A 57671-nucleotide genomic window follows, 5' to 3' on the forward strand; every position below is an offset into this window, starting at 1 on the left:
GCGACGTGCAGCTGCGCAAGAGCCTGGAAGCCGAGCACGGGCTGTTCATCGCCGAAGGGGAGAAGGTCATCCGCCGGGCGGTGCGGGCCGGCTACCCGGTGCGCTCGGTGCTGACCTCCCGGCGCTGGCTGGAGCCGCTGTCGGACCTGCTGGAAGGGGTGCAGGCCCCCGTCTACCTGGCCGACGAGCGGGTGCTGGAGGGCGTGGCCGGCTTCCCGGTGCACCGGGGCGCACTGGCCGCCATGGCCCGCACCCCGCTGCCGTCGGTGCCCGAGCTGATCGCCGCGGCCCGCCGGGTGCTGGTGCTGGAGGACCTGGTCGACCACGGCAACGTGGGGGCGATCTACCGGTGCGCGGCGGCGCTGGGGGTGGACGCGGTCGTGCTGTCGCCCCGGTGCGCCGACCCGCTGTACCGGCGGGCGGTCAAAGTCTCCATGGGAGCGGTCTTCGCGATCCCCTATGCCCGCATGGACGACTGGTACCACGGCCTCGGCGACCTGCGGGCGGCGGGTTTCCGGCTGCTGGCGCTGACCCCCGACCAGTCGGCCGTCCCCATCGACAAGGCGGTGCCGGCGGCCGGGGAGCGGGTGGCGCTGCTGCTCGGCTCCGAGGGCGACGGGCTGTCCTCGCGCTGGCTGAAAGAGGCCGACGAGGCGGTGTGCATCCCGATGAGCCCGGACGCCATGGACCGCGGCGTCGACTCCCTCAACGTGGTGGCCGCCGCGTCCATCGCCTGCTACGGGCTGATGCGCTCTTGAAGGCCGCCGGCCGCAAGGCGCCGGGGCGGCGGGGACGCCGGTGAGCGCCCCGCCGGACGGCACCGGCGGCCACGGCGCGGCGGCCGCCCAGGCGCAGCCGGATGAGCAGCAGCGAAAAGGCCACCCCCAGCGCCGACAGCCAGGCCGCCTGGGCGCCGGCCAGCCGTTCGAGCGCGCCGTTGCGCCGCTCCTGCAGGTCATTGCCGCGCAGCGCGGTCGGCGGGACGATCGGCGCGGGGGAGAACCCCGGCGCCAGTTCCGGCCGGGGCGGGCTGACCTGCGGCAGCTCGACCCGGGGCGGAGGGGTGAAGTCCCCGCTGGGCGTGGGCGGGGTGTAGGCGGTGCCGCCGTCGGAGGAGCCGCTCTGCCCGCCGGAGCCGCCCTTGCTCTCAGACGGCGAGGGCGTGGGGGCCGGCTTGCGGCGCACCGTGATGACCTTTGCGGCGGAGGCCCCTTCGCCGCCCTTGGCGGTGACCTCGGCGGTCAGCCGCACCCGTGTGCCCTTGATCTTCTCGGGAACGGTGAGCTCGACCTCCACCCGCTTGCCCCGCTTGCCGACCCCGCCGAGCTCGCAGGCCTCCTCGGCGCAGCGGGACAGGGCGGGGGCGGGCCGGCCGGAGGCGGTGAGGGCCAGCAGCGCTTCGGTGACGTTCTTTTCGGCGGTGACGCGGACGGTGACGGTCACCTTCTCGCCCGCGAAGACCCCGCCTGCGGGCAGATCGATGCGGACCCCCATCGGCACCAGCTCGGGGGCGCTGGAGGTGGGGGAAGGGGAGGGCGTCTCGCCGGGCTCCTCGGGGGCGGGGCTTTGCGGCGCGGAGGGAGTCGGCGAAGGCGTCGCCGGCGGTTTGGGGGGCGCCGTCGGTGTGGCGCTCTCCGAAGGGCTGGGCGTGGGCGAAGGCGTCGCCGGTGGTTTGGGGGACGCCGTCGGCGTGGCGTTCCCCGTGGGGGTGGGGGAGGCGGAGGCGTCGGCCCACAGGGGAACCGCGGCCCCCATCGTCAGCACCGCCGCCGTACCGAGCCCGGCACAGATCGGACCGCACACCGACCTGACCACGCCACCGTACCTCCGTGGCACCGCCTTGACCCTGCCCTTTCCGCCCGGGCTCGCCACAACTTGCCCTTTACCCTTGTTAGAAGAGCAAAAATCATGCGATCACAGTTGTGACGAATGATCAAATTGGCGACGGGGGGTGATAGCCGGATTTCGGGGGGTATCGGCTAGACGTATTGTTCGTGCAGATTCTCCACTTCTGAGCGGGAGGCCCACGCCTGCCAGACCCCGTGGTCGATGCGGTCCAGCTCCAGCCGCTCGGCGACCTCCGCCCGGCCGCCGACGTACTCCACCCGCAGCCAGCTTTCGTGCTCGCCGACCACGATGAACGGCTCGCCGCGCCAGGTGCAGGCGGTACGGACGTAACGGATGCCCTCCACCTCGTCCAGCGGGACCACCCGGCGGTGCCGACCCGGCCGGATCTCGGTGAAACCCTCGGCGGGCTCGGCGGAGTAAAGCCTGACCTCCCCGTCCGCGCCGGGGCTGGCCTCATACTCCCGGCCCCGCCAGCGGACCAGGTAACCGTCCCGGATCACTTGGCCTCCTCCTCGTCGGGGCGCACCCAGGCGAGCCGGTCGGGGTCGTACATGGCGATGAACCGCTCGGTGCGGTCCTTGCCCAGGTAGTACATCTCGGCCCCGTACGGCAGCCGGGCGCTGTCGACCTTGTACTCGCGGATCGATCCGGCGCTGCCGGGGGCGAACCCGTCGCCGCGGAACGGCGGGCGCTCCTGCACCCAGCCGGCCTCGCCCCACGCCCGCACCTCCTGCTCGGTCTGCCCGCCGAAGGGAATGCGGTACAGGCCCGGGCAGTAGGCCGGCCAGCGGATCACATAGACGCCCTCGTCGGAGGGGGAGAACGGCGACCCCTCATACAGCAGGCCGAGCGCCTCGTAAAGCTGCACCGGCGTCTGCAGGTCGGTGACGTCGGAGATCGGGTGCACGAAACCGCTGACCCGGTCATAGCCCTGTTCGAGGTACCAGCCGACGTGCCCGTGCGGGAGCACCTTCTGCATCACGACCGGCTGCATGAGCGCCGCGTCTTCCTCATCGGGCTCCGGCGCGTAGCGGGAGTCGCGGCCGGCCGGCACGGCCTCCAGGTCCGTGACCGTCTGCGCGGGGTCGGCCACGGTCTGCGCGGGATCGACCGTGGTCTGCGTCGGGTCGGCCACGGCCTGGGCGAGATCCGCCACCGTCTGCGCCGGATCCGCCGGCTCGGCGGGACGGGGCCGGATCAGCCCCACCCGGACGGCCCACTCGCTGAGCGCCTGCACCTGATCGCCCTCCAGCGAGGCGCCGATCCGGGTGCCCGGGTTGAGCGCCATCGCCCAGTCCGCCCGCGGCCAGGAGGTGATCAGCTCGCGGAAGTCGGCGTAGACGAACCGGGAGGACGGCAGCACCTCCCGCAGCCGCAGCAAAGAGGTGAAGACCTGCACCGCCGAGCCGTCCCGCAGCGCCGCGTCCCAGCGGAACTCCGGCTGGACGGGGGTCACCTCCAGCGGCGCGTCCTCCGGGATGGGCACCAGCACGCTGGCCGCCAGCAGCACGCGCAGGAACGCGTCGGTGTCCCCGCTCAGTGCGGCCTCATAAAGCTCCTGGTCGATCCGGTTGCCGGGCTGGAACGGCGGCTCGGGCTCGGCGGGCTCCGCCCGGTGCGGCGCCCAGTCGGTCTCCTGGGCGGGGGCGGATGCGCCCTCGGCCGGACGCTCACCGGCCTCCTGCGGCGCGGGGACCGGCTGCGGTGCCGCGGCGGCGGGTTCCGCCTGGGCGGGCGGCCGTTCGGCGGCCGCGGGGGGAGCCTCGGGCCGCGGGGCGGCCGGGCGCGCCGCCTCGGCCAGCGCCCGGATCCGGTCGCTGGGCATCACCGCGTTGATCGGCGTGGCCGGGTTGACCACCAGCGTCCAGCCCTCCTGCGGCCATGCCTCCATCAGCTCCAGGAAGCTCGGCATGATGAACCGGGACGGGCCGATGGTCTCGTGCATCCACTTCAGGGACGTGAACGCCTGGATCGCGACCATCCCCCGCACCGGGACCGGACGCCAGGGGAACTCCGGGTCGTCGGGCCGGATGCCCCAGGGGGTCTGCGGGTCGGCGGGGATCAGCGCCTGCGCACCGGCCAGCACCTTGAAGAACGCCTCGCCGTCCCGGCGCACCGCCGCCTCGAACAGCCGCCGCTCGATGTCGTTTTGCGGTTCGAAGCCGTCCACCATGCGCTGGGCGGCGATCTGGTCGGCCCACTCCGACAGGTTCCGCAGCCGCTCGCCCGGCAGCGTGGCGCCCACCGGGGAGCCGCTGTTGACCGCCAGGTCCCAGGACGGGTCGGGCCAATAACGCGCCACCGCGGTGAACGGGACCGTGATGTGGTCGCCCCGCCCCGGCACCGGGCCCTCCCCGTTCAGGTCGCGCATCCGCTCCACGGAGGTGAAGACCGGGACCACGGTGCGTCCCTCGATCTCCCCGGTCTGCCAGGGGAAACCGGCCCGGCCGGGCCGCAGCGAGTAGTCCGCCTCCGGCGGGATCGGCAGCAGCACCTCCGCCGCCGCCAGCACCTTCAGATAGGCGTCCTGATCGCCGCCGGCCAAGGCGCGCAGCAGCTCCCGCTCCACGTCGTTGGCCGGCTGGAACCGCGGCTCCTGCCCGGCCGTGGAGGGGGCCGCGGGCGCCGTCGCCTCCGCCGGCGGCTCGGGGGCCTGCTCGGCCGGCGTCTCGGCGACGGCGGCGGGGCCGTGCGGACCCGGCAGCGGCACCGTCTCCTCCGCGGACTGCGGCGCGGCGCCCGGTTCCGGCTTCGCCCCGGCGGGCGGCTGCGGCTCTGCGACGGCGGCCTGCTGCGCCGCGGCCGGGACCTGACCGGAAGGAGCGGCCGCCGCCACACCGGTGAGCGGGGCGGTGGGCGCCTGCTCGGCCGGCGCCGCGTGCCGGGCCGGCTGCTGCGGCCGGTCGCCGGCGGGCCGCCCGGCGCGCGGCGGGCGGGGATCGCCCTCGGTGAGCTGCCTGATGAACCACGACGACAGCCTGGCCTCGATCGGCAGGCCGGGGTTGACGGCCAGCCACCAGCCGCCGTCGGGCCAGGAGGCGGCGACGTCGCTGAACTTCAGCCGCAGAAAGTGCCGCTGAGCGGGCCCCAGGGCCTCCCGCATGGCCGCCGCCGAGGTGAACGCCGGCACGTGCACCCGGCCGTCCTCCTCGCGGGTCGGCCAGGACAGCTCGGCCCGGTTGGCCAGCACATCCTCGAGCCGGTCGGGCGGGACGGGAATGACGAGTTCGGCTTCCGCCAGCAGACGGAAATACGCCTCCTGATCACCGGCCTGCAACGTCTCCCGCATCCGGTGTTCGAGCTCGTTCGCGGGCCGCCACGCGTCGGCCACGTTCGCCACCCCCTGAGGCTCCGTGCGCCCCCTGCCGTCGAGCACACATGCGGACCTGCCTACGCTACACGGGCGAAAGGACAGCAAGTGCCTGCCGTGCCAGGCGGTTGACGACATCCAGTCCGAACCTCTGCCCAGCGTAAGCGTCCCACCGCCGATAGGGGCACCGTATGCGAGGCGAGGCGCGGTCATCGTGTCGGGTGCGCAAGGATGACACTCGCCGACGGGGTCCAGTTCGTGGAGGTTGGATGCGTAACGGGGTGAAATCCGGGGGTACGGTGCCGGTGGCCGCGGTATGCGCGGTGCTGGTGCTGGCCACCGGGGGCTGCGGCGTGCTCGGCAGCAACAAGGGCGAGGTGTGCGCCGACGCCAAAAGGACGGTGCAGGAGTACATCGGGCGGCTCAAGGAGATCGCCGCCAACGACCCCGCCCAGTGGAAGCAGACCACCGACCAGTACGCCGGCCGCTTCGACGCCTTGGCCAAGGAGTCCGACGACAAGGCGCTCAGCAAGGCGCTCCGCGACCAGTCGGCCCGGCTGCGGGCCGCGGCCGCCCAGGTGGGCAACGGCGATGTCGCGGCCCTCAACCAGACCCTGACCGAGACCCCGGCGCGTCTCGGCGAGGCCTGCGGCTGACCGGCCGGCGGCGTGGCGCCCCGGGCCGGGGACGCCACGCCGCCGCCGATGTCACTCGCGGCGGCCGGCCGGGCCGTGGGGCGCCTCGCCCTGCTGCGGCGCCATGCCCTGCTGCTGCGCGGGGTTCTGCCGGCGGCCCTCACCGCCGCCACCACCGCCGTCGCCGCCGCCACCGCCGTCACCGCCGCCGTCGGGCGGGTTCGGCGGCTGCGGCGGGTTCGGCTGCTCGGGACCGGGGTCCTCCGGGCCGCCCGGCTCGGGCGGACGGGGGACGGAGGGCTGCGGCGCGGGCCTGGTCGGCCTGGGCCGCGGGCTGTCGGGCCCCTGCGGGGCCGGGGCGCTCGGCTGCCCGGTCGACCGGCTGTACCCGCCGCCCCCGGAGACGTAGCTGGAGGGCGGGCCGAAGCTCTTGGGCTCCAGGCCCTTGATGGCGATCACATCGGTCATGTACGTCCGCCAGATCTGAGCGGGCAGCACACCGCCGAACGCGCTGTAGCCGCCGATCTCCACCTGCTTGGTGGGGCTGTCGGCGCGGAAGATCGCCACCGAGGTGGCCAGCTGGGGGATGAACCCGTTGAACCACAGGGCGTTGCCGTTGTCGGTGGTGCCCGTCTTGCCGGCCACGTCCCGCCCGTCGTACAGCCGGGCGTTGGTGCCCGTTCCGCTTTCGACCACCTTGGTCATCGCGTAGGTGGCGTCCCGGGCGACCTGCGGGCTGAAGACCCGCCTGCCCTTTTCGGTGTAGACGTGCTTGTCGCCGTCCAGCTCGGTGACGGACTTGACCACATACGGGGTGCGGAAGATCCCCTCGGCGGCGAACGTGGCGTACACCCCCGCCTGCTGCACCGGGTGCACCGAGACCACGCCCAGCGAGAAGGTCGGGGCCTTGTTGGCGCCGTTGGCGGTCAGCTGCTCGCGGGGGATGCCCATCTTCTCGGCCATCTCGGTGACCTTGTCCAGCCCGACCTCCAGGCCGAGGTTGACATAGCCGGTGTTCACCGAGTTCTGGGTGGCGGTGACCAGGTTGATCATCCCGTAGCTGGCGCCGCCGCTGTTGCGCACCGGGGTGCCGTTGTAGTACTGCGGGGAGCTGCCGTTGACCACGCTGCCCAGCGTCTTGCCGTTGGCCAGCGCGGTGGCCAGCACGATCGGCTTGAACCCCGATCCGGCCTGCGCCCAGTGGCCGAAGGCGGTGCTCAGCTGCTCCTCCAGGTAGCCGCGCCCCCCGTAGAAGGCGACGACCTGCCCGGTGGCCGGATCCACCGACACCAGCCCGGTGAGGGTCCGCTCCCCGACGTTGGGGGGCAGGTTGGCCTTCACCGCCTTCTCGGCGGCCCGCATCAGGTCCTTGTCGAAGGTCGTGACGATCTTCAGCCCGCCGCGGTTGATCTGGTCCTCGGTGTAGCCGCGGCGCTCGCGCAGCTCCTTTTGCGCGATGCGGACCATGTAGCCGATCTGGCCTTTGAGGATGTCGGTGACCTTCTGCTCGACCGGCATGGGGAACTTCATCGCCGCCGCCTCGGCGGGGGTGAGCGCCCCGGTCTCCACCATCGCGTTCACCACCGAGCGCCACCGGTTCTCGGCCATGGCGCGGTTGTCGCCGCTGGGGTTGCCGAACGGGGTGGGCTGCTGGATCGCCGCGGCCAGGTAGGCGGCCTCCGCCTTGGTGAGCTGCCCGACGTCCTTGTCGTAGTAGGCCTGGGCGGCGGCCTGGATGCCGTAGGCGTCGCGGCCGAAGTAGATGGTGTTCAGGTACTGCTCGAGGATCCAGTCCTTGTCCCGCTGGCTGCCGACCTTCAAGGAGACCATGATCTCCTTGAACTTGCGGTTGATCGTGCGTTCCTGCCCCAGCCCCTGGTAGTAGTTGCGCACCATCTGCTGGGTGATGGTCGAGCCGCCCTGCAGCTGCTCACCGGAGACCGTCGACCAGAACGCCCGGATCGTGCCGCGGATCGACACCCCCGGGTCCTCATAGAAGCTGCGGTTCTCCGCCGCGATCACCGCGTCGCGCACGTGCTCGGGGACGACCTCCAGGTCGACCTTGTGGCGGTTCACGCCGATCTTGGCGATGAGGGTCTTGCCGTCGTCGTAGTAGAACTCCGGGCCCTGCGCGGTGGCGTCCTCCTGCGGGGAGGGGACGGGCGTGAGCATGTAGGCCACGGCGAACGCGGCGATGGCCAGGCCCAGGAAGAGCAGCATCGCGATGGCGGCCCGGCGCGTGTAGCGCACCAGCCGGCTGCGCTGCTTGCGCCGGCGGCCGCCCCGTCTGCCGCTCCGGCCGGCCTTCTCCCGCTCCGCAGCCGCCCCCACAGCCGCGTCCTCCCCCTTGTCCGGCACCGCGACGCTTCCCAGGGAGGCCGCCGCGGACGCCGCCCCGGTCTCCCCCGCCGGGGCTTGCGCCGTGCCGCCTCCGCCTGCGGCGGCTCCCGCCACCATCGCAGTACCCGCTGCGCCGGAGGATTGCACTAGGGCCGCATCGGCCCCTGCAGTCTCAGAAGTGCTCGTCCGTCCCGCCTCGGCCATGGCGTCACCGACGGCCGCAGCTTCCCCCTCCTTCCGGGAAGCGGACGCGGCCGGGGCGTCGGAGAGGGCCGGCAGGTCCACCCGCGTCTGCTCGCTCTCATCGGAGAGCTTCGGCAGGTCCACCCGCGTGCTGTCGGCGTCGTCGGGCAGCTGCGGCAGGTCGAGCCGGGTCCGGGTGGAGTCGCCGCCGGGGTCGGCCTCGGTCTCCGCGGCGGCGCCCGGCGAGGCGTCCCCGCCGGAGACGGAGCGGCCTTCCGCGCCGTCTTCGGCGGACGCATCGGTGCGCCCGTGCCCGCCCCCGGCGGGGTCTGCTGCGGCTGCCTCGGGTTCCGCGGCGGCGCCGGCGGCCCCGGCGGAGACGGCGCGGCTTTCCACGGCATCGCCGGTGTCCGCGACGGCGCTCGGAACGGTCCCGTCGCGGCCGTCCAAGACATCGGCCGCCGTGCGGGAGCCGCTTGCGGCGTCGCCGGATTCGGCGTCGTGCTCGGTGGGCGTGCTCGAGGCCGGGTGCTCTTCCTCGGCCGCGCCGGAGGGCTTGTCCGGGTCGGGGGCGGTGTGCTCGGGGTGAGCCTCCGTGCCGTCCCCGGTGGGTGTGCCGGTGCAGGGTTCGTCGCCTGCGGCCTCACCGGAAGAGCCGCCGGAACCGGTCTCGGCTGTGGCGGTGGTGCCGGTGGGTTCGGCGTTGGTCTCCGTGCCGGTGCCGGGTTCGTTGTCCGCGGCGTCGGAAGAGCCGTCGGGGCCGGCGTCGGCTTCGGGGGCGATGCCGCCGGCGGGCTCGTCGGGTTCACTGCGGGTCGCCGCGGTCTGGTCGGAGGGGGTGCCGCGGTCGGCGTGGGTCTCCATGGTGTCGTCAGAGAAGTCGTCGGGGTCGGCGTCGATTTCCGTGGCGTCGCCGGGGGCGGCTTCCGCGGCGGGGGCGGAGGACGCGCCCGGGGCGGCGTCGGTTCCCGGAGGGGTGCCGGAAGATCCGCCGGGACGGGGGGCGGCCGGAAGGCCGGCGGAGGGGGGTGGGGTGCCGGTGACCGGCGAGGCCGCTGCACCGCCGTCGTCCGGCTCGATGGGCGTCGTGCCATCCGAGCCCATGCCGCTGCTGCTCACGTGCCCCCCGTGATGTTCTTGTGACTGACGATACCTGAGGGAATCTGCTGTGTCGGTCGGCCGATGCCTGGGGCCCTGACTTCCACAAACAGGACGATCAACACCTCCCGAAGGTTGTCGTGGTCGATGTCACCGGCCGCCGGGGACTTTCCTTACGGCGGTCTTACGAGCAGCCGGAACGCCGAGACGGCGGACCCCGGCCGGGGCCCGCCGTCTCGGGTGCCGATGCAAGCGGTTTACTTGGGCGCGGTGCCGAGGATGTCGACGATGAACACCAAGGTGTCGTCGCCCTTGATGCCCGCCTGCTTCTGGCCTTCCTTGCCGTAGCCCTCCTTGGGCGGCAGGATCAGCATCACGCGGCTGCCGACCTTCTTGCCGAGCAGGCCCTTGTCGAAACCGGGCACGGTGGCGCCGGTGCCGACCTCGAAAGGCTGCACGGTGTCGCGCTTCCAGCTGGAGTCGAACTCCTTGCCGTTGCGCCACAGCACGCCCTTGTAGTGGGTGACCGCGGTGTCGCCCTTGGCCAGCGCCGGGCCGTCGCCTTCCACCAGGGTCTTGACGACCAGCTTGTCGGGCGGGGTCACGCCCTCGGGGATCGTCACCTTGGGAGCCAGCCCGTCCTTGGCGGGCGTGACGGTGGGCAGGCCCTCTGCGGAGAACTTCTTCTGCTCGCCCGGCACCGTGGAGTTCTTGGGGAAGGACTTGATGATGTCCATCACGAACAGGATCGTGTCGGTGCCGGAGATGCCCATCTCGGGCTGGCCGTCCTTGCCGAACCCGTCGGCGGGCGGCACCTCGATCATCACCCGGGAGCCGACGGCCTGCCCGGTGAGGGCCTTGTCGAGGGTCTTGTCGATGCCCTGCAGGTCCTTGCGGCCGATGTGCACCGCCCTGGGCCCGCCCTCGCCGTAGGTGCTGCCGAGCTTGCCGTCCTTGTTCTCCTCGTCTTCTTCACCCGGATCGGCGCTCGGGCCGGCGTCCTTGGCCGGCCACCTGTAGTAGGCCATGTGGATGTAGGCCAGGTCGTCGGCGGCCAGCTTGGGGCCGGTGCCCTGGGTGAGGACGGTGGTCTTCAGCTTGCCGCCCGGGTGCAGGCCCTTGGGGATCTCCACCTTCGGCTCCTTGCCGAACGCCCCGCTGACCTGGAGGGTGGGACCCGGCCGGGTGAGGTACCAGGCGGTGCCGCCGGCCACCGCCAGCGCGGCGGCCACCAGCGCCGCGATCGTCATCCGCCGGCGCCGCTTGGCCTGGGCCGCGGTCAGCGGGGACGGCCGGTTCGGGGTGCGGCGGCTGGAGGCCGAGCTGATCCCGTGCGGCGTGAAGTCCGGACGCTTGATGCCCTGCGCGCTGGGCAGGTTGACCTTCAGCCGCGGGGGCGGGGCCGACGAACCGCCGCTCGGCTTGTCATCCTCGGGCATTTTCCTCACTGATTCCGGCTAGACGACACCTCAAAGAGCACACCTTGCCAGCACCGGCCTAAGGGCGGCGTGAAAACCGTGCGAACAAGACCGGACCGAATGTATCGGCCCGGACCGGTCGCTGGAACCCGATGGGAGCGCCTGCCCACCGCGCCGGGCCGGCCCTGTGGCCGCTGGCGGACCGACGCAGGCAGTCTAGCCGTGCCCGGTGGGCCGTCCCGGCGGAGCCGAGGTCGCCGCGCCCGCCGAAAGGCCCGTTCACCGGCGAGGTATCCCCAGCTCAGCGGGCTTGCGGCCGGCCGTGGCGAAACCCGGGGCCGCCGCTGTTATGACAGGGCACAATCCTGGGCGCGGCGGATCAGTTCTCCTCATCGGCAAAGCGCAGCAGGGCCTCTTGGGCCACGGAGGCCACCAGGGTCCCGTCCCGGGTGTGCAAGGTGCCGTGGGCCAGGCCGCGCGAGCCGGAGTTGCTGGCCGGGCGGGTCCAGTACAGCAGCCACTGGTCGACCCGGGCCGGCCGGTGGAACCACAGGGCGTGGTCGAGGCTGACCGCCATCTGCACCGATCCGCGGGTGCCGGGCGCGACGGCGCTGGGGACCACTCCCATGTCGGACAGGTAGGTGATCAGGCAGGCGTGCAGCGCGGGGTCGTCCCCGACCGGCGCGTTGACCCGGATCCAGAACGGATGGCGCAGCAGGAACGGCCGCCTTGGACGGCCGGGCCGGACCATCCGGATCTCAAAGGGGAGCAGGTGCCGAAGCAACCGGTCCGTCGTCACCGGCTCCAGCTCCTCTGGGCCGGGCACCCCCTCGGGCGGGGACGGCTGCCAGTCGTGCCCCGGCTCGGGGTCGTGGAAGGAGGCCACCATCTCCAGGATCGGCTTGCCGCCCTGGCAGGCGGTGACATGCCGGGTGGAGAAAGAACGCCCGTCCCGGGTGCGGTTCACCTCCAGCCGCAGCGGCTCCCCGATGGCGCCGGGACGGATGAAGTAGACGTGCAGGGAGTGCGGCGGCCGCGCGGGGTCGACGGTCAGGCAGGCGGCGCGCAGGCTCTGGGCGGCGACCTGCCCGCCGAACAGCCGCTCCCTGCCCACGGCGGGGGATTCGGCGAGGAAGGCATCCCCCTCCAGCGGCTGCAGGGTGAACATCTGCTCGATGGCGGACGGAGCAGGGCCCGTCGTCTCCTCCGGCATGCTGAACCTCTTTCGATCCGCCGTTCATGGTGGCATGCCGGCTTCGCCCGCCCTGCGGGCCGGGGTCGGTTTCGGCGCGGAGAGGGGACCAATGGCGAGGTTCGGGCCGCCGGATCAGGGGCAGGTCGTCTTGCGTGCACTCCCCGTGGGACGGGCCGCATCCCGCCCCGGCCCGGATCGCCGACGCCGAAGGATGCCAGACCCCATGACCGACACCGCCGTACCCGTTCATCCCACCGCGCCGACCGATGCGGAGGTGCGCCTGCTGGACGCTCACTGGCGGGCCGCCAACTACCTGTCGGCCGGGCAGATCTACCTGCTGGACAACCCGCTGCTGCGGGAGCCGCTGCAACCCGGCCACATCAAGCCGCGCCTGCTGGGCCACTGGGGCACCACGCCCGGCCTGAACTTCTGCTACACCCACCTCAACCGGGTCATCAGGACCCGCGACCAGAACATGATCTACATCATGGGGCCGGGCCACGGCGGGCCGGCGGCGGTGGCCAACGCCTGGCTGGAGGGCACCTACAGCGAGGTCTACCCGGAGGTCTCCTGGGACGAGACCGGCATGGCCCGGCTGTTTCGGCAGTTCTCCTTCCCCGGCGGCGTGCCCAGCCACGTGGCCCCCGAGACGCCCGGCTCCATCCACGAGGGCGGCGAGCTGGGCTATGCGCTGGTGCACGCCTTCGGCGCCGCCTTCGACAACCCCGACCTGGTGGTGGCCTGCATCGTGGGCGACGGCGAGGCCGAGACCGGGCCGCTGGCGGCCGCCTGGCACTCCAACAAGTTCCTCGACCCGGTGCGCGACGGCGCGGTGCTGCCGATCCTGCACCTGAACGGCTACAAGATCGCCAACCCCACGGTGCCGGCCCGCATCCCCGAACGGGAACTGCTGGCACTGTTCGAAGGCTACGGCTACCGCCCCTACGTGGTCGCCGGAGACGACCCGGCCGTCATGCACCGGAAGATGGCCGAGACCCTCGACCGGGTCATGGATGAGATCGCCGCCATCCAGCGCAACGCCCGCGAGGGCGGGAACAAAGGCCGCCCCCGCTGGCCGATGATCATCCTGCGCACCCCCAAGGGCTGGACCGGCCCCAAGGAGGTCGACGGCGTGCCGGTGGAGGGCACCTGGCGCTCCCACCAGGTGCCGCTGCCGGGGGTGCGCGAGAACCCCGAGCATCTGGCCCTGCTGGAGCGGTGGTTGCGCTCTTACCGGCCCTGGGAGCTGTTCGACGGCACCGGCCGCCCGGTGCCGCAGGTGCTGGCACAGACCCCGCGGGGGGAGCGGCGGATGAGCGCCAACCCGCACGCCAACGGCGGGCTGTTGCTGCGCCCGCTGCGCCTGCCCGACTTCCGCGACTACGCCGTCCCGGTGGACCGGCCGGCCACCACTTTCGCCGAGCCGACCCGGGTGCTGGGCGCGCTGCTGCGGGACGTGATCGCCGCCAACCCCGACAACTTCCGCATCATGGGCCCGGACGAGACCGCCTCCAACCGGCTGAACGCGGTCTTCGAGGTCACCGACCGGACCTGGCAGGCCGAGCGGCTGCCCACCGACGACCACCTGGCCCCCTCCGGCCGGGTGATGGAAGTGCTCAGCGAGCACCTGTGCCAGGGCTGGCTGGAGGGCTACCTGCTGACCGGCCGGCACGGCCTGTTCAACTGCTATGAGGCGTTCATCCCGCCTCGCTGAACTACCTGCTGTCCTCGCACGTGTGGCGGCAGGACCACAACGGCTTCACCCACCAGGACCCCGGCTTCCTGGACGTGGTGATGAACAAGAAACCCGAGATCATCCGGGTCTACCTGCCGCCGGACGCCAACACCCTGCTGGCGGTGACCGACGGCTGCCTGCGCTCCCGCGACTGCATCAACGTGATCGTGGCGGGCAAGCAGCCGGTGCTGAACCTGCTGCCGATGGACGACGCCGTCGTCCACTGCGCCCGCGGCATCGGCATCTGGGAGTGGGCCGGCACCGACGCCGGCGCCGAACCCGACGTGGTGCTGGCCTGCGCCGGGGACGTGCCGACCCTGGAGACGCTGGCCGCCGCCGACCTGCTGCGGCGCCATCTGCCACAGCTGCGGGTGCGGGTGGTCAACGTGGTGGACCTGATGCGGCTGCAGCCGCCCACCGAGCACCCCCACGGCCTGACCGACCCGGAGTTCGACGCGCTGTTCACCACCGACAAGCCGATCATCTTCGCCTTCCACGGCTACCCGTACCTGATCCACCGGCTCACCTACCGCCGGCACGGGCACGGCAACCTGCATGTGCGCGGCTACAAGGAGGAAGGCACCACCACCACGCCCTTCGACATGGTCATGATGAACGACCTGGACCGCTTCCACCTGGTCATGGACGTCATCGACCGGGTGCCGGGGCTGGGCGTGCGGGCCGGGCACGTCCGCCAGCTCATGACGGACGAGCGGATCCGCCACCGCGCCTACACCCGCGAGCACGGCGAGGACCCCGCCGACATCACCGAATGGGTCTGGCCGCACTGAGCCCGTCCGGCATGCGAAGGAGACGCCCATGCGGGTGCTGACGGTCAACCCCGGCTCCAGCAGCCTCAAACTCAGCCTGCTGGAGGAGGAGAAGCTGCTGGAGCGGGCACAGGTGCCGACCGGCTCGGCCGAAGAGGAGGCGCGGGCGCTGGCCGAGACGCTGCGGCGGATGCCCGTCCCGGACGCCGTCGGGCTGCGCTTCGTGCACGGCGGCCCCGGCTACCGGGGGCCGGTCCTCATCGACGAGGCGGTGACCGAGCGGCTGCACGAGCTGGCGGACCTGGCGCCGCTGCACCAGCCGCTGTCGCTGCGGGCGCTGAAAGAGGTGCGGCGGCTGCTGCCGCACGTGCCCGCCGTGGCGTGCTTCGACACCGCCTTCCACGCCGAGCTGCCCGAGGCCGCCGCCACCTTCCCGCTGCCGGCCGAATGGCGCGAGCGCTTCGGGCTGCGGCGCTACGGCTTCCACGGCCTCTCCCACGCCCATGCCGTCCGCCGGGCCGGGCAGCTGCTGTCGGCCGACCCGGCCGCCCTGCGCCTGGTGGTGTGCCACCTGGGCGCGGGCGCCTCGCTGGCCGCCGTGGCCGGGGGCCGGTCGGTGGACACCACCATGGGCTTCACGTCCGCCGACGGGCTGGTCATGGCCACCCGCCCCGGCTCCCTGGACCCCGGCCTGCTCACCTGGCTGCTGCGGCACGGCGTCACCGGCGAAGAGCTCGCCGAGGCGGTCGTCCACCGCTCCGGGCTGACGGCACTGGCCGGAACGGGCGATATGCGCCGCATCGAGCAGCGCGCCGCCGAGGGCGACGATCGCGCCCGCCTGGCGCTGGAGGTCTATCTGCACCGGTTGTGCGCCCTGATCGCGGCCATGACCGCCGCGCTGGGCGGGCTGGATGTGCTGGTGTTCACCGGCGGCGTCGGCGAGCACGACGCCCACGTGCGGCGCCAGGTGACCGAACGGCTGGGCTACCTGGGGCTGGAGGTGGACGAGCGGGCCAACGAGGCCGCCCACGGCGACGCCGAGATCACCCGGCCGGGCGCCGCCGTGCGCACCCTGGTGGTCACCTCGCGGGAGGATCTGGAGATCGCCGCCGGTGTCCGCCGGGTCCTGCTGTCTTGACCCGGCGGGATTCGCGGACCCGCAGCACGGCCTTGAACGCCTCGACCACCGCGTAGGCGGCCACGGCCACCGCGACCATCCGCAGCCACGGCCCCGCGCCCAGCGGCGCCGACCCGAACACCTCGTTCATGAAGGGCGCGTAGGTGTACAGGAGCTGGACCGCGATCAATCCCAGCGCGCCCACCCCGATCCACCGGTTGCGGCGGATCCCGCCGATCAGCAGCGGCCGGTGCAGCGACAGGCAGTTGAACACGTAGGCCAGCAAGGTCAGCGCGAAGACGTTCACCACCACCGTGCGGGCCTCCTCGGTCGAGCCGATGCCCTGCTCGTGGTGGAACAGCCCGAACGCCCCGGCCACCAGCACCGCCGACACCAGCAGGATCTGCGCCACATGCGCCCGGGTGAGCAGCGGCAGGGACGGGTCGCGGGGCGGGCGGCGCATGATGTCGGCGTCGCGGGGCTCCACCGCGAACGGCAGGCCCAAGATCAGCACCGCGGTCATGTTCAGCCACAGCACCTGCACCGGCAGGATCGGCAGCTGCCCGCCGGTCACGATCGCCGCCACCAGCACCAGCCCCAGCCCGACGTTGGCCGGCAGCGCCCAGACGATGAACTTGACCAGGTTGTCGAACACGCCGCGGCCCTCTTCGACGGCCGCCTCGATGGAGGCGAAGTCGTCGTCGGTGAGGACCATGTCGGCCGACTCCTTGGCCACCTCGGTGCCCGAGCGTCCCATCGCCACGCCGATGTCGGCCTGTTTGAGGGCCGGGGCGTCATTGACCCCGTCCCCGGTCATCGCCACCACGTGCCGGCGCCGCTGCAGCGCCGTGACCAGGCGCAGCTTCTGCTCGGGGGAGACGCGGGCGAACACGTCGGTGCGCTCGGCCGCCTCCGGCAGGTCCGCATCCGGGGTGGCGGCCAGCTCGGCGCCGGTCATCACCCGGATCGGCCGGCCGCCGCCCAGCCCGACCCGCTCGCCGACGGCCCGGGCGGTGGCGGCGTGATCACCGGTGATCATCTTCACCTGGATCCCGGCGGTCAGGCAGTTGCGCACCGCGCCGGCGGCGGCCTCGCGGGGCGGGTCCTGCATGGCCTGCAGCCCCAGGTAGGTCAGCGGGGGCGGCTCCTCCTCGCTCAGCTGCGCGGTGCCCGGCTCCAGTTCGGCCCGGGCGAAGGCCATCACCCGCAGCCCTTGACGGCCCAGGTCGTCGGCCAGTTCGGCGATGGCGTCGCGGTCCAGCGGCTCGCGCTCGCCGGCGTGGTCGATCCGGTCGGCGCACATCGGCAGGACGCGCTCCACCGAGCCCTTGACATAGACGGCGCCGTCCGCGTGCAGCGTGGCCATGTACTGCCGGGCCGACGAGAACGGGATGACGGCCACGCGGCGGGCGGCGTCCGCCACGCCGGCTTTGCGGGCACTGGCGACCAGGGCGCCCTCGGTGGGGTCGCCGCTGAGCTCCCAGCGCCCGTCCTTTTCGGTGATCTGGGCGTCGTTGCAGGCCAGCCCGGCGGTCAGCGTCGCCGTTAAAGCGGGGTGGTCGGCGGGACGCACCACGCGCCCGTCCACCAGGAACCGCCCGTGCGGGGCGTACCCGCCGCCGGTCACCTCATACAGCCGCCCGCCGGCGGCCACCGCGGTGACCGTCATCTGGTTGCGGGTGAGCGTGCCGGTCTTGTCGGTGCAGATCACGGTGGTGCTGCCGAGCGTCTCCACCGCCGGCAGCCGCCGGATGATGACATGGCGGCCCACCATCCGGGACACCCCCAGCGCCAGGGTGATCGTCACCACCGCCGGCAGCCCCTCGGGGATGGCGCCCACCGCCAGCGCCACCGCCGCGATCAGCATCTCGTCCACCGGCTGCCCGCGCGCCAGCCCGATCAGGAAGGTCAGCGCCGCCAGCGCCAGGATCGCCACCGTCACCAGCCGGCTGAACCGGGCGATCTTGCGGGTCAGCGGGGTCTGCACGCCGGGCGTGCGGCCCACCATCCGGTGGATCCGCCCCAGCTCGGTGGCGCCGCCGACGGCCACCACCACCCCCGTGCCCCGCCCACCGGTCACGAACGTCCCCGAGTAGGCCATGTCGCGCCGGTCGGCCAGCTCCACCTCGCCGACCGGGGCGGGGTCCTTGCTCACCGGGGTGGACTCGCCGGTCAGCGCCGACTCGTCCAGCCGCAGGTCGGCCGCCTCCACCAGGCGCAGATCGGCGGGCACCTTGTCGCCGGCCTCCAGCGCCACCAGGTCGCCCGTCACGATCTCGGTGGAGGGCACCCGGTGCCGCCGGCCGTCGCGGATCACCGTGGCGACGGTGCGCGTCATCGCCACCAGCGCCGCCAGCGCCTGCTCGGCCCGCGACTCCTGGACGAACCCGACGAAGGCGTTCAGCAGCACCACCGCCATGATCACGATGGCGTCCACATGGTCGCCCAGCAGCGCCGTCACCAGCGCCGCGGCCAGCAGCACGTAGATCAGCGGGCTGTGGAACTGCAGCGCAAAGCGCGCCAGCGGGCCGCGCCGCCGTGCGGCGGGCAGCTCGTTGGGGCCCGTCCGCTCCCGCCGCGCCGCGGCCTCGGCCCAGGTCAGCCCTTTTTCGGGGTCGCCGTCCAGTTCCCGCACCACCTCGGCCGCCGGCCGGGTGTGCGCGGTCTTGGGGATGGACGTGGTGTTCACGCCTCCAGCCCTACCCGGCAGAGCCGGAAAGGATCAGGGACGAAGGTCGCCCGGCTCTCAGGCGCGGGAAGGCTGGGGGGAGCCGCCTGCACCCGGCGGGTCGCCGCCGGCGGGGAAGCCCGCCTCCAGCCGCACCGCCTCCACCGCCAGGGCCAGCTCCAGGGCCTGGCGGGGGTGGGCCAGCTTGCGGCCGGTGAGGTGTTCGAGGCGGCGCAGCCGGTTCAGCACGGTGTTGCGGTGGCAGTACAGCCGCTCTGCGGCGGCGGCCGTCGAGCCCGCGCAGTCCAGCCACACCCGCAGCGTGCGCAGCAGCGTGTCCCGCTCGGCCGGCTCCAGCGCCAGCACCGGGCCCAGCACGATCTCGCGCAGGTGGGCCGCCAGGTCGGGCTGGGTGGCCACCAGCGCCTCCGGCAGATGCCGGTCCAGCCGGGTGATCCGCGGCTCGGCCCCGGCGCAGGTGCTGAGCGCGATCTCCGCCAGGCGCCGGGCCTGCGCCAGCTCGGCCAGCCCGTCCACCACCAGGCCGATGCCCACGTCCCGGGTCAAAAACGGCCGCAGCGCCCGTTCCAGGTCGTCCAGGCCCGCCGTGCCCAGGTGGGCGATGCCGTAGCGCACCCCGCCGCGGCCGCGCCAGATCAAGCGGATGCCGCGTGCCTCCTCCGGCAGCGCCGCCCCGTCGGCGGCGCGCAGCGCGGCCACGCGCACCGCCACCACCGCGTACCGCCCGCGTTCGGGCAGGTCCAGGGCGCCGGCCGCCTGCGCGGCCTCGGCGGCGCCGCCGTGCCCGTCCAGCAGCCCGTCCAGCAGCTCATACCCCTGCCCGACGTCGGTGTGGCGCAGCCGCCGCTCGGTCTCCCGGTAGGACTCGGCCACCGCGGTGGACAGCTCGTCGATCATCAGCCAGGTGCGCCGGGCCCCGATCACCAGCACCGGCAGGTCCTGGGGGTGCTTGGCGCGGGTGACCTCCACCATGGCGTCCCACAGGATCGAGCCGGCCAGCCGGTAGATCCGCAGCGCGGTGTCCAGCGGGATCCGCCGCTCGGCGTAGCGGCGGCCGAGCCGGTGCGCAAAGCCCAGGTCGGGACGGCGCCCGCCGCGGGTGGCCACCGCCTCCAGCGTGGCGCGCAGCCCCATGTAGGTGGACTTCCAGAACGCCCGGTCGTCGAGCTCGCCGCGCAGCGCCGGGTCCTGCCTGCGCCGGACTTCTTCGACCAGACGGTCGGTGAGCTCGGGAAGCCGGTCGAACAGCCCGCGCACCGCCGTCTGGATGACCACGTGTTCCCGGTGCGATACCGGGGGCCTGGCCGTCGCCGCCGTCACAGGAACCTCCGCTTTTCGTCGCGCCGGTGTGTACCGGGAGCGAACATCGTGACACGACCCGCTCAATTACAGAAGGGGCGATTTGTGCAAACGCACATGAGGATCTGGTTTCCGACACCCGGGTCACTTCCGGCCCGTGGTTTTCACCGTACCGATGCCGCCGACTTGACCTGTGCGCTCTGGCGAGGTACACGGCCGTCTGATAAGCGCCGCGGAGGAGTTTGTCATTCGGCCGCGAGGGACGCCGGGGGACGGGCGCATACAAATGTCTGGCCAGTTGTCTCCGCGTGCTGGAGGAACCCAGATGCGCCATGTCAAACGAATTCCACCCCCGGGCGCATTGCGTCGGGTGCTGGGCCTGCTGACCGCGGTGGTGCTGCTGACGGCGCTGGCGCCGGCAGTCGGCGCGGCGGCGCGGGCGACGCTGCGGCCGATCGTCTTCGTGCACGGCTTCTTCGGCTCCGGCAGCCAGTTCGCCACGCAGGCCAAGCGCTTCGCCTCCAACGGCTACCCGGCCTCCTACATCGAGTTCGAAGAGTACGACTCGCTGTTCGCCGAAAACAGCCGTGAGGACGTGCTCGCCTCGCTCGACCGGCGCATCGCCCGGCTGAAGGCGGCCACCGGCGCCGACAAGGTCGAGCTGGTCGGGCACTCGCTGGGCACCGCGATCTCGCAGGAGTACCTCAACAGCTCGCCCAGCCGGGCCGCCAATGTCGCGCACTACGTCAACATCGACGGCGCGACCGCCGGCTCCCCGCCGGGCGGCGTGCCCACGTTGGCGGTGTGGGCGGAGGGCCGCGGCAGCAGCTCCATCCGCGGCGCCACCAACGTGTACCTGCCGAACGAGTCGCACGTGGAGAACGCCTCCTCCCCGGCGACCTTCGCGGCGATGTACGAGTTCTTCACCGGCCAAAAGCCGCGGACCACCGACGTCGTCCCCGAATCCGGGCAGATCCAGCTGGCCGGGCGCGCGGTGCGCTTCCCCAGCAACGCCTCTCCCGGCGACGCGGTGGTGGACGTGTTCGAGATCGACCCGGCCACCGGGCGGCGCACCACCGCCCAGCCGATCCGTTCCATGCGGGTGGCCGCCGACGGCTCCTTCGGGCCGTTCCCCGGCCGGGGCGACGCCTACTATGAGTTCCTGCTCACCCGCGCCGGCACCGACCAGCAGCACCACCTGTACTTCGAGCCGTTCCGGCGCACCGACCTGGGCATCCGCCTGCTCAGCTCCAACCCCGGCGAGGGCATCGACCGGCTCATCCAGCGCGGCCGCAACCACGTGGCCCTGCTGGCCTACCGCAACAAGGAGTGGTGGGGCGACCAGGGATCCAATAGCGACACCCTGACCGTCAACGGCGTGTCGATCGTCAACGAGGGCACCGCGCCGCGCGATGGCCGGGCGATCGGGATCTTCGCCTTCGACCGGTTCTCCGACCGCCGCTCCAACCCCGGCCGCTCCTTCGGCCTGTTCAACGTGCTGCCCTTCATGAGCGCCGTCGACCTTTACGTCCCCGCCTCGGCGACGGCGAACGGCACCGTCACGCTGTCCGTCACGCAGCGCGGCGGCGGCCGTCCCACCCGGCTGACCATCCCGAACTGGCCTTCGGCGAACCACACCATCACCGTCTGCTTCAACGACTACGTCTCCTGACCCCTCCGGTCCGGGACGCCTCCCGGACCGAATGGACGGCGGCCGGAGGACCTCCGCCCCGCCGTCACCCCGCAGGCTCCGTGGGCCCGGTCCCGTCCGCCCGGCCGGGCCCACGGGCGTGCGGGGCGCCACCGCAGGGAACGGGGCCGACATGGGGGAGTACGGACGGCGACGCTCAGCGGGACGACGGTGTGGCCGGATTCGGTCAAGCTGTTGAACTTCTTTGGGTAATGCGCTAACGCGTTCGAGGGCGGAGATAATGCTCGCTTATCAGGGCGGTGGACGTCCAACGTCCGAAGGCGGCTCAAATCGCCGATTTCCGGCAGTCCAGGTGTCCTTGCCCTTAGGGTTTGTACCGACGCAGCCCTATGGACGGAAGGAAGCCTGGAAGTGACCGAGAACACTCCCGGTCAGGCGAACCCGAAGATCGACACATCGGTGCCGCACTCCGCCCGTATCTGGAACTACTGGCTGGGCGGTAAGGACAACTACGAGGTCGACCGCATCGCCGGCGAGCAGTACAAGGCGGTCTTCCCGCAGATCGTCGAGTTGGCCAGGTCCAGCCGGCACTTCCTGGCCCGTGCCATCCACTACCTGGCCGGTGAGATGGGCGTGCGGCAGTTCCTGGACATCGGCACCGGCCTGCCGACCGTGGACAACACCCACGAGGTCGCCCAGCGGATCGCGCCCGAGTGCCGGATCGTCTACGTCGACAACGACCCGCTGGTGCTGGCGCACGCCCGCGCGCTGCTCACCAGCACCCCCGAAGGCGTCACCACCTACCTGGACGCCGACATGCGCGATCCGGAAAAGATCCTCCAGGAGGCCAGGAAGACCCTGGACTTCTCCAAGCCGGTCGCCATCATGCTGATGGGGGTGCTCGGCCACCTCACCGACGAGGAGGCGCTGTCGGTCGTCCGGCACCTGGTGGCGGCGCTGCCCTCGGGCGGCTACCTGGTCTGCTGCGACGCCACCAACACCGACGAGAAGTTCCAGGAGGCCCAGCGCGGCTACGACGAGACCGGCGCCGTCCCCTACCGGCTGCGCAGCCCCGAGTTCATCAGCCAGTACTTCGAAGGACTGGAACTGGTGGAGCCGGGACTGGTGCAGGTGCCGCTGTGGCGTCCGGAGGTCGAACCGCTGGAGCACAAGGACCAGCCGACCCTGGCCGGAGTGGGGCGCAAGCCCTGACCGTGGGGAGGTCCCGTCGCGAAGACGTCCGGCGAGAGGACGTGGCCGGGTCTGGTCAATTTCTTGCAAGTTTCATATGGTCATGAAATCGAGTACCGATCGATCCGCCCGCCTGGGCGCGGCAGTGATGTGAGGGGACCCGCCTTGTCCTCTGCCACCAGCATCGACAGCGATTCCGGCAATACCGTCGAAACCGAAACAGGCGGCCCACTGGTCGCCCGGATGGTGCTCGGCGCCCGGCTGCGCCGGCTGCGGGAGGCCCGCGGCATCTCGCGCGAGGAGGCGGGCTGGGCGATCCGTTCCTCCGCCTCCAAGATCAGCCGGCTGGAGCTCGGCCGTACCGGCTGCAAGCTGCGGGACGTGGCCGACCTGCTGGAGCTGTACGGGCTGCCGGAGGAGGAACGCCCCACCCTGCTCGCCCTGGCCGAACAGGCCAACACCCCCGGATGGTGGCAGGAGTACCACGACATCGTGCCCTCCTGGCTGCGGACGTACCTGGGCGCCGAGCAGGAGGCGTCCGAGATCCGGTGCTTTGAGGTGCAGTTCGTCCCCGGCCTGCTGCAGACCGAGGACTACGCCCGCGAGGTCATCGCCCTGGACTGCGGCGCCGACCCGGCCGAGCAGGCCCGCCGCCTGGAGCTGCGGATGGCGCGCCAGCGGATCCTGACCCGGCCGCACCGGCCGGTCAACCTGTGGGCGGTGCTGGACGAGGCGGTGCTGCGGCGGCCCATCGGCGGCACGGAGACGATGCGCGGCCAGCTGGAGCACCTGCTGAAGGCCCACCGGATGCCCAACGTCACCATCCAGATCGTGCCGTTCGCGGCGGGCGGGCATGCGGCGGGCCTCAGCTCGGTCACCCTGGTGCGGCTGCCCCACCCGGACCTGCAGGACGTGGTCTACCTCGAGCAGCTCGACAGCGCGGTCTACCCGGACCGGCAGGCCGAGATCGACCACTACTGGCAGGCCTTCCACACCCTGGTGACCGAGGCGGAGCCGCCCGCCCGCACCGAGGCGATCCTCACCGAGGCGCTGGAGTGGTACCGCGGCTGAGCCGGGGCGCCGGCCGCGCCCGCGGCGACGCACCGGCCCGGCCGGTCCGCGCCGTCCCGGTAAGGGACGCGGACCGGCCCCGGGGCGCCGGGGGAGGTGACCTCCTTAGCGCCGGTCCGACGGCGGCACGGAATGTTCCCGCGGCCGTGACTTGCGCTCATCAGAGCCGAAGGACGGAGCTTCGCCGATGCGGGGCCGCGGGGCACGGCCGCCTGCCGGTGCCGTTCCGCGGGCGGGGCGGAGAGCGGGCGAACGGGCTGCGAACCCGCGGTGCGGCGGTGTGTGCGAGGACAATTTCCGCGGCTTCCTTGTGTGTTGCCCTCACGGCAATTCCTGAGCGCGGTGAAAACCGCATGCAGCCGTCTGGAAACGCTGCCTCCACCATTCCCGAAGCCGCCGGCTGAACCTTTTCTGGGTACTGTTTCCGCAGGTGGGAGCGCCGCAGTGCGGTCAGGCGCGCCGGTGGCATCAAGGCGCCGCCCGCCCCCGGGGCTCAGACCGCATGTTGAAAACACCATTACCGGCCCCATCGGTGCCGGTGCTCCAGGCGGTGCATTGGTGCTCTGCACAATCTTGAAAAGGCCGGTAATTTCACCGATTTCTGACCTGTGAGGACGTGCACACACTCGGTGGCGTCGGCGAGGTCGGAGTCTGAGCGGGACGAATCGATTCCCCTCGCCGGCGGAAACAGCCCGCAACCCCCCGCAGTGCGGGACCACCGGTGAAAGGACGCTCATGTCCCTGAGGAAGTCGTTCGGACTGCTGTCGGCGACCGCCGCCCTGGTGGCCGGCCTGGTCGCCGCGCCCCCCGCGCAGGCCGCGGCGAACCCCTACCAGCGCGGCCCGGATCCCACCGAATCCCTTCTGAGGGCCGCGCGCGGTCCGTTCGCCGTCTCCGAGCAGTCGGTCTCCAGGCTGAGCGTGTCCGGCTTCGGCGGCGGCCGGATCTACTACCCGACCACCACCAGCCAGGGCACCTTCGGTGCCATCGCCATCTCGCCCGGCTTCACCGCCTCCTGGTCCAGCCTGGCCTGGCTCGGCCCGCGCCTGGCCTCGCACGGCTTCGTGGTCATCGGCATCGAGACCAACACCCGCCTGGACCAGCCCGACAGCCGGGGCCGTCAGCTGCTGGCCGCCCTGGACTACCTGACCCAGCGCAGCTCGGTGCGCAACCGGGTGGACGCCTCGCGCCTGGCGGTGGCCGGCCACTCGATGGGCGGCGGCGGCACGCTGGAGGCCGCCAAGAGCCGCACCTCGCTGAAGGCCGCCATCCCCATCGCGCCCTGGAACCTGGACAAGACCTGGCCGGAAGTGCGCACCCCGACCCTGATCATCGGCGGTGAGCTCGACTCCATCGCCCCGGTCGCCACGCACTCCATCCCGTTCTACAACAGCCTGACCAACGCCCGGGAGAAGGCGTACCTGGAGCTGAACAACGCCAGCCACTTCTTCCCGCAGTTCTCCAACGACACCATGGCCAAGTTCATGATCGCCTGGATGAAGCGGTTCATCGACGACGACACCCGCTACGACCAGTTCCTGTGCCCGCCGCCGCGGGCGATCGGGGACATCTCCGACTACCGGGACACCTGCCCGCACACGTGAGCCGCCCCGTCCCGGGCCGCCCACCCGGTCCGGGACGGAACGCGGGGCGTCTAGCGCTCACTCGGAGGCGGGCCACGCCGTGGGTGTGGCCCGCCTCACACATGTGACGCTGCACACCGTCCAAAGGCCGCCCCGCCCGGCACCGGGCGGCCCGCCGGGGCGTCCCCTGACCCGATGAACCGGGACGACACGCCCACAACCGCCGTCTCATCCGGCATCACCCGCAGGACCTGCCGGGACGCACAGACAGGCGGCCCGCCGGGCCGACGCACCGGCTTTCACGGGACGGGAACAATCCCGCAGTGGTGTAAGTTCTACTTCTTGTCGCCGGTGTGCCTGGTGTCCCCGGGCCTCACCTATTGCCTTCACGGAATACCGCGGCGGTTCGCCCGTCTGGCTGGAGCCGTGTTGTGCCTTTCGCCGAGAGGCGACCCGCACACCGGCGTCACCGTCGAGGACCCGTCCAGGACACGCTCCCGGGCGGGTCTTTGGCTTCTTGTGCGCTGAGACGAGCCCGCCGGACCCCTGCGACCAGGCCGCACCCGCCGAGACGCCCCCGTACGGGGGCATCCTTGGGCCGGGCTTGCCCTGCCTTGACCGGGCCGGGGAAGGAGCCCGGCATGGACCAGTGGTTCACGCGGGAGATCATCGACACCGGACGGCTTCGCCTGCTGTGTTTTTTCGTGGCGTTCATCTGCGGTTTCCTGTTCATCCGCTGCAGCGTCCGGATGATCCGCCGCCAGGTGCGCTGGTGGCCCGGCAACATCACCCCCGGCGGCCACCACATCCACCATGTGGTCTTCGGACTGGTGCTCATGTGCGTCGGCGGCGTCGGCGGCCTGACCGTCATCGACACCGACTCGGTATGGGCGGCGATCGCAGCGTCACTGTTCGGCGTGGGCATGGCGCTGGTCCTGGACGAATTCGCGCTCGTGCTGCTGCTGAAGGACGTCTACTGGAGCGAACAGGGCCGCCTGTCGGTCGAGGTCGTCTTCATCGCCATCGCCCTGTGCGGCCTGGTCCTGCTGGGCCTGCACCCGCTGGGCGTGGACGACGCCGTCGACGGCGACGGAAACCCCTACGCCCTCTGGCAGGTCGTCCTGCTGGTCCTGTTCAACCTGACCCTGGCGGTCATCACCCTCCTCAAGGGCAAGATCTGGACCGGCCTGCTCGGCCTGTTCATCACCGCCTTGGCCCTGGTCGGCGCCATCCGCCTGGCCCGCCCCGGCTCCCCGTGGGCCCGCTACCGCTACCCGCCCGGCTCCCGCAAGGACCGCCGCTCCCGCATCCGCGAACGCCGCCTGCACCGCCCCGCCCAGGAGGTCTTCGACAGCATCGCCAACATCGTCGCCGGCCGCCCCTCCCTCCCCACCGGCCGCCACACCTCCGCACGTCACCGCAGCACCCACCGCCACAAGAAAAGCCCGCAAGCCTGACGGCACCCACCCCGTCCGCAAGGTTTCGCGGCGGCATGGCGGGGACAACTGTGGCGGTCGCCGACGAGGAGAAGACATGAAGCCTACGGTCGCCTTCGCCGCCCTGGCCGCGGGTCTTGCGGTGGGCGTCGCCCGGCGGATGAAGGCCCGCGCCACCGGGCGGGCGCCCTGCGGAGACGACGCGGGACGGTGGCTGACGGTCACCGTCAACCGTCCGCCCGAGCTGCTGTCGAAGCACCTTCCCGAGCCGCTGGCCAGGTTGCGCAACAGCATCGAGCTGCGGATCCAGACGGCGCCCGGCGGCCGGGGCGCGGAGGTGGCCGCCCGTCCCCGCAACGGGCTCTCCGCGGCCGGAGGGCCGCAGGAGGCACGGCAGGCGGTGCGCACGGCGCTGCGGGAGGCCAAGGCCCTGGCCGAGACGGGGGAGGTACTGCTCCCGGACGAGCCGGCCGCCGCCCGTCCGGTTCGACCGGAGACGGTGACCGCGCATGCCGCGGGGGAGGGGCGGCGGTGAAGGCGCTGTGCTGGGAGGGCGCCGGCCGGCTGGCGGTCCGAGACGTCCCCGAGCCGCGGATCCGCAACGACCAGGACATGATCGTCAAGGTCACCGCCACCACCGCCTGCGGCTCGGACCTGCACCTGATCGACGGCCACGTCCCGGCCATGCGCCGTGGCGAGGTCCTCGGCCACGAGTTCGTCGGCGAGGTCGTCGAGACCGGCCCGGCGGTGCGCCGCCACAAGGTGGGCGACCGGGTGGTGGTGTGCTCGGTCATCGGCTGCGGACGCTGCTGGTACTGCGCCGACGACCAGTGGTCGCTGTGCGACAACGGCAACCCCGACCCCGATCTCGGCCGGGCGATCTGGGGGTATGAGCCCGGCGCCGCCTACGGCCACTCCCGCGCCATGGGCGGCTTCCGCGGCGCCCACGCCGAGTACGTCCGGGTGCCGTTCGCCGACTACGGCGCCTTTCCCGTCCCGGACGAGGTGGACGACATCAGCGCCCTGTTCGTCTCCGACTCGGCGCCCACCGGGTGGATGGGCGCCCACCTGGGCGGCGTCAAACCCGGCGATGTGGTGGCGGTGTGGGGCTGCGGTGCGGTCGGCCAGATGGCGGCGTGCGCGGCGGCGCTGCTGGGCGCCGACCGGGTGATCGCCATCGACCGCCACCCCGAGCGGCTGGCCATGGCCGCCGAGCACGCCGGCGCGGAGACCATCGACTACACCGCCACCGACGTGTGCGCCGAGCTGCGCGAGCGCACCGGCGGGCGAGGGCCGGACGTGTGCATCGAAGCGGCCGGCATGCAGGCCCAAGCCTCCGGCCTGGAACGCTTCTACGACGGGATCGAACGCCGCCTGCGGCGGCGAAGCGACCGCTCTTCGGCGGTCCGTGAGGCCGTCTACGCCTGCCGCAAGGGCGGATCGGTTTTCGTGCTGGGCTTCTTCACCGGCACCACGGACAAGTTCCCCCTGGGCGCCCTGATGAACAAGGGTCTGACCTTGCGCGCCGCCCGAACGCACGGCCAGCGCTACATCCCGATGCTCTTGCAACGCATCGCCAGGGGCGAACTCGACACCCGCCACCTGGCCACCCACCGGATGCCTTTGAAACGCGCACCGCGCGGCTACGAGCTGTTCAAACACCGCAAGGACGGCTGCGTCCGCGTCGTCTTCCACCCGGCCGCCTGACCGGACCGTCCCGAAGAAAACACTCCGCCGGGGGATGCCCCATCACCAGGGCGTTGATGCCCTCAATGAACTTTTTCAAGGAGCCTCAGAACCGGGGACGGTGCCGTGACCTCGGATGCCGCCGGGTCCCGCCTTCGGCGTCCGGGGCCACCGGAGCGTCATCCACCAGACAGGCGGAGCGGCCCGGCAGGAGGAGACACGGTCCGCGGTGTCCTTTTGGTGGCCGGGCTGATCGGAACCGGGCGCGCAGGGCGGCTCCGGTTGTACTGCTTGGTGGCCGGACCGTCCCCGCCGATGCCCGGCTTTTCGTCTGTGCGCGCCCGCGGCACTTCGGGATCGCGGACACGCGCTTTCAGCCCGGCCTCGATCACCGGTCATCCTTTTCGAGGCCGCCGCATGTCACCGAATCACCATCGAGAAGCCGTATGCGGCACGCCGTCGGCCGCCGCGGTCACCTCGTACACCGCAGAGCAGAGCTTTGGGTGGCCGGGTGATTCGCTGATTTTGTGTGCAACAGGGTGTGCTGAGCGATCAGAGGAAACAAGGCAGGAATATTCTTTCGAGAACGGTAAGCCCGGCACCGCAGCAGGATTTTTCGGTACGCCCTTTCCTGGGATCGTGGCGGTATATGGCTGCTGGAAGCGGCGTGGTGAGCTGGGAGGATGCCGGGCTGGACACCCCTGTGCTCTCTTCCCGGAGCCTGGCGCCGTACGCTGGAAAATGCTCATGAAACAAGCCCATGCCCGTCCTGTGGCCATGGTTTTCAGGACCTGCCGCGGACGTGTTCCCCGCGCCGGCCGCGGACGCTCCGATGCCCATCGCGGTGATTGCTAGCCTTTGGCGGAGGGAAGCCGGCATCGCGCCGGGGCGAGGGCGGGCAGGAGATCTCACTTTGCGTGACATATCGATCATCATCCGCTACCGCAAGGCTGTCTCCTACGGCCATCACGTTCTTCTCGGCGCCCTGGAGACGCTGTCGGCGGACGTCTCCTACGAGGTCCGCTTCGCCACGAGCGCCGCCGCGGTGGTGGAGGAGATCAAAAAGGCGCTGCCCACCGCTCACCGGGTGCTGGTGCTGTGGTCCTTCTACTCGCCGGACGCCCTGGAGATGGCGGCGGAACTGCAGCGGATCCGGGCCGAGATCGACGATCCGGCCGTCACCCACATAGCCGGCGGGGTGCACGCCACCGCCGAGCCGGTGCAGGTCCTGGACGCCGGCTGGGACATCGCCGCCGTCGGAGAGGGGGAGACCACCTTCCTGCGGCTGGTGGCCGCCGGCGGCGAGCCGGCCGGGATACCCGGTCTCGTCTACCGCGACGAGGCGGGCGGCCTGGTCCGCACCGGCCGGGCCGAACGCCGGGAACTGGACGCATACCCGGCCTTCTCGGTCCGCTGGCGGCGTTTCAACCCCATCGAGATCACGCGGGGCTGCGTGTATGCCTGCCGCTTCTGCCAGACGCCGTTCATGTTCTCGGCGAAGTTCCGGCATCGCAGCGTCGAGAACGTCAAAAGGCATGTCGAGCAGATGGTCGCCCACGGCCGCCGCGATGTCCGTTTCATCACCCCGACCTCCCTCTCCTATGGAAGCGGGGACGAGAACGTCAACCTGGAGGCCGTGGAAGAGCTGCTGGCCGCCTGCAAGTCGGTCGTGGGCAAGCAGGGCCGGGTGTTCTTCGGGAGCTTCCCCAGCGAGGTGCGTCCCGAGCACGTCAGCGTCCGGGCGCTGCGGCTGATCAAGCGGTACTGCGCCAACGACAACCTGATCATCGGCGCCCAGTCCGGTTCGGCCAGGGTGCTGGAGGCCGCCAAGAGAGGACACGGCGTCCAGGAGGTGCGCGATGCCGTGCGGATCGGCGTGCAAGAGGGCTTCCGCATCAACGTGGACATGATCTTCGGCATGCCCGAGGAGACGCCCGACGACGCGGCGGCGTCCCTCGCCCTGGCCAGGGAGCTGGCCGACCTGGGGGCGCGGATCCACGCGCACACGTTCATGCCGCTGCCGGGCACACCCTGGCGGGAGGCCACACCGGGGCGCGTCGACCCGGAGACCCTGCGCGCCATCGGCGAACTGACCGGCCGCGGGGCCCTGTACGGGCACTGGGAACGCCAGCAGCGGCTCGCCGGTCAACTGGCCGACGCGGCACGCGCCTACCCCCGTCCGGGAAAGAGCCGAACACTGCTGCCTTTGGCCTCCGACCCGGAGCCGGGCCCTTCACACGGGTCCGGCGGCACCGCTCCCAAGCGGTGAGCCTTTTCAGCACGTCCCCTGATGCGGGACGTGCGGATCACGGCCCGGGTGACCGAAGGGGCAGGGCGCGAGAAGGCGAACTCGATCCTGGCCGACGTGCACGCGCCCGTGCCGCACGAGGCGCTGCAGGCGGCCGAACCGGAACTGGTGCGGTGGCGGCCGACCGCAGCGTGAGCGCCGTGCACGAGGCCGTCCCGCCTGCCGAAGCCGGCGGCGGCCCGATGACCGCGCCCGGTAGATCGCCGAGATGCTCGCCTCGTCTATCTGACGGGTGCACTCTACGCAGCACTGCCGCTATTTCATACTCACCGTCACTATTCAGCTACAGAAAATGGGATAGTAGCGGTGAACGCAGCGCGCGTCGGGGCGCGGCCCGGTCGAAGGTCGTGGTTGGCATGAACGTACCCTTGCTCAGGCCTCTGGCCGATATCGCCGAGCCCATCGCCGTCGACGTGCCCGGCTCGGCGGCGCCGGGCGACCTGCGGCGCCGGACCGGTGAACAGCGGCCGATCCGGCATGGGCATTACAGCCGCCGCCGGTGGGGTGTGTCCCTGCCGCCCCGCCCGTGGTCCGGGCCGGTCGAAGGCCGCGCTCCGGCTGATCCGCCGGCCAAGGCGCGTGAAGCCGACTCCCGCCGTGAGGTGGGCCACCGTCCCAACGACGCCTGGAGGCCGCGGTGACCGGTACCGGCGACTCCCGGATGGGCTATCGGGTCGATGTCGCTCCGCAAGGCCGGGGGTGTGAGGGCTGGCAGCACGACGGGCGGTACATCGCCGCCGTGGTGGTGACCGAGGACGGCTCGCATCTGTGCTTGCTGCACTGGAACCTGGTCGCCGCCAAGTTGCAGCGTGACGGCTACCGGATCGACTACACCCCGGCCGCGCGGCTGGCCCTGAGAATGGGCAGGCGAGAGTAGACCGGGACGGCGGCCCGTATTCGCCGACTCCCGGGGCCGCCGCCGGGGAGGAATCGCCTCCTTGGAACGGACGGAGGACCCGGCGCGTTCGCCCGGACCGCTGGGACGCGTCCGCAGGGAGGCCGGGAACGGCACGCCGAACCTTTTCAACACGCCGTCTCCGCAGGCCGGGACGGGGACGATGCTGCGACATCGCGGCGGCGGAGACCACCGGGGCTCTCGTCCCCGGTGCCTTGGACCGCGTGGTGAAAAAGGTTCGCTCTCGAGCGCCGAAGGCGCCGACCTGAAAGTCGCTTCAAAGGCACTGCGACGTATCCGCCCGGCGGCCACCGGCGATCCCTTCTGGAAGAACCGCGGGACGGCCGACGCGATGCCGCTCTGACGCCGGCCCGGCCGTTGAAACAGAAACAGGACATGCGGCCGTGCGGCCTGCTCTCGCTGCACGGGTGTCTTTCGAGGCAGCCCCGCCGAGCCCGCGATGCGCCCCCTGACCTGCGGCGCGCCCGGCAGGATTCGAACCTGCGACCGTCGGATTAGAAGTCCGGTGCTCTATCCAGCTGAGCTACGGGCGCTCGCACACTCCCGCCCGGCCGGTGGGCGTCGGCGATGAATGGTCGCGAACCCTTGGCTGAGCGCGGATCCGGCGCTGATGGCCGGGTGCGTCCCACAGTTTAGGGGGACCGGAGGGCGTGAAGCCATGGAGATCCGGCGCTGGGTGGATCCGGGCGGGCCCTATCTTTGTTGACCGTGGCTGTGGAACAAGGCCGTGACGCGCTGGACGCCCCGCATGACTGACCGGGCGGTGGAACGGGCGCTGGGACTGCTGGCCGGGATGGCGCTGGACGCGGCGCTGGGCGACCCGCGGCGGGCCCACCCGGTGGCGATGTTCGGGCAGGCGGCGGCGGCGCTGGAGCGGCGCATCCACGCCGACTCCAAAAGACGCGGCGCCGTCTACGCCGGAACCCTGGTCGCCGGGGCCGCGGCGGTCGGCGCGCTGGCGCAGCGGCTGGCGCCGGGCCGCACCGCCCGCGTGGCGCTGACCGCCGTGGCGACCTGGACGGTGCTCGGCGGGACATCGCTGGGCCGGGAGGGCCGGGCCATGGCCGCGGCGCTGCGGGCCGGGGATCTGGCGGCCGCCCGTGCCCGGCTGCCCCACCTGTGCGGCCGCGACCCCCGGCACCTGGACGTCCGGGAGCTGGCGCGGGCCACGGTCGAGTCCGTCGCCGAGAACACCGGCGACGCCGTGGTCGCCCCGCTGGTGTGGGGCGCGGTGGCGGGCGTTCCGGGGCTGCTGGCCTACCGGGCGGTCAACACGCTGGACGCGATGGTGGGCCACCGCAACGAACGCTACGGCCGCTTCGGATGGGCGTCCGCCCGGCTGGACGATGCGGCCAACTGGGTGCCCGCCCGGCTGACCGCCCTGCTCACCGCGGCCTGCGCCCCCGTGGCGGGCGGGAGCGGCCGGCGCAGCCGGGCGGTGCTGCGGCGGGACGGCGCCGCCCACCCCAGCCCCAACGCCGGCCGCTGCGAGGCGGCGTTCGCCGGGGCGCTGGGCGTGCGGCTCGGCGGCGCCAACGTCTACGGCGGCCGGGTCGAGCGGCGCCCCCACCTGGGGGACGGCCCGCCACCGGAGATCGCCGACATTCCCCGCGCCGTCCGCCTGTCGGCCGCCGTCGGCTGGGCCGCCGCCGTCTGCTGCGCGGCGGGCGCGGCGGCCTGGGCGGGCCTGCGGCAGGCGGTACGAGGACGGAGCGCCGTCCGGTGAGCGGGGCGCTGCTGGTCGCCGGGACGACCTCCGATGCCGGCAAGAGCGTGCTGACCGCCGGGCTGTGCCGGTGGCTGGTGCGGCAGGGCGTGAAGGTCGCCCCCTTCAAGGCCCAGAACATGTCGCTGAACTCGATGGTCACCGCCGACGGCGCCGAGATCGGCCGGGCCCAGGCGATGCAGGCGCAGGCGGCGCGGATCGAGCCGACCGCGCACATGAACCCCATCCTGCTCAAGCCCGGCGGCGACCGCCGCAGCCAGGTGGTGCTGCTGGGCCGCCCGGTGGCGGAGGTGGACGCCCTGGGGTACGGCGCCCACCGGGACCGGCTGCGGCGGGCGGCGCTGGAGAGCCTGGCGCACCTGCGCGCCGAGTACGACGTGGTGATCTGCGAGGGGGCCGGCAGCCCGGCGGAGATCAACCTGCGGGCCGGGGACATCGCCAACATGGGGCTGGCGCGGGCCGCCGGGCTGCCGGTGCTGGTGGTGGGCGACATCGACCGCGGCGGGGTGTTCGCCGCCCTCTACGGCACGGTGGGCCTGCTGGAACCGGCCGACCAGGCCCTCATCGCCGGGTTCGTCATCAACAAGTTCCGCGGCGCACCGGAGCTGCTGGAGCCGGGGCTGCGCATGCTGCGCGACCTGACCGGCCGCCCCGTCTACGGTGTGCTGCCCTGGCTGGACGGCCTGCGCCTGGACGTCGAAGACAGCCTGGGCCTGGACGGCCCGCCCGCCGCGGCCGGGCCGCCGCACGGGGCCGAGACGCTGCGCGTGGCGGTCGTCCGGCTGCCGCGGATCTCCAACTTCACCGACGTGGACGCGCTGGCCTGCGAACCCGGCGTGACGGTGCGGTACGCCACCGCCCCCGGCGAGCTGGCCGACGCCGACCTGGTGGTGCTGCCCGGCTCCCGCGCCACCGTCGCCGACCTGGCCTGGCTGCGTGAACGCGGCCTGGCCGACCAGATCGCCGCTCGCGCCCGGCGGGGACGCCCCGTGCTGGGCATCTGCGGCGGCTACCAGATGCTGGCGGAGGAGATCGTCGACGAGGTGGAGTCCGGCGCCGGAAGCGTCCCCGGGCTGGGGCTGCTGCCGGTCCGCGTGGAGTTCGCCCGGCACAAGACGCTCCGCCGGCCCGTCGGCACCGCCTACGGCCACCCCGTGCGGGCCTATGAGATCCATCACGGCGCCGCCACCGTGACCGGGCCGGCCGAGCCGTTCCTGGACGGCTGCCGGGTCGGCGCGGTGTGGGGCACCACCTGGCACGGCGCGCTGGAAAGCGACGGCTTCCGCCGGGAGTTCCTGCGGCGCGTCGCCGAGGCGGCCGGGCGGGACTTCACCCCCGCTCCCGGCGTATCCTTCGGCGCGCTGCGCGAGGCCCGTCTGGACGCGCTCGGCGACCTGGTGGAACGGCACCTGGACACCGCCGCGCTGTGGCGGCTGATCGAACGGGGCGCCCCGCCGGACCTGCCGGTGGTGCCCCCCGGTGGTGCGGGCCCGCTCCCGTGACCGGTTGCGCGCCGGACCGGCCCGATGCCGGTAGGGTGAGCCACTCTGAGCAAAGCCGCAGGAGGAACGTGCATGATGCAGTCCCGGCACAGCGCCGTCGCCCCGCCGCAGCCCGGACCGCTCGCCCGGGTCGTCCCGGTGATGCGGGCGCGGGTGCCCGTGGCGATGCAGCTGGAGTTCCCGCTGCCCGACAGCGAGCTTCCGGTGGTGGAGCCGTTCGTGGGGAACCTGCTGGTCGGTTACGCGATCGACCCTCCCGCGGAGGCGGCCGGCGGCGCCGGGTCCCGCCTGCTGCGGCAGCTGGCGGCGCGGCACTGCGCCGAACTGGGGGTGGCGCCGGCGGAGCTGCGTGAGCTGGCCGTGGCCAATCTGCGCGTGCTCCGCCCGGATGTGCGGTTCAACTGGTACCCGGACGTGCGGGCGGTCTCGGTGACGGCCGGCGGCGACCTGGAGGCCGGCCTGATCCTCGATGAGGGGTTCGTCGACAAGCTCGCCCAGGACGTCGAGGGCGACCTGGTGGTGGCGCTGCCCGCCCGGGACGTGTTCGTGGCCACCGGCACCGGCCATGTCGACGGCATCGACAAGCTGCGCTGGGTGGTCGACCAGATCTGGACCGATGAGCGGCACCTGACGCCGCAGGAGGCCGCCGGCGCCCCGCCCCGCGGCCTGGCCGCCCCCCAGCGTCCCCACCTGCTGCTGACCAGGGACCTGCTGGTGCGGCGCGGCGGCTCCTGGCAGATCCTCGCCTAAGACGCCGGTCCTTTTTCAACGGCCCGGCGGGGCACCCGGAAGCAAGGGGCGCGGCGCCCGGCCCACCGTTCGTACGTGCACGCCTGCGGCCACAGCGCCGGGCGCCCACCGGACCGCAACGGTGAAGGGCCGGTGATCTCACCGGCCCTTCACCAGATCACGCCTGTCAGTCCTTGGCCTTGGCGTACTCGTCCATGCCGCTGGAGAAGTCGTAGGCGATGCAGGGCTCGTCCCCGACGACCCATGCGTCGTGACCGGGCGTGGCCACGAACATGTCGCCGGGACCGACCTCGGCCTCACTGCCGTCCTCCATGCGGATGCGCAGCCGGCCCTGGGCGATGTAGCCGTTGTGGTGGAACTGGCACAGCTCGGTGCCGGCGATGGGCCGCAGCGACTCCGACCAGCGCCACCCGGGCTCGAACGTGGCCCGTCCCACGGTCAGCCCGGTCATGGTGAACACCTCCAGGTGACCGTTGGGAAAGTCGCGCCGCTCATCCGGCTTGTCGATGTGCTTGACCTCGATCATGACGGTCCCCCCTCCGTCACTTTCACGCTTGCACCCTCGCCGACCTGCGTCAAGGACGGCCGAGGCGGATCACTCCGCAGAAAGCGGCCTAGACTGCGGGCGACGGCAGGGCAGGAACCCGGTGGGAATCCGGGGCTGTCGCGCAACTGTGACCGGGGAGGGCTCCCCCGCATGCGGCCACGGCGGTGACGCTGGAAGGCCGGGGGAGACCCGGGGATCCGGGAGCCAGGAGACTGCCGCCGTCGCCTGCCTGATCCATCCGATGCGGGGCGCGAAACCCCCTAAGGAGGCGTTCGATGCGCGTGCTGCTGCTGTCCACGGCCGACACCGACCTGCTGGCCGCCCGCGCGGCCGGGGCCGGGTATGTGACCGCCAACCCCACCCGGATCGACGTGGCGGAGCTGCCCGCGCTCACCGAGGGCGTGGACGCGGTGGTGGTCCGGCTGCTGGGCGGGCGCAAGACCTGGCCGGAGGGGGTGGCGGCGCTGCGGGCGAGCGGGCTGCCGCTCGTCCTGCTGGGCGGGGAGGCCGACCCGGACGCCGAGCTGATGGAACTGTCGACCGTCCCGGCGGGGGTCGCCGCCGAGGCGCTGAACTACCTGCGCGAAGGCGGCGCCGCCAACCTGCGGGAGCTGGCGCGGTTCCTGTCGGATGCGGTGCTGCTGACCGGCGAGGGCTTCGCCCCGCCGGTCCGGATGCCCGCCTATGGGGTGCACGGCGAGCGTCCCCGCCGCGACGGCAGGCCCACCGTGGGGGTGGTCTTCTACCGGGCGCACGAACTGTCGGGCAACACCGCGTTCATCGACACCCTGTGCGAGGCGATCGAACGGCACGGCGCCAACGCGCTGCCGGTCTTCTGCGCCTCGCTGCGCGGCGCCGAGCCCGGCCTGCTGGACCTGCTGGGGCAGGCGGACGCGCTGATCGCCACCGTGCTGGCGGCCGGCGGGTCGGTCGCCTCCCCGGCCTGCGCCGGAGGCGACGAGGACGCCTGGGACGCCGGTGCGCTGGCCGAACTGGACGTGCCGGTGATCCAAGGGCTGTGCCTGACCACCTCCCGCCGGGCCTGGGAGGACTCCGACGCCGCCCTGTCGCCGATGGACGCGGCGATGCAGGTGGCCATCCCCGAATTCGACGGACGGCTGATCTCGGTGCCGTTCTCCTTCAAGGAGGAGGGCCCCGACGGCATCCCCGTCTACCGGGCCGACCCCGAACGCGCCGACCGGGTGGCCGCCATCGCCGTCAAGCACGCCCGGCTGCGGCACATCCCGCCGCAGCGGCGCCGCGTGGCGATCGTGCTGTCGTCCTACCCGACCAAGCACTCCCGCGTCGGCAACGCCGTCGGGCTGGACACCCCCGCCTCGGCGGTGCGGCTGCTGCGCCGCCTGGCCGAGGCCGGCTACGACCTCGGCGACGACCACACCCTCTGGCGGGACCCGGCCGGTGGCGACGCCCTCATCCACGCGCTGATCGCCGCCGGCGGCCACGACACCGAGTGGCTGACCGAAGAGCAGCTGCGGCGCGCCGCCGCCCGCGTCCCGCTGCGGACCTACACCGCCTGGTTCGCCGGGCTCCCCGGCGACCTGCGTGAACGCATCCGTGAACACTGGGGCGAGCCGCCGGGTGAGCTGTATGTGGACGGCACCGACATCGTGCTGGCCGCGCTGCGGTTCGGCAACGTGGTGCTGATGATCCAGCCGCCCCGGGGTTTCGGGGAGAACCCGGTGGCGATCTACCACGACCCCGACCTGCCGCCGTCCCACCATTACCTGGCCGCCTACCGGTGGCTGGCGGAGACGTTCGGCGCGGACGCGGTGGTCCACCTGGGCAAGCACGGCACGCTGGAGTGGCTGCCGGGCAAGGGGCTGGGCCTGTCGGCCTCGTGCGCGCCCGATGCGGTGCTCGGCGACCTGCCGCTGGTGTACCCGTTCATCGTCAACGACCCGGGCGAGGGCACCCAGGCCAAACGCCGCGGCCACGCCACGATCGTCGACCACCTGGTGCCGCCCATGGCCCGCGCCGACACCTACGGCGAGCTGGCCCGGCTGGAGCAGCTGCTGGACGAGTACGCCACCGTCCAGGCCCTGGACCCGGCCAAGCTCCCGGCGGTGCGCGCCCAGATCTGGACGCTGATCAAGGCCGCGCAGCTCCACCACGACCTGCAGCAAGAAGAGATGCCCGGGGAGGAGGAGTTCGACGACTTCCTGCTGCACGTCGACGGCTACCTGTGCGAGGTCAAGGACGTGCAGATCCGCGACGGCCTGCACATCCTCGGCCAGGCCCCGGAAGGGGAGGCCCGCGTCAATTTGGTGCTGGCCGTGCTGCGCGCCGCCCAGGTCTGGAGCGGGCGGGCCGGGGCGCTGCCCGGCCTGCGGGCGGCGCTGGCCCGCCGCTATGGGGTGGAGGAGAAAGAGCTGCTGGCCGAACCCGGCCGGAGGGTGCGCGTCCACTCCGCGCCGCACGACGAGAAGACCCCGGCCGGGACGGGAGAACCCGGGCAGCACGCCTCGCCGGGCGGCGAGGAGGACGGCGCCGCGCCTGAAGGGGCGATCCCCGTCCCGCATGCGCTCGCCGCCCGCTGGAAGCGGTGGCCCGAACCGCCGCACACCGCCTCCGACGTCGTCGACATCCTGGAGGACCTGGCCCGCCATCTGGTGGAGGGGATGGAGTCCCGCGGCTGGGACCCCGCCGCCTCCGGGACGGTCCTGGCCGAGGTGCTGGGGGAGGCCCCCTCGCCGGACGACGGGCCGCTGGAAGAGCTGCTGCACTTCGCCGCCACCGAGCTCGTCCCCCGCCTGGCCGCCACCGCCGGAGAGCTGGACGCGGTGCTGCACGCCCTGGACGGCGGGCACGTCCCCGCCGGGCCGTCCGGCTCGCCCACCCGCGGCCTGGTGAACGTCCTGCCGACCGGCCGCAACTTCTACTCCGTCGACCCCAAGGCCATCCCGTCCCGCAACGCCTGGGAGGTCGGGATGGCGCTGGCGGACTCGCTGCTCCGCCGCCACCTGGAGGAGACCGGCGCCTACCCGGCCGGCGTCGGGCTCACGGTGTGGGGCACCAGCGCCATGCGCACCCAGGGCGACGACATCGCCGAGGTGCTGGCGCTGATCGGCTGCCGCCCGGTGTGGGACGACGCCTCCCGCCGCGTCACCGGCTTCGAGGTGATCCCCCTGGAGGAGCTGGGCCGCCCCCGCATCGACGTCACCCTGCGCATCTCCGGTTTCTTCCGCGACGCCTTCCCCCACGTCATCGCCCTGCTGGACGACGCGATCCGGACCGTGGCCGAGCTGGCAGAACCCCCCGACCGCAACTACCTGCGCGCCCACGCCCTGGAGGACCGGGCCGCCCACGGCGACTGGCGGCGCGCCACCACCCGCATCTTCGGCTCCAAGCCCGGCGCCTACGGGGCGGGGCTGCTGCCGCTGATCGACGCCCGCAACTGGCGGGACGACCGCGACCTGGCCGAGGTGTACGCGGTGTGGGGCGGTTACGCCTACGGCCGTGGCTTGGACGGCCGGGAGGCTCGCGCCGACATGGAGGCGGCGTTCCGGCGGATCGCGGTGGCCGCCAAGAACGCCGACACCCGAGAACACGACATCGTCGACTCCGACGACTACTTCCAGTACCACGGCGGCATGGTCGCCATGGTCCGCGCCCTGACCGGCCGCAGCCCGGCCGCCTACATCGGCGACTCGGCCGTCCCCGACCAGGTGAAGACCCGCACCCTGGCCGAGGAGACCCGCCGGGTGTTCCGCGCCCGCGTGGTCAACCCCCGCTGGATCGCCGCGATGCGCCGCCACGGCTACAAGGGTGCCTTCGAACTGGCCGCCACCGTGGACTACCTGTTCGGCTACGACGCCACCGCCGGCGTGGTGGACGACTGGATGTACCAGACCCTCGCCGAAAAGTACGTCTTCGACGAGGAGAACCGCGCCTTCATGACCCGCTCCAACCCCTGGGCGCTGCGCGGCATCACCGAACGCCTCCTGGAGGCCGTCGATCGGGGCCTGTGGACCGACCCGGACCCGGACGTCCTGGACCGCCTGCGCACCGTCTACCTCGCCCTCGAAGGCGACCTGGAGGACGAGGACTGACTCGGCCCCCGTTTTCCGGGGCGGGGCGAATACGCTTCCTCCGGCGTCTCCCGGCCTAGGGAAACCGTCCCGGAGCGGTGACGAACGTCACCCGTCGACCGGCAGGACTCGCCCGGTATGCCCTGGGCCGGCCGGTGGCGCGTCGGCGGGCGTCGCCGTTCCGGGACGGTCTGCTAGGCCTGGGGTGACCTGCGCCGATCTCCAGCGGGCGAAGCCCGCTAAGGCGCCTGGGAAGGAAAATGCTTTGCCGGCGCGGCAAAATATCGGGGAGCTCACCCATTTTCTTGGCGTTTTAGGTTTTTGGGGTGAAGTGCTGTTGATCATGGCATACTTCCTGACGGTCGCATAGCGCGATCACGTGGAGGAAGGCTGCCGCCATGAGCGAGGGGCCTACGGGGGATGAAGCCGGATTTTGATGCGAAGTATGCCGTGCTCGGCCTGCTGGGCGCCGTCCTGCTCGGTGCCCTGGTGACGGTTCAGGTTCTCTATTGGCATGCGCTGGGTGTGGAGTCCGGCGGCAGATGCGGCAGCGGCGGGGATGACTTCTCCTACGACTCCTGCCCGTACCGTTCCGGCCTGCTACTCAGCGTGTCATTTTTCCCTCTCTTCATCGTCCTGCCGATGGCGCTTTCGCTGCTTCCTGTACTGGGAGGGAAAGTCGGCACGCTAGTACTAGTGGTCGCCACGGCACTAGGTGTGCTGCCCGGCCGGGAGTTCTTCCACTGGGTGCACGGCCCAACGCTGTCCCCGCTGTGGACGGCGCCTGCGGAACGGCCGGCCGATGCCGAGACCTTGGGCAGTTGGCTGCACGGCTCCACCGTGGTCCGCGCCCGCTTCGACAAGGTGGTCGGCCAGGACCTGGCCACTGGGAACGTCCGCTGGATCTACCGGATTCCCTATCCGCATGTGCTGTGCACGATGAGCCGCGATACCGGAGACGGGGTCGGCCTGGTCGGGTACGGGGAGGAGGAGAAGGCGTGCTCCCGCATCGCGGCGGTGGACCTGTCCACCGGGCGGGTGTTGTGGACCAGGAATCTGGCGGCTGGGTCGGCCAACAATGGCCTGCTGAAAGACGTGCCCGCGGAACTGCGGCGAACCGGCCCGTCGGACCTGTCGCTGGAGGAGCTGCTGCACCTGCCGACCGGGACAACCCCTGACCTGACGGCGGTCGCCGGTGACGTGGCCGCCGTGCGGGCCGGCCGCGCCCTGTGGGGGGTGGGACTGCGCGACGGCAGGGGGCGGTGGGCGCAGCTGTCGCCCAAGGGCTGCCGCTTTGTGAAGATCTCCGGTGGCGCGGGAGGCCTGCTGGCTGTGGCGCGCTGCGCAGACCAGCCCCCGAGGCTGCGGGCCGTGGACCCGGTCACTGGAAAAGTCCGCTGGGAGATCCCTGTTTCGACCCGCAGTGCTTCGGCCGAAATCACCCTGCTGTCGGCCGTGCCTGCCGTCGTCCGCATCCGGGAAGAAGGACGGCGCGGCATCGATACGGTGGTCTCCTTCGACGATCGCGGCCGCGCTCGCGCCACCATCGAAGTCGAAGACGGCCGACGCCGGCTGGACGCCCTTGAGATCTATGCTTTCGCCGCCGCTCCGCTGCACGGGCTCATGGTCCAGGGCGACAGGCTCGTCACAATCGCCGAGGAAGAGAGGCGCACCTACGTACAGGCATATGGGCTGGACGACGGCAGACTGCTGTGGTCGACCGCGATGCCTGACATCAAGGGCATCGCGGTTGAGCCGGAACGTGTGTCGCTGTTGGTTGGAAGTTTCCGCTCCCCCGACCTGCTGACCCTGTCGATGCGGGACGGAGAGAAGAGCCGCCTGGGAGTGACCGGTTTCCGCCCCCTGGGCTCGAAGGTGATGCTGCACCCCCGCGGCGACCGCTACGCGGTGGTCTGCGAGGAGTCCTGTAAGACCACCTCCGACGAGGAGTTCTCCCTCGCCGTCATCGGCGCGAAGTGACCGGCGCGGTCAACGCCGATCCCCGGCCTTCCCAGACCGCTTCATGGCATCGACCAGCAACCATACGTTGGTGGACGGGTTGCCGCCGATGCGGTTCACCTCGCAGTGCTCGGGATCGGCACGCAAGGCGCGTTGCCTGGCCAGGTCGTGCCGCTCGAAAGGGAAATTGACCGGAATGTTCTTGTTGCAGCCTTTGATGTGATCTTGGAGTTTGCGTACCACCTCGGGGCGAGTGGTGCCGGCTGAAAGCTCCTGGAAGTGGAGGAGCAGCCACACCTCAAAGCATGGGTGGGATACCACGAGGTTGACGCCCTTTCGGCGAGCCAGCGAAAGGGCGCTGCCGAGAGTGGCGTGGTCGTCGACGTCGACGACGCACCAGACGGCGTCGTAGGCGAGGAAGGCGTCCCTTTGGGCGCGGGCCCGGCGATGGGCCTTGTCGCGGAGGCGGATTGCCAGCTCAACGGTGCTGTGCGGGTCACGCCCCTTGCCCACGCATTCATAGTCGACGACTTCGACGGGGATCGCCCGTAGGTGATCTTTGAGGCCGTCGAGGTACTGCTTCTCGGTGACCGTGCCCTCACAGACGACCAGCAATCTGGCCCTCGGGCTGCGGGTCGCCGTCTTGCGGCGCAGACTCCGAGGGCTGCGTCGAGGACTCATCCGACTCCGCTCTCAACTGCTGGAATATCGACCGGATGCGGTCGAAGCTGAGATACGGAACAGCACCGTAGCGGCCCTGTAGATAGCCGCGCTCGATGTTCTCGTCCCGGCGCGGTGTGAATTCGGCGAGCGAATACAGCGAAGTCGCTCCGGTTTCGTCCTTCTCGGTGAACCAGACCTCGTCCCGGTCGAGCAGGCCGTCGTCCAGCAGCGAACCGAGCAGAGTGGTGTCGTGTGAGGCGAAGATGAGCTGAGAGCGGTGGGGGTTGATTGTTTCGTCCTTGAACATCCGAATTATAGTGGAGCTCAAGTGGGGGTGCAGGCTGGAGTCGACCTCATCGACGAGCAGGACCGAACGGTGCAACAGCGCGTTCAAGAGGGGTCCCACCAGGGAGAACCAGACTTGGGTTCCGGCGCTTTCCTCCCCGAAGTCGAAGGTGCGGGTACCGTGCGTTCCCGTGTGCACGAACTGGATGACGGTCTCCAGTTCCCGGATGTCTTCTTTGCTCAACAGCTCACGTCCTGCGGCGGACAGCAGCCGCAAGGCGTCCTCAGACAGCGGCCGATGCCTCAGCTTGACATCGGAGATGCCCAGATCAGCCGCTTGCAGGAGCCGTCGTACCAGGTCCGCCAGCTTGGTGTCCCGCAGTAGCTGCTGGGTGTACTGGGTGCGGACTTGCTGGTCGAAGTCGATCTGCCGGGCCAGCTTGATGTGATCGGTGAGCCAGCGGTGCAGGTCACCCAGCAGCGGATGGTCGTTGTTGGCGGCCGAGGACAGGTACAGCGAGTTAGCACGCGTGAGTTTGGCGATCCGGGCGGTCTCACCCTTCAGCGACCGGCCGAACTTGTACTCGTCCGGCCCGGAGCGCTCGAACAGCCGCCGCGGCCGCCCCTCGGGGAACGAGAACAGCCACTCGCCGAGCACCTGCTCGTCATCGAGCTCGAAGCCGTAGGAGTAGCGGGTCTGCCGGTGCACGAAGTCCAGCTCGTAGAAGGATGACCGGCTGGTGCCGCCCTCCTCGAGGCGGAAGGGTTGACGGGGGACGCCTCTGTCAGGGCGCCATCTGGTCTGAGAATCTCGGATGCACCAGAGCATGTAGGCCAGTGCGGACAGCACGTTCGACTTGCCCGAGGCGTTGGCCCCATAGATGCCCACGACCCGCACGGTGGGAGGGATCTCGCCGGACTTCGGCTTGGGCTGTCCACGCCGGGGCGTGGCCACGAGGGACAGTGTCTGCTCGTCCCGGATCGACCTGTGATTGGCGACCCTGAAGCGCAGCAGTGTCACTGGATCCTCCCGTGTCGATGGCAGAGCTCATGCAATCACAGTGCGATCTATGACGTTCTTCCCCTCAATCAAGGTTTTGCAAGCAGTCTCCAAGTCGTTATCGAACCTGTGACGTCTCACATGGGCGTTTCCCGCCCACCGGGGTGATCTACGCTGACCCCGACGTATGCGAAGGGACGGGAGGGAGCCGCTGTGGACGTGTCGGAGGACGTGCTCGGTCCCGGGTACGAGGCGATGGTGCTGCCGCTGAAGGACGACGACGAGGGCGAGGTCATCGCCACGCTGGTGCGGCGCCGGGCCGCCGAGCCGACCCGGCGGGCCGTGCTGTATGTGCACGGGTTCGTCGACTACTTCTTCCAAAAGCACCTGGCCGACTTCTACGTCGAGCGCGATTTCGACTTCTACGCCCTGGACCTGCGCAAGTACGGCCGGTCGCTGCTGCCGCACCAGACCCCCAACTTCGTGCGCAGCATCAGCGAGTACTTCGAGGAGATCGACGAGGCGGTCCGCATCATCCGCGAAGAGGACGGCCACGATGTGCTGCTGATCAACGCGCACTCCACCGGCGGGCTGACCACCTCGCTGTGGGCCGACCGGGTCAGGGGCCGCGGGCTGGTGCAGGGGCTGTTCCTCAACAGCCCGTTCCTGGACATGAACGTGCCCGCGCCGGTCAGGGTGGCCGGGGATGTGCTGTCCAGGGCGCTGCGCAAGCGGTGGCCCAAGGCCAAGCTGCCGGCTCCCCCCGCCGGGATCTACGCCCGCAGCCTGCACCGCGACCACTACGGCGAGTGGGACTTCAACGTGGAGTGGAAGCCGCTGGACGGCTTCCCGGTGCGGGCGGCGTGGCTGGCGGCGATCCGCCGGGCGCACGCCCGGGTGCACGCGGGCCTGAACATCGACGTGCCGGTGCTGGTGATGTCCTCCACCCGCACCGGAAGGAAGAAGGACGGGCTGGAGGCGGCGACCAGGTCGGACGTGGTGCTGGCCGTGGAGCACATGGCCAAGTGGGCGCCCAAGCTGGGGCCGAACGTGACGCTGGTGCAGATCGAAGACGGGATGCACGACCTGGTGCTGTCGGCCAAGCACGCCCGCGAGCAGGTGTTCACCGAGCTCGACCGGTGGATCGGCGCCTACCTGCCCGCCCCCTCCGACGCCTAGCCGCGCCGGCGCCGGCCGCCGGTGCGGCCCGTGGCGGCGGCCGGCGGGCGCCGGGGGACCCGCTGCGGCGGGGGTCGGCGGCGCGCTGCGGAAAAAGGCGTCCCCAATACGGGGAAAACATATGGTCGGACCCGCTATTGTCCAGTTGAGGCCGTTGAACCCCTGGAAAGGGGGCTTCGGCATGGGCGGGTCATCTTTGAGGCGGGGTTGCCGAATGTCGCCGTTTGTCTGCGGTGTGTCATCGGGCGTCTGCCGCTCGCACGGGCGAGGCGGTTGATCGGGTGGCGGTGGTCGGAGCGCGGGAGATGGCCGATGCGCGTCGGCATCATCTCGCCGCGCTGGCATATGAGATCGAGGCCCGCGGCTTGAGCTGGCGGCTGGCGGGACCGGGCGAGTCGGTGCTGCACGTGGCCAACCCGGCGACCCGGCGGCAGGTGATGGTGGTCGCCATGCCGACCGGGGAGGGCTGGTTCTATCTGTGGGCGGGCGGCGGCATGGCCGAGGTCACCCAGCCCGCCCGGGCGGCCGACCAGATCGCCCGGCAGCTGGGCTGACCCGGCACGGCCCGCGGGCCGCACCGTCCGGCGGCGAGGGTGATTGCGGGCCGCCCTCCGGCTTCCTAGGCTGCTGAGCGAACATTTGTTCGAAGCAGGTCGCATGTCTTCCCCCATGCGGCGCCGGAGCGGTGAGGTCGTGCGGTGGACGTCCATGAAGGGCGGCGCCTGGGCGTCCGGTCCCGGAGCCGGGGCGGGCGGGTGGCGTGCGTGTACGGGGAGCCGATCGAGGTCCTGGTGGCCGGCGGGCGTCCGGCCGGGTTCGTGTGGCGAGGGCGCCGCCACCGGGTGCGGCGGGTGCTGGAGCACTGGGTCCGGGGAACGGGAGTTCTGGAAGGTCGAAGCGGCCTGCGGCGAGCAGGGCGGGCTGTATGAGCTGTGCCACGAGCCGGCCGACGAATCCTGGACGCTCCTGCGCGCCTGGTGACCGATCCCCGCGGGAAAGACCGGGCGGGCGCGCCTCTCAGGTGGCCAGAGGACGGTCGATCTGCAGCCGGGTGATCTGGAAGACGGTCAGCATGCACAAGGCGGCGGCCAGCGCCTGGCAGGCCGCCGCGGCGACCCCCAGGTGCACGCTGAAGCGCGCCTCGGCCAGGCTGGCGACCCCGCCGGGGAACGCCTGGGCCAGCCCGATCGCCGCCAGCACGCTGCCCCACCAGGCCGTCACCACCGCGCCCACCGCGTACCGGCCGGCCGGGGTGAAGCGGCCGCTGCTGACCCACACGTCGTGCACCATGCGGGGCGGCAGCCACAGGTTGACCACCGGCACCAGCCAGCCGAGGATCACCCACCGGCGGTGGTAGGGGCGGGGGCCCGACGCCTGCCGGTAGGCCCGCCACAGCCAGGCCAGGTACAGCACCCCGGTGATGCCGGCCAGTACCGCCGAGACGGTGAAGACGTCGGCGTAGGGGGCCAGCGCCCGGCCGGTGGAGGCGGCGTCATAGCCGTCCCGGGTGAGCCGCTCGAGCGGGCGCTCCAGCCGCAGCAGGCTGATCCCGGAGCCGAGTGCGATGAACGCGTTGAACCCCAGCAGCATGAACACCGCCACGCCGATCGCCCGGAAGTCGCGCCGCCGGGCCCAGGCCCCGCAGGCCGGGCAGCGGGCCACCTCGGTGGGGATGATGTCGCCGCACAACGCACACGGCATGAGCCACCTCCGGGTGGGTCTTTGCAGCTCTTTTGAGGCAGATGCTACGTACGGTTGACGAATGCCGCGGCCGGATCGGGCGGGTGCGCGGCACCCTCCGGCACCGGGGCACCGGGCCGCGGCGGCCTGCCGGCGGGGCGGGGACCGGCCGACCCGGGCGCCGGCGATCCGGGAAAGATCTCCCGACAATCGGGTTGAACGGTCGCGACGTGGGTAAAAGTACCTGATTTCCGTCGTGGAGGATCCCGTTTTGTCCGTTCCCGGCCTGTTCGGCCCGCCGGGTTCAGACCACCGCCGCCGCCAGCCCGTGCGCCAGCACCCCCGTCGTGATCAGCCACAGCACCGGCCGGAGCGGGCCGGGACGGGACGGATCCACCAGGCGGTGCGGGCGTCCCAGCGTCACCAGCAGCAGCGCCCACCACTGGGCGGTCATCGCGATCAGCGTGAACAGCGCCCCGAACCCCAGCACCGCGCTGACCAGCAGCGCCCCGAACGGGGTGAGCGCGTGCGCGGTCAGCGCAGGCGTGCGCGCCGCCTCCACCAGGCCGCGCCGCAGCCCAAGGCCCGCCAGCAGCCAGCCGCAGACCGCCAAGACCCCCAGCGTCGTCAGCGTCACCGCACGATCCCCGACTCCCAGGCCCAGGCGGCGATCTCCACCCGGTTGCGGGCCGCCAGCTTGCGCTGCACGTTGCCCAGGTGGGTCTTGACCGTGGACAGTGACACGAACAACTCCCCGGCGATCTCCTCGTTGGTCCGGCCCCGCGCCACCAGCCGCACGACCTGCAGCTCGCGCTCGGTGAGCGGCTCGGCGGGACGGCGGGCGGGGCGCTGCGGCCGGGTCAGGTGCGCCAGCAGCCGCACCGTCACCGAGGGGGACACCAGGGCATCGCCCCTGACCGCCGCGCGCACCGCCTCCACCAGCAGCGCCGGACGGCTGTCTTTGAGCAGAAAGCCCGTCGCCCCGCCGCGCAGCGCCGCATAAACGTACTCGTCCAGGTCGAAGGTGGTGACGATCACCACCCGCAGCGGGTCGGGCACCTGCGGGCCGGCCAGCAGCCGGGTGGCCTCCAGCCCGTCCATCCGGGGCATCCGGATGTCCAGCAGGCACACCTGGGGGCGCAGCCGGCGGGCCAGGGCCACGGCCTCGACCCCATCGCGCGCCTCGGCCACCACGCGCATGTCGGGCTGCGAGTCGATGATCATCCGGAAGCCGGCCCGCACCATCTGCTGGTCGTCGGCGATCAGCACGCTGATCGTCATGCCGCCATCATCCCAGCGGCGCGCCGGGGCCGGCCGTCAGGCGATGGGCAGGAACGCCACCACCTCCCAGCCCCCGCCCGGGCCCGGGCCGGCGCGCAGCCGGCCGCCCAGCGCCTCGGCCCGTTCGGCCAGCCCGACCAGGCCGAAGCCGCCGCCGGGCAGGTGCCGCTCGCCGCCGCGGCCGTCGTCGCGCACCGCCACCTCCACCCCTTCGGGGAACCGCCGGACGCTGACGTGCACGGCGGTGGCGTCGGCGGCGTGCTTGCGGACGTTGGTCAGCGCCTCCTGCACGATCCGGTGCACCGTCGCGGCCACCTCGGGCGGCAGGTCGCGCACCCTGGGGTCCAGCACCAGGGAGGCGGGCGGGTCGGTGAAGGCGGCGACCAGTTCCGCCAGCCGGTCCAGCCCCCGGGCCGAGCGGGCCTGCCCGTGGGGGGAGCCGTCCCCGTCGTCACGCAGCAGCCCCACCATGCGCCGCATCGAGGCCAGCGCCTCGGTGCCCGCCCGTTCGATGCTCTCCAGCATCGCCTCCAGCTGCTCGGGGCTTTGCGCCGCCCCCGAGCGGGCGGTGAAGCGGGCGGCCTGGGCCTGCACGACGATCCCGGTGACGTGGTGGGCGACGAAGTCGTGCAGGTCCCGGGCCAGCGCCAGCCGCTCCTGGCGGCGGGCCTCGACCAGGGCCCGCGCCCGGCGGGCGTCCAGCGCCCGCAGGTAGAGCCCGATGCCGGTGGCGATCAGCAGCAGCACCGACACCGGGAGCGACAGCACCGTCGCCGCCGGCGCCGAGATCCGCAGCGGCATCACCGCCAGCGCCAGGGCCGGCGGTACCGCCAGGAACGGTGTGCGGTGCGCCGGGGCCCGCCGCACCATCCGCACCAGCAGCACCAGCAGCGCCGGCACTTCGATGACCGCGCTCGGGTTCGGTGGTATTTCCGACGCGGGCTGGGCGGCCACCAAGGTCGCCGCCATGGAGGCCAGGCCGGCCGCCACCGCCCAGGCGGCCGGCGAGCGGCGCCCGACCGCTCCGAACGCGGCGAGCCCGGCCGCGCCCAGCAGCGCCAGCTGCGGCACCGACGGCCTGAGCAGCAGCAGGCACATCAGCAGCAACAGCGCGCTTCCCGCGCGCACCGCGGCCCGTATCAGCATCCCGCTGAGGAAGTGGAACCGCTCCAGCACGTCCCGCCGCTCCGCCGCACCGGTGTTCATGGCAGCAGAGGGTAAGGACCCGACCCCGCCGCCCGGATCGGCCGAATGGACGATCTGGTCGATCCTTTGTTCGAAGGGAATGTCAGTGGGGCTGGATAGGTTCCAGTGAACCGGGGGATGAACTCAGTGAGCCTGCCGGGCCGGGCCTTCGGGCACCGGCCTTGCGGGCAGGCGACACCGAAAGGGGCAGTGGCCATGCACCACCACGACGGCAAGTCCCACCACCCCACATCCCACATCGCGCACGCCCGGCTGACCGGCCCCGCCGAACGCACCCTCATCGAGCCCTGGCTCACCGAGCACACCGGGCTGATGACCAACGCCTACCCCGACGGGCCCGCTCCGCTCGCCACCGTCACCGCTCTCGACCCGCAGCCCGTCCCGGCCTCGCATCCGGGGACACTGGCCGCCTGAGAGCCGGCCGGCGCCCCCTTCGCCGCCGCGGCTTTGCGTTCAGACACGCGGCCCCGGTGGCGAAGGGGGCGTTGTGCGTTGCCCCCTTGCCACCGATGACATCGGCCCAAGCGCCGCGGGCATGCCCGCGGCGGGCGTCCCGCCGACGGCGTCGGAAGGCGGTCAGTCGTAGACGGCGTCCCGGATGGCGCGCAGGGTGGGCTCGTCGCGGACCCCGGCGATCAGGAGGGTGGTGACGGGGCTGTCGCGCCACAGCTGCAGCCGCTCGCGGATGCGGCCGATGGGGCCCACCAGGGAGATGGAGTCGGCCAGCTCGTCGGGGACGGCCTTGATCGCCTCGTCGCGGCGGCCGCTCAAGAACAGCTCCTGCACCTTGGCCGCCTGCTCGGCGTACCCGAGGCGGCCGATCAGATCCAGGTGGAAGTTGCGCTCCTTGGCGCCCATGCCGCCGATGTAGAAGGCCAGCGGGATCTTGGCGACCTCCAGGGCGGTCTGCAGATCGTCGTTGACGATCACGGTCACCGTGGCGGCGATCTCGAAGTCGTCCGGCCGCCCGGCCAGGGACTCTCCGAACACCGAGTCGATCTGGGCGGGGTCCACGAACAGCGGCAGCCAGCCCTGGGCGATCTCGGCGGCCAGGGCGACGTTCTTGGGGCCCTCGGCGCCCAGGTAGATCGGGATGTCGGAGCGGATGGGGTGGACGATCGACTTCAGCGGCTTGCCCAGCCCGGTACCGCCGGGGTAGGGCAGCGGGTAGTGGGGGCCGGGGGAGGTCACCGGCCCTTCGCGGCGCCAGATCTTGCGCAGGATGTCGATGTACTCGCGGGTGCGGGCCAGCGGCTTGGGGAAGGGCACCCCGTACCAGCCCTCCACCACCTGCGGGCCGGAGGCGCCCAGGCCCAGGATGAGCCGCCCGCCCGACAGCGCGTCCAGGGTGAGCGCGTGCATGGCGGTGGCGGCCGGGGTGCGCGCCGACATCTGCACCACCGCGGTGCCCAGCTTGATCCGCGAGGTGCGGGCGGCGTACCAGGTCAGCGTGGTCAGCGCATCAGAGCCGTAGGCCTCGGCGGTGAACACGAAGTCATAGCCCAGCCGTTCGGCGGCCAGCACCGTCTCGGTCTGGTCGTCGGGGTCGCGCTGCCAGTAGCCGACGTTGATGCCGAGCTTGAGGGGGGTGGACACAGGCGAGCACCTCCGGGTCGGTAGGGACGCACCGCGATACTAGAACACGTTCTAGTTACTCGTGAAGACGAGGGTGTGCGGGCCGCCCGGAGGTGCTCACCGGTGTTTCAGGGCTTGCTGCGGGGGACTAGCGGGAGCCGACCTCCGTCAGCAGGTTCCGCCAGCCGGCGGCGGTCAGCAGCAGCGCCGGACCCTGCGGGTCCTTGGAGTCGCGCAGCGCGCACCGGCCGCCGCTGAGCGCGGCGACCTCCACACACTGATCGCCGCTGCCGCTGTAAGAGGATTTGCGCCATGCGGCGCGGGACAGTTCGCTATCGGGGTGGGTGACGTTCACGGCCCGTATTACTCCTTCGCTGCCTCGCCTAGGAGGTGCGCGGATTCCTCCGGTGAAAGGCTTGCTTTGATGATCTGGTCGAATCTCGACCCGTGCTGTTCTGTTTCCACTGTGCTCTCAAGGTAAACGTCACCCATGGTCCCCTCGACGTATGCAATATCAGGGTCATCGGGGTCGGGAAACGACAGGATCGTAAAGCGGCCGTCAAGGCCGGCGTGAGCACCTGCTGTGAACGGCAGGATCTGGAGCGTGATGTTGGGGCGTTCGGCCAGCTCGAGCAGCTTGCGCAGCTGGGCCCGCATCACCTGCGGGCCGCCGATGGGCCGGTGCAGCACCGCCTCGTCGAGCGCGATGTGCAGCTGCGGGGCGTTGGGGCGGTCCAGCAGCGCCTGGCGGGCCTTGCGGGCGGCGATCCGGCGGTCGATGTCGGCCTGCGACGGCAGCATCCGCCCCGCGGTGATCACCGCGCGGGCATAGTCCTCGGTCTGCAGCAGGCCGTGGATCAGCTGGGAGTCCCAGGAACGGATCCGTGACGCCTCGTCCTCCAGCGCCACATAGCTGCCGGTGAACACATCGGCGTAAGCCGTCCACCAGCCGCGCTGCCCGGCCTGCTTGGCCAGGGCGATCAGCGCGTCCCGCTGCGGGCTGGGCACGCCGTACAGGTCCAGGATGTCGGCGACGTCGCCGGGCTTGGGCCGGGTCTGCCCGGTCTCCAGCCGGGAGACCGTGGCCCGCGACCAGCCGAGCCGGTCGGCGACGTCCTGCAAAGTGAGCCGCTGTTCCTCGCGCAGCCGCCGCAATTCCCGCGCCAGGCGGCGACCGCGGACGGTGGGCCGGTACGTCATGGGCGCAAGTGTGGTGTTTCGGCGCGCACCGCACAACGCGAACGGCGAGTCCGGTATTGGAATCTGCCCGACACGGTTGCGGTGGTGAGAATCTCACGAGACCCTGTATCACAGTGACCGGCTGAAAACCGAGCGTGACAAGGGTCTACATGGCGTAGCGGCTGGAGGCGACCCTGTTGAAGACCTCACCTGAGCTTCTTGAGTCCGTCCTCGGCCACGCCGCGGCCGAGGAGGTCGCCGCCTGCCGCGTCGATGTGGCGGACGTGGCGGGCATGGGGGAGGAGGCGGATCCCCGGCGCCCGGCGGGCTGGGCGTGGACGCTGCCGGCGGGCCCGTCCTGCGCCCGCGAGGCAAGGACGGTGCTCGGCCAGGCGCTGGGCGCGCTCGGCCTGCCCGCCGACCTGATCGCCGACGCCCAGTTGATGATCAGCGAACTGGCCACCAACGCCTACCAGCACGCCGCCGCCCAGGGGCCGTATGAGCTGTGGCTGTATCCGCACCGCTCCCAGGAGCCGGGGCGGGGCGGCGTGGAACTGCGGTGCGCGATCTTCGACGGCAAGGCCGACACCCGCCTGCCCGGCTACTCGTGGACCTCCGGCGACTGCGGGCGGGGCCTGAGCATCGTCGGCGAGCTGTCCGGCGGGCGGTGGGGGATGAGCCGGGAACGTTCCCGGCTCGGCGGCCGCCGGCCCGGCAAGGTCGTGTGGTTCGCCCTGCCGCCGGTGACCTCCCGCCCCTCAGTTCCGCTCGACGGCGGGGGCGATGTCGGTGATGAGGGCCAGTAGCGAACGCGCCAGCAGCGTGTGCACCTGCTTGCGGTCGATCGACTTCTGCTGCAGCCACTCGCGGGTGGCGGCGTCGGCCAGCCCCGAGTAGGCGCGCAGCACGGCCCGCAGCGTGTCGGAGGGGTCGGGCAGCTCCAGCAGCTTCAGCAGCCGCTCGACCGTCAGGTCCCGGGTCCGGTTGATGATCCGCATCAGCTCCGGGTCCTGCCCGAACCCTTCGGCGTCCACGGCCGCGAACCAGGTCGTGGCGTTGGCCTCGGCGGCGTCCAGGAACCGCTCCACGCACCACTCGACCGTCTCCGCCAGGCTCAGTCCCTTGGGCGGCGGTTGGACCGCGTAGGCGACGCGGGTGGTCAGCTCCCGCACCACCTCCAAGAACAGCTCGCGCTTGGTGCGGAAGTAGTAGTGGATCAGACCCCGGCGCACTCCCGCCGCCGAGGCGATGGCCTCTGTGGACACCTCGGCGTACGGAAGCTCGGTGAACATCCGCCTGGCCACGGCCAGGATCTGATCGCGTCGCTCGTCCCGGCTCAGCCGCTGGAAACGCGGCGCCGGCCGCCCGGACGCCGACGTAGCCGTGCCACCTCCCATATCGACACCTTAAGCCGTCGGCGCGGCCGCCCGGACGCGGCGCACCCCGCTGACCTGGGGCGCCCGTCCGGCCCCGCGTCGGGTCGGCGGGGCCGGGCGCAGGCGGGTCAGGCCGCCGAACGGTCGCCGGGCTTTCGGCGGCGCCGCTCGGGAGGGGTGCGCAGCAGCTGCAGCGGGCGCTTGCGGGCCACCAGGTAGTCCACCGGGCCGTGCCGCACCTTCTCCGGCACCACGCGGGCGCCGGCCCGGTGGGCGGCCAGCAGCGCGGCGAAGGCGCGGGCCCGCGCCGGGCTCCAGGGGATGCCCAGCCGCTCGCGCAGCGGCTTTGGCAGCAGCGCGCCCGCGGCCAGGATGTTCAGCCGCAGGTAGGCGGCGTCCACCGGCTTGGGCAGCGGGGTCTGCAGGGACTCGGGGTGGCGGCGCAGCAGCTTGTCCGACACCACGGTCGGCCGCAGCTCGGTGCGCACCACGTGGTCGAAGTACTCCTCGAAGGCCGCCAGGTCCTCGGGGCAGTGGCCCTCGGGCACCCAGCAGGCGTGGGCGAGGAGCTTCTGCTCTTCGTAGTAGCGGGCGCGGTCTTCGTCCGGGAGCCGGCCGAAGGTGCGCTCATACAGGTCCAGGGCGCCCTTGACGCCCGTGGCCCACACCCACATCAGCAGGTCGGGGTCGAGCGCCCGGTAGGGCACGCCCTCGTCGCTGGTGCCCTGCACCCGCTGGTGGATGCGGCGGAACTTCTCCGACTGCCTGCGGGAGACCTCCGGGTCGCCGAAGGCCATCTTCAGCATGATGTCGGCGGTGCGCCACAGCCGCCCGAACGGGTCGGACTCGTAGTCGGAGAACTGTTCGACGCCGGCCGCCACCAGCGGGTGCGTCACCTGGAGCAGCAGCAGCGGGGCCGCGCCCAGGTTCTGCACCGGTTCGCGCAGGACGCGCCAGCACACATCGCCCGGACGGTAGGGCAGGGCGCGGCGGACGGCGGGGGGGACCGTGCCTGTTTCGCTCATGTCCCCAGTGAATCACCTTGTTGGCGCCACGCCAACAAGGGAACGGAAAGTCGGTCCGGGGTCTTTTGCTCGTTCTGCTGCGTTCCTTGTCACTCCCTCGCGACTTGGGGCCGTGCGGGCGGTGTGACATCCTGTGGCAGGTGACGGACGCGGTGGAACACCGGTGCGAATCCGGGGCTGTCCCGCAACTGTGACCGGTCGGCGCCCGCTCAGCGGGGCCGCCGGGAGCCAGGAACGCCGGCCGTCGCGTGAAGCCGACCCCTACGGGCGTGGACACCCGAGGAAGGACGACCGAACATGCCCTCCTGCGCTCTCCCCCCTGTACACGCTCCCTGCGCCGCCCTTTCGGCATGAGCGGCGCCGCGCGCTACCCCTTCTCGGCCGTGGTCGGCATGGACGACCTCAAGCTGGCCCTGCTGATCAACGCGGTCTCCCCCGGCGTGGGCGGGGTGCTGGTCCGCGGCGAGAAGGGCACCGCCAAATCGACGATCGTGCGGGCGCTGGCCGCGCTGCTGCCCCCGGTCCGCGTGGTGGCCGGCTGCCGTTTCTCCTGCGACCCGGCCGACCCCGACCCGGCCTGCCCCGACGGCCCGCACCGGCCGGACGGCGCCGCGGCCGCCACCCGCCCGGCCCGCCTGGTCGAGCTGCCCGTGGGCGCCTCCGAGGACCGGGTGACCGGCTCGCTGGACATCGAGCGGGCGCTCACCGAGGGCGTCAAGGCGTTCGAACCCGGCCTGCTGGCCGCCGCGCACCGGGGCGTGCTGTACGTCGATGAGGTCAACCTGCTCCACGACCACCTGGTCGACCTGCTGCTGGACGCCGCCGCCATGGGCCGCTGCCACATCGAGCGCGAGGGCGTGTCGGTGCAGCACGCCGCCCGCTTCCTGCTGGTGGGCACCATGAACCCCGAAGAAGGGGAGCTGCGCCCCCAGCTGCTGGACCGCTTCGGGCTGACCGTCGAGGTCGCCGCCACCCGCGACCCGGACGAACGCGCCGAGGTGGTGCGGCGGCGGCTGCACTTCGAAGCCGACCCCGAAGGCTTCGCCGCCCGGTGGGCCGAGGCCGAGGCCGAGCTGGCCGAGCGGATCGCCGCCGCCCGGCGGCGCCTGCCCGGCGTCCGCCTGGGCGAGGCCGCGCTGCGCCAGATCACCGCGGTCTGCGCCGCCTTCGAGGTGGACGGGCTGCGCGCCGACCTGGTGACCGCCCGCGCCGCCATCGCGCTGGCCGCCTGGCACGGCCGGGACGCGGTGACCACCGAGGACGTCCGGCAGGCGGCCCGGCTGGCGCTGCCGCACCGCCGCCGCCGCGACCCGTTCGACGCCCCCGGCCTCGACCGGGACCGGCTCGACCAGGTGCTGGGCGAGCACACCGATCCCGAACCCCCGGGCGGCCCGGGCGGCCCAGGCGGCGGGCGGCCCGCCGAAGAAAGCACCGGCCGGCCGCCGGCCTCGCCGGAGGGTTCTCCTGCGGCGCCGGCCGCGGCCCCTTCGCCGGGGGACGCCCCGGCCGCCGAGGGGAAGCCGGCCGACCCGGCGCCCACCGGCGCCCTCTACCGGCCGCGCCTGTTCACCGTCCCCGGCGTCGGCACCGGGGCGCCCGGCCGCCGCTCCAAGGCCCGCACCCCCCACGGGCGGGTCTCGGGCGCCCGCCCCGGCCGCCGCGACCTGCACCTGATGGCCACCCTCCGCGCCGCGGCCCCCCACCAGCACGCCCGCGGACGCACCGGCCCCGGCCTGGTCATCGCCCCCGAGGACCTCCGCGCGGCGCTGCGGGACGGCCGCGAGGGCAACCTGGTGCTGTTCGTGGTGGACGCCAGCGGCTCGATGGCCGCCCGCAGGCGGATGGGGGCGGTCAAAGGCGCGGTGCTGAGCCTGCTGCTGGACGCCTACCAGCGCCGCGACAAGGTCGGCCTGATCACCTTCCGGGGCCGGGGAGCCGAGCTGGCGCTGCCCCCCACCTCCTCGGTGGAGGCCGGCGCCCGCCGGCTGGAACGGCTGCCGACCGGGGGCCGCACCCCGCTGGCCGCCGGCCTGCTGCGCGCCGCCGAGGTATTGCGCGTCGAACGGCTGCGCGACCCGGCCCGCCGTCCCCTGCTGGTGATCGTCACCGACGGCCGCGCCACCACCGGCCCCGACCCGGCACAGGCCGCCGCCCTGCTGCGCGGCGTGGCCGCGGTGGTGGTGGACTGCGAGTCCGGCCCCGTCCGGCTCGGCCTGGCCCGCCGCCTGGCGGCGCTGCTGGAGGCCCGGGCGGTGCGCCTGGAGGAACTGGCCGCCGACGGCCTGGCCCGCATCGTCCGCGACGCCCGGCGGGACGCGGCCTGATGCACGGCGGCGTGCAGCGGGTCATGGGTGCCGCCGCCCGGCGGGCCGGGTACGGGGACGCGAAGCACCACGGCGCGGCGTGAGGGGAGGGAACTCGACATGCCACAGGGCAGGCCGCAGCACGTTCCCGACGACGGGCTGACCACCCGGCAGCGGCGCCACCGGCCGCTGGTGATCGTGCACACCGGCCACGGCAAGGGCAAGTCCACCGCCGCGTTCGGGCTGGCGCTGCGGGCCTGGAACCAGGGCTGGCCGATCGGGGTGTTCCAGTTCGTCAAGTCCGCCAAATGGCGGATCGGGGAGGAGACCGCGCTGCGGGTGCTGGGGGAGTCCGGCAAGGGCGGCACGGTCGCCTGGCACAAGATGGGCGAGGGCTGGTCGTGGATCCGCAAACGCGGCCAAGAGGACGACCACGCCGCCAACGCCCGCGAGGGCTGGGCGCAGATCCGCCGCGACCTGCAGGCCCAGACCTACCGGCTGTATGTGCTGGACGAGTTCACCTACCCCATCAACTGGGGGTGGATCGACGTCGCCGAGGTGATCGAGACGCTGGCCGCCCGTCCCGGAAACCAGCACGTGGTGATCACCGGCCGGGACGCCCACCCGGCCCTGGTGGACTTCGCCGACCTGGTCACCGAGATGGGCAAGGTCAAGCACCCCATGGACCGCGGCCAAAAAGGCCAGAAGGGCATCGAGTGGTGACCGCGCGGATCATCATCGCCGCCCCGGCCTCCGGGGCGGGCAAGACCACGGTGGCGACCGGGCTCATGGCGGCGCTGGCCGCGCGCGGCCTGAAGGTCTCCCCGCACAAGGTCGGCCCCGACTACATCGACCCCGGCTACCACGCGCTGGCCACCGGGCGGCCCGGCCGCAACCTCGACCCCT

The 57671-nt window shown here is 72.2% G+C and carries 46 protein-coding genes, 1 tRNA gene, 1 pseudogene and 2 riboswitches (2 of these 50 cut by a window edge); of the genes and pseudogenes, 27 read left to right on the forward strand and 21 right to left on the reverse strand.

Features of this window, described 5'->3' with window-relative positions; translation table 11 throughout:
• A protein-coding gene (locus tag BUE48_RS06270) for a TrmH family RNA methyltransferase (RefSeq protein ID WP_012851630.1) crosses the window boundary here: on the forward strand, positions 1 to 758 show its 3' portion. 64 nt of this gene lie to the left of the window's left edge; only the last 758 of its 822 coding nucleotides appear in the window; its start codon lies beyond the left edge, outside the window; its stop codon occupies positions 756 to 758.
• Here the strand turns inward: BUE48_RS06270 and BUE48_RS06275 are convergent.
• The 3 genes from BUE48_RS06275 to BUE48_RS06285 all read right to left on the reverse strand — a co-directional run bounded on the left by BUE48_RS06275 (position 706) and on the right by BUE48_RS06285 (position 5179).
• A complete protein-coding gene (locus BUE48_RS06275) occupies positions 706 to 1755 on the reverse strand; it encodes a hypothetical protein (RefSeq protein ID WP_286989273.1) in 1050 nt (349 codons plus the stop codon). The genes BUE48_RS06270 and BUE48_RS06275 overlap by 53 nt on opposite strands.
• A gap of 224 nt (positions 1756 to 1979) precedes the next feature.
• Positions 1980 to 2348: a UCP033725 family protein gene (locus tag BUE48_RS06280; RefSeq protein WP_012851632.1), complete on the reverse strand. Its 369-nt coding sequence runs from the start codon at positions 2346 to 2348 to the stop codon at positions 1980 to 1982.
• Entirely contained in the window at positions 2345 to 5179 is a 2835-nt protein-coding gene (locus BUE48_RS06285; RefSeq protein ID WP_286989276.1) for an SseB family protein, read from the reverse strand. The genes BUE48_RS06280 and BUE48_RS06285 overlap by 4 nt, the downstream gene beginning before the upstream one ends.
• A gap of 248 nt (positions 5180 to 5427) precedes the next feature.
• On the opposite strand from BUE48_RS06285, the gene BUE48_RS06290 reads away from it, so the two are divergent.
• Positions 5428 to 5814, forward strand: coding sequence for a DUF8711 family protein (locus BUE48_RS06290; RefSeq protein WP_286989278.1), 387 nt, complete (start codon positions 5428 to 5430; stop codon positions 5812 to 5814).
• 51 nt (positions 5815 to 5865) lie between these two features.
• Here BUE48_RS06290 and BUE48_RS06295 read toward each other — a convergent pair whose 3' ends face one another.
• The 3 genes from BUE48_RS06295 to BUE48_RS06305 form a co-directional block, all read right to left on the reverse strand.
• Complete coding sequence (locus tag BUE48_RS06295) at positions 5866 to 9435, reverse strand: transglycosylase domain-containing protein (RefSeq protein WP_286989279.1); 3570 nt, start codon at positions 9433 to 9435, stop codon at positions 5866 to 5868.
• Positions 9436 to 9671: 236 nt separating this feature from the next.
• Complete coding sequence (locus tag BUE48_RS06300; protein WP_286989281.1) at positions 9672 to 10853, reverse strand: FKBP-type peptidyl-prolyl cis-trans isomerase; 1182 nt, start codon at positions 10851 to 10853, stop codon at positions 9672 to 9674.
• Positions 10854 to 11211: 358 nt separating this feature from the next.
• Positions 11212 to 12045 carry an acyl-CoA thioesterase gene (locus BUE48_RS06305; protein ID WP_286989283.1) on the reverse strand — a complete coding sequence of 278 codons (834 nt, stop codon included), beginning with the start codon at positions 12043 to 12045 and terminating at the stop codon, positions 11212 to 11214.
• A gap of 205 nt (positions 12046 to 12250) precedes the next feature.
• Between BUE48_RS06305 and BUE48_RS06310 the strand changes: the two are divergent.
• Positions 12251 to 14553, forward strand: a pseudogene (locus BUE48_RS06310) (phosphoketolase family protein).
• Positions 14554 to 14581: 28 nt separating this feature from the next.
• Positions 14582 to 15670, forward strand: coding sequence for an acetate/propionate family kinase (locus BUE48_RS06315; RefSeq protein WP_286989284.1), 1089 nt, complete (start codon positions 14582 to 14584; stop codon positions 15668 to 15670).
• Here the strand turns inward: BUE48_RS06315 and BUE48_RS06320 are convergent.
• A complete protein-coding gene (locus BUE48_RS06320) occupies positions 15612 to 18338 on the reverse strand; it encodes a cation-translocating P-type ATPase (protein WP_286989285.1) in 2727 nt (908 codons plus the stop codon). The two genes, BUE48_RS06315 and BUE48_RS06320, sit on opposite strands and share 59 nt — an antisense overlap.
• Before the next feature lie 57 nt (positions 18339 to 18395).
• Positions 18396 to 19658 carry a PucR family transcriptional regulator gene (locus BUE48_RS06325; protein WP_012851641.1) on the reverse strand — a complete coding sequence of 421 codons (1263 nt, stop codon included), beginning with the start codon at positions 19656 to 19658 and terminating at the stop codon, positions 18396 to 18398.
• Between the two features lie 304 nt (positions 19659 to 19962).
• On the opposite strand from BUE48_RS06325, the gene BUE48_RS06330 reads away from it, so the two are divergent.
• The 10 genes from BUE48_RS06330 (at position 19963) to BUE48_RS06375 (ending at position 31441) form a co-directional block, all read left to right on the forward strand.
• Positions 19963 to 21309, forward strand: coding sequence for an alpha/beta fold hydrolase (locus BUE48_RS06330; RefSeq protein ID WP_012851642.1), 1347 nt, complete (start codon positions 19963 to 19965; stop codon positions 21307 to 21309).
• Positions 21310 to 21699: 390 nt separating this feature from the next.
• A complete protein-coding gene (locus BUE48_RS06335; RefSeq protein WP_286989289.1) occupies positions 21700 to 22500 on the forward strand; it encodes an SAM-dependent methyltransferase in 801 nt (266 codons plus the stop codon).
• 144 nt (positions 22501 to 22644) lie between these two features.
• Positions 22645 to 23550 (forward strand): Sco1979 family transcriptional regulator, encoded by a 906-nt coding sequence (locus BUE48_RS06340; protein WP_012851644.1) that lies wholly within the window; start codon positions 22645 to 22647, stop codon positions 23548 to 23550.
• Between the two features lie 735 nt (positions 23551 to 24285).
• Positions 24286 to 25155, forward strand: a complete 870-nt coding sequence (locus BUE48_RS06345; protein ID WP_286989292.1) for an alpha/beta hydrolase family protein — start codon at positions 24286 to 24288, stop codon at positions 25153 to 25155.
• A 620-nt stretch (positions 25156 to 25775) separates the two neighbouring features.
• Complete coding sequence (locus BUE48_RS06350; RefSeq protein WP_012851646.1) at positions 25776 to 26591, forward strand: membrane protein; 816 nt, start codon at positions 25776 to 25778, stop codon at positions 26589 to 26591.
• Positions 26592 to 26667: 76 nt separating this feature from the next.
• Entirely contained in the window at positions 26668 to 27105 is a 438-nt protein-coding gene (locus BUE48_RS06355; RefSeq protein ID WP_286989295.1) for a hypothetical protein, read from the forward strand.
• Entirely contained in the window at positions 27102 to 28277 is a 1176-nt protein-coding gene (locus tag BUE48_RS06360) for a zinc-dependent alcohol dehydrogenase (RefSeq protein WP_041441079.1), read from the forward strand. The genes BUE48_RS06355 and BUE48_RS06360 overlap by 4 nt, the downstream gene beginning before the upstream one ends.
• 892 nt (positions 28278 to 29169) lie before the next feature.
• Positions 29170 to 30525: a TIGR04013 family B12-binding domain/radical SAM domain-containing protein gene (locus BUE48_RS06365; protein WP_286989298.1), complete on the forward strand. Its 1356-nt coding sequence runs from the start codon at positions 29170 to 29172 to the stop codon at positions 30523 to 30525.
• A gap of 30 nt (positions 30526 to 30555) precedes the next feature.
• Positions 30556 to 30699 carry a hypothetical protein gene (locus tag BUE48_RS06370; protein ID WP_286989299.1) on the forward strand — a complete coding sequence of 48 codons (144 nt, stop codon included), beginning with the start codon at positions 30556 to 30558 and terminating at the stop codon, positions 30697 to 30699.
• A gap of 502 nt (positions 30700 to 31201) precedes the next feature.
• Positions 31202 to 31441, forward strand: coding sequence for a hypothetical protein (locus BUE48_RS06375; protein WP_286989301.1), 240 nt, complete (start codon positions 31202 to 31204; stop codon positions 31439 to 31441).
• 498 nt (positions 31442 to 31939) lie between these two features.
• Here BUE48_RS06375 and BUE48_RS06380 read toward each other — a convergent pair.
• Positions 31940 to 32013 (reverse strand) — tRNA-Arg (locus tag BUE48_RS06380).
• A gap of 215 nt (positions 32014 to 32228) precedes the next feature.
• On the opposite strand from BUE48_RS06380, the gene BUE48_RS06385 reads away from it, so the two are divergent.
• The 3 genes from BUE48_RS06385 to BUE48_RS06395 all read left to right on the forward strand — a co-directional run bounded on the left by BUE48_RS06385 (position 32229) and on the right by BUE48_RS06395 (position 35458).
• Positions 32229 to 33206 carry a cobalamin biosynthesis protein gene (locus BUE48_RS06385; RefSeq protein ID WP_286989303.1) on the forward strand — a complete coding sequence of 326 codons (978 nt, stop codon included), beginning with the start codon at positions 32229 to 32231 and terminating at the stop codon, positions 33204 to 33206.
• Positions 33203 to 34708, forward strand: coding sequence for a cobyric acid synthase (locus BUE48_RS06390; protein WP_012851655.1), 1506 nt, complete (start codon positions 33203 to 33205; stop codon positions 34706 to 34708). The genes BUE48_RS06385 and BUE48_RS06390 overlap by 4 nt, the downstream gene beginning before the upstream one ends.
• Positions 34709 to 34780: 72 nt before the next feature.
• On the forward strand, positions 34781 to 35458 hold the full coding sequence (locus BUE48_RS06395) for a DUF1444 family protein (RefSeq protein WP_286989304.1): 678 nt from the start codon (positions 34781 to 34783) through the stop codon (positions 35456 to 35458).
• A 166-nt stretch (positions 35459 to 35624) separates the two neighbouring features.
• Here BUE48_RS06395 and BUE48_RS06400 read toward each other — a convergent pair whose 3' ends face one another.
• Positions 35625 to 35984, reverse strand: a complete 360-nt coding sequence (locus BUE48_RS06400) for a cupin domain-containing protein (RefSeq protein WP_286989306.1) — start codon at positions 35982 to 35984, stop codon at positions 35625 to 35627.
• An 86-nt stretch (positions 35985 to 36070) separates the two neighbouring features.
• Positions 36071 to 36242: riboswitch (cobalamin riboswitch) on the forward strand.
• A 38-nt stretch (positions 36243 to 36280) separates the two neighbouring features.
• On the opposite strand from BUE48_RS06400, the gene cobN reads away from it, so the two are divergent.
• Complete coding sequence (gene cobN / locus BUE48_RS06405) at positions 36281 to 40075, forward strand: cobaltochelatase subunit CobN (RefSeq protein ID WP_286989307.1); 3795 nt, start codon at positions 36281 to 36283, stop codon at positions 40073 to 40075.
• Positions 40076 to 40474: 399 nt separating this feature from the next.
• Positions 40475 to 42034 (forward strand): outer membrane protein assembly factor BamB family protein, encoded by a 1560-nt coding sequence (locus BUE48_RS06410; RefSeq protein ID WP_286989309.1) that lies wholly within the window; start codon positions 40475 to 40477, stop codon positions 42032 to 42034.
• Between the two features lie 9 nt (positions 42035 to 42043).
• Here the strand turns inward: BUE48_RS06410 and BUE48_RS06415 are convergent, their stop codons facing one another.
• Both BUE48_RS06415 and BUE48_RS06420 read right to left on the reverse strand, forming a co-directional pair.
• Complete coding sequence (locus tag BUE48_RS06415; protein ID WP_012851660.1) at positions 42044 to 42628, reverse strand: RloB family protein; 585 nt, start codon at positions 42626 to 42628, stop codon at positions 42044 to 42046.
• Complete coding sequence (locus BUE48_RS06420; protein WP_286989312.1) at positions 42612 to 43982, reverse strand: AAA family ATPase; 1371 nt, start codon at positions 43980 to 43982, stop codon at positions 42612 to 42614. The genes BUE48_RS06415 and BUE48_RS06420 overlap by 17 nt, the downstream gene beginning before the upstream one ends.
• A 192-nt stretch (positions 43983 to 44174) precedes the next feature.
• Between BUE48_RS06420 and BUE48_RS06425 the strand changes: the two genes are divergently transcribed.
• The 3 genes from BUE48_RS06425 (at position 44175) to BUE48_RS24480 (ending at position 46069) form a co-directional block, all read left to right on the forward strand.
• Complete coding sequence (locus BUE48_RS06425; protein ID WP_012851662.1) at positions 44175 to 45140, forward strand: alpha/beta hydrolase; 966 nt, start codon at positions 44175 to 44177, stop codon at positions 45138 to 45140.
• A 305-nt stretch (positions 45141 to 45445) separates the two neighbouring features.
• Entirely contained in the window at positions 45446 to 45694 is a 249-nt protein-coding gene (locus BUE48_RS06430) for a hypothetical protein (protein ID WP_012851663.1), read from the forward strand.
• Positions 45695 to 45904: 210 nt separating this feature from the next.
• The gene (locus BUE48_RS24480) at positions 45905 to 46069 is read left to right on the forward strand and encodes a DUF6504 family protein (RefSeq protein WP_502694596.1); all 165 of its coding nucleotides are present in this window, start codon (positions 45905 to 45907) and stop codon (positions 46067 to 46069) included.
• Between the two features lie 88 nt (positions 46070 to 46157).
• On the opposite strand, the gene BUE48_RS06440 is transcribed toward BUE48_RS24480, so the two are convergent.
• From BUE48_RS06440 to BUE48_RS06455, 4 genes are all read right to left on the reverse strand, one after another.
• A complete protein-coding gene (locus BUE48_RS06440) occupies positions 46158 to 46841 on the reverse strand; it encodes a DUF4328 domain-containing protein (protein ID WP_012851665.1) in 684 nt (227 codons plus the stop codon).
• Positions 46842 to 47124: 283 nt separating this feature from the next.
• Positions 47125 to 47457: a hypothetical protein gene (locus BUE48_RS06445; protein ID WP_286989314.1), complete on the reverse strand. Its 333-nt coding sequence runs from the start codon at positions 47455 to 47457 to the stop codon at positions 47125 to 47127.
• On the reverse strand, positions 47454 to 48101 hold the full coding sequence (locus BUE48_RS06450) for a response regulator (protein WP_012851667.1): 648 nt from the start codon (positions 48099 to 48101) through the stop codon (positions 47454 to 47456). Before BUE48_RS06450 ends, BUE48_RS06445 begins: the two co-directional genes overlap by 4 nt.
• Positions 48102 to 48137: 36 nt before the next feature.
• Positions 48138 to 49307, reverse strand: a complete 1170-nt coding sequence (locus BUE48_RS06455) for a sensor histidine kinase (RefSeq protein ID WP_286989316.1) — start codon at positions 49305 to 49307, stop codon at positions 48138 to 48140.
• Between the two features lie 195 nt (positions 49308 to 49502).
• Between BUE48_RS06455 and BUE48_RS06460 the strand changes: the two genes are divergently transcribed.
• Positions 49503 to 49721, forward strand: coding sequence for a hypothetical protein (locus tag BUE48_RS06460; protein ID WP_012851669.1), 219 nt, complete (start codon positions 49503 to 49505; stop codon positions 49719 to 49721).
• 162 nt (positions 49722 to 49883) lie between these two features.
• Here BUE48_RS06460 and BUE48_RS06465 read toward each other — a convergent pair whose 3' ends face one another.
• The 3 genes from BUE48_RS06465 to BUE48_RS06475 all read right to left on the reverse strand — a co-directional run bounded on the left by BUE48_RS06465 (position 49884) and on the right by BUE48_RS06475 (position 52082).
• Positions 49884 to 50903, reverse strand: a complete 1020-nt coding sequence (locus BUE48_RS06465) for an LLM class F420-dependent oxidoreductase (protein WP_012851670.1) — start codon at positions 50901 to 50903, stop codon at positions 49884 to 49886.
• Between the two features lie 127 nt (positions 50904 to 51030).
• On the reverse strand, positions 51031 to 51237 hold the full coding sequence (locus BUE48_RS06470) for a DUF397 domain-containing protein (RefSeq protein ID WP_012851671.1): 207 nt from the start codon (positions 51235 to 51237) through the stop codon (positions 51031 to 51033).
• 8 nt (positions 51238 to 51245) lie between these two features.
• Positions 51246 to 52082: a helix-turn-helix domain-containing protein gene (locus BUE48_RS06475; protein WP_012851672.1), complete on the reverse strand. Its 837-nt coding sequence runs from the start codon at positions 52080 to 52082 to the stop codon at positions 51246 to 51248.
• Positions 52083 to 52258: 176 nt separating this feature from the next.
• Between BUE48_RS06475 and BUE48_RS06480 the strand changes: the two genes are divergently transcribed.
• The gene (locus tag BUE48_RS06480) at positions 52259 to 52867 is read left to right on the forward strand and encodes an ATP-binding protein (RefSeq protein ID WP_012851673.1); all 609 of its coding nucleotides are present in this window, start codon (positions 52259 to 52261) and stop codon (positions 52865 to 52867) included.
• On the opposite strand, the gene BUE48_RS06485 is transcribed toward BUE48_RS06480, so the two are convergent.
• Together BUE48_RS06485 and BUE48_RS06490 are read right to left on the reverse strand one after the other, a co-directional pair.
• Positions 52820 to 53458: a TetR/AcrR family transcriptional regulator gene (locus BUE48_RS06485; RefSeq protein WP_012851674.1), complete on the reverse strand. Its 639-nt coding sequence runs from the start codon at positions 53456 to 53458 to the stop codon at positions 52820 to 52822. The genes BUE48_RS06480 and BUE48_RS06485 overlap by 48 nt on opposite strands.
• A gap of 107 nt (positions 53459 to 53565) precedes the next feature.
• Complete coding sequence (locus BUE48_RS06490) at positions 53566 to 54462, reverse strand: oxygenase MpaB family protein (RefSeq protein WP_012851675.1); 897 nt, start codon at positions 54460 to 54462, stop codon at positions 53566 to 53568.
• Positions 54463 to 54616: 154 nt separating this feature from the next.
• Positions 54617 to 54698, forward strand: a riboswitch (cobalamin riboswitch).
• A gap of 114 nt (positions 54699 to 54812) precedes the next feature.
• Here BUE48_RS06490 and BUE48_RS06495 point away from each other — a divergent pair.
• From BUE48_RS06495 to BUE48_RS06505, 3 genes are all read left to right on the forward strand, one after another.
• On the forward strand, positions 54813 to 56786 hold the full coding sequence (locus BUE48_RS06495) for a putative cobaltochelatase (protein WP_012851676.1): 1974 nt from the start codon (positions 54813 to 54815) through the stop codon (positions 56784 to 56786).
• 99 nt (positions 56787 to 56885) lie between these two features.
• Positions 56886 to 57488 carry a cob(I)yrinic acid a,c-diamide adenosyltransferase gene (cobO, locus tag BUE48_RS06500; RefSeq protein ID WP_012851677.1) on the forward strand — a complete coding sequence of 201 codons (603 nt, stop codon included), beginning with the start codon at positions 56886 to 56888 and terminating at the stop codon, positions 57486 to 57488.
• A protein-coding gene (locus tag BUE48_RS06505; RefSeq protein ID WP_012851678.1) for a cobyrinic acid a,c-diamide synthase CobB crosses the window boundary here: on the forward strand, positions 57485 to 57671 show its 5' end (the start). It continues 1181 nt past the right edge of the window; only the first 187 of its 1368 coding nucleotides appear in the window; its start codon is at positions 57485 to 57487; its stop codon lies off the right edge, out of view. The genes cobO and BUE48_RS06505 overlap by 4 nt, the downstream gene beginning before the upstream one ends.

Source organism: Thermomonospora sp. CIF 1 (assembly GCF_001896795.1).
Lineage (GTDB): Bacteria > Actinomycetota > Actinomycetes > Streptosporangiales > Streptosporangiaceae > Thermomonospora > Thermomonospora curvata.

Excerpts from the sequence above, each read along its gene's own strand:
- cobO (WP_012851677.1), top strand. The coding sequence starts at position 56,886 with ATGCCACAGGGCAGGCCGCAGCACGTTCCCGACGACGGGCTGACCACC.
- BUE48_RS06410 (WP_286989309.1), top strand. The coding sequence starts at position 40,475 with ATGAAGCCGGATTTTGATGCGAAGTATGCCGTGCTCGGCCTGCTGGGC.
- BUE48_RS06440 (WP_012851665.1), bottom strand. The coding sequence starts at position 46,841 with ATGCCGTGTGCGTTGTGCGGCGACATCATCCCCACCGAGGTGGCCCGC.
- BUE48_RS06455 (WP_286989316.1), bottom strand. The coding sequence starts at position 49,307 with ATGAACACCGGTGCGGCGGAGCGGCGGGACGTGCTGGAGCGGTTCCAC.
- BUE48_RS06355 (WP_286989295.1), top strand. The coding sequence starts at position 26,668 with ATGAAGCCTACGGTCGCCTTCGCCGCCCTGGCCGCGGGTCTTGCGGTG.
- BUE48_RS06330 (WP_012851642.1), top strand. The coding sequence starts at position 19,963 with ATGCGCCATGTCAAACGAATTCCACCCCCGGGCGCATTGCGTCGGGTG.
- BUE48_RS06350 (WP_012851646.1), top strand. The coding sequence starts at position 25,776 with ATGGACCAGTGGTTCACGCGGGAGATCATCGACACCGGACGGCTTCGC.
- BUE48_RS06485 (WP_012851674.1), bottom strand. The coding sequence starts at position 53,458 with ATGGGAGGTGGCACGGCTACGTCGGCGTCCGGGCGGCCGGCGCCGCGT.
- BUE48_RS06475 (WP_012851672.1), bottom strand. The coding sequence starts at position 52,082 with ATGACGTACCGGCCCACCGTCCGCGGTCGCCGCCTGGCGCGGGAATTG.
- BUE48_RS06395 (WP_286989304.1), top strand. The coding sequence starts at position 34,781 with ATGATGCAGTCCCGGCACAGCGCCGTCGCCCCGCCGCAGCCCGGACCG.
- cobN (WP_286989307.1), top strand. The coding sequence starts at position 36,281 with ATGCGCGTGCTGCTGCTGTCCACGGCCGACACCGACCTGCTGGCCGCC.
- BUE48_RS06385 (WP_286989303.1), top strand. The coding sequence starts at position 32,229 with ATGACTGACCGGGCGGTGGAACGGGCGCTGGGACTGCTGGCCGGGATG.
- BUE48_RS06490 (WP_012851675.1), bottom strand. The coding sequence starts at position 54,462 with ATGAGCGAAACAGGCACGGTCCCCCCCGCCGTCCGCCGCGCCCTGCCC.
- BUE48_RS06345 (WP_286989292.1), top strand. The coding sequence starts at position 24,286 with ATGTCCCTGAGGAAGTCGTTCGGACTGCTGTCGGCGACCGCCGCCCTG.
- BUE48_RS06430 (WP_012851663.1), top strand. The coding sequence starts at position 45,446 with ATGGCCGATGCGCGTCGGCATCATCTCGCCGCGCTGGCATATGAGATC.
- BUE48_RS06305 (WP_286989283.1), bottom strand. The coding sequence starts at position 12,045 with ATGCCGGAGGAGACGACGGGCCCTGCTCCGTCCGCCATCGAGCAGATG.
- BUE48_RS06400 (WP_286989306.1), bottom strand. The coding sequence starts at position 35,984 with ATGATCGAGGTCAAGCACATCGACAAGCCGGATGAGCGGCGCGACTTT.
- BUE48_RS06495 (WP_012851676.1), top strand. The coding sequence starts at position 54,813 with ATGAGCGGCGCCGCGCGCTACCCCTTCTCGGCCGTGGTCGGCATGGAC.
- BUE48_RS06300 (WP_286989281.1), bottom strand. The coding sequence starts at position 10,853 with ATGCCCGAGGATGACAAGCCGAGCGGCGGTTCGTCGGCCCCGCCCCCG.
- BUE48_RS06315 (WP_286989284.1), top strand. The coding sequence starts at position 14,582 with ATGCGGGTGCTGACGGTCAACCCCGGCTCCAGCAGCCTCAAACTCAGC.
- BUE48_RS06290 (WP_286989278.1), top strand. The coding sequence starts at position 5,428 with ATGCGTAACGGGGTGAAATCCGGGGGTACGGTGCCGGTGGCCGCGGTA.
- BUE48_RS06275 (WP_286989273.1), bottom strand. The coding sequence starts at position 1,755 with ATGGGGGCCGCGGTTCCCCTGTGGGCCGACGCCTCCGCCTCCCCCACC.
- BUE48_RS06460 (WP_012851669.1), top strand. The coding sequence starts at position 49,503 with ATGCACCACCACGACGGCAAGTCCCACCACCCCACATCCCACATCGCG.
- BUE48_RS06450 (WP_012851667.1), bottom strand. The coding sequence starts at position 48,101 with ATGACGATCAGCGTGCTGATCGCCGACGACCAGCAGATGGTGCGGGCC.